We start from the raw sequence: 55405 nt of genomic DNA, 5'->3' as shown, positions 1-55405 counted from the left end.
TTCAAGATAAAGAAAAATTGACAAAATATTTAAACTATTTTGATGACGAGAAAAAACCTTTTTGGGCTACGGCAACTATTATAAAGGCTATGTGGGATATTAAGAATAATATGAAACCGCAAGCAGAAAAAAATCTAAAAAATTTATTAATTTCAAATAATGTATCTGATCTAATAAAAGATCAGGCTAAAGCATTGCTGGTAAATTTAAATAAATAATAATTCGTACTTAAGGAAAAATATGACAAAAAAAATAGCACTTCTGTTATTACCGTTTATTTTAATTTCATGTAACGGGCTTGGACCAAAAAGGGTAAAAAATATTGTTGAGTTGACTCCTAAATTAGCAATTCAGACTAATGAGCCTATATATTTAGATTCTAATGCAAATATATATGCGTTTAATGCAAATATGCTTAAGAATAAACAGTATAGTTCCGCTAGAAGCAAAACAATTACCGAGCCGATTTTTATAGGCGATATGATTTATGCATTAGATATTAGATCGAATATTTCTGCATTTTCTATAGAGAAAAATAAGATTATTTGGTCTTATAATTTAAGTAGACATAAAAAAGATAATTATATATGTGGTGGAATTTTACACCATAACGGAAAATTATACGTAACATACGGTTCAAGGTTGTTAGTAGTGCTAGATGCAAAATCAGGTTATGAAATAATTAGAAAAGAACTTCCAGATATTATTAGAATTAAGCCTATTGTGCTAAATGATAATACTGTCTTAGTGCAAACTATCAGTAATCAAACTATTGCTTTAAATGCAGAAACTTTAAAAACCGTATGGGAACATGAAAGCCTAGCGGAAGTTTTATCGGCTAGTTATTTTATGACGCCTATAGTACAGCATGACAATGTAATAGTAACTTATAATTCCGGGCAAGTACTTGCATTAAATATAAAAAACGGTGAAGTAAGATGGAATTTTGAGTTCGCAAATCTTAATGATCGTACAGCTATACCGAATTTTGACGAATCAAGTATTTTATGTACCCCCGTTCATGATAATATGAATCTGTATATAGCGACCGGTCTTGGCAAGCTTATTAAGCTTAATGTAGCAACCGGCAGTATGATTTGGCAGGTAAATGCCGAGGATATTCAATCAATGTCTTTAATCGGTAATAGCCTATTTGTAACAAATAACGCTAGACAAATAGCGGCATTTAATCCTGAAACAGGGAAAGTAAAGTTTGTAGCTGATTTAAATGATGGAAAAGATCCTAAGAAACTAAAATCTGCTACTTTTTTAGTACCTTTTGTTGGAGTTGATAATAACAATAAGCGAAGTTTAAATGTTATTTCCGTTAACGGTGTTTTATATAGTTTTGATTTTGATAATAATGGATTAAACATGATGCCTCATATTGTCAAAATTATAAAGAATATTCGTTATTATGGGCTAAGAGCAAATAATAATTTATATTTTTCTACCGATAGAAAAATAATATTCGGAAGTAAATAGGGATTGCTAACTAGTGATAATATCGTCATTGCGAGAGGTCAAAGTGAGGTCGGCAATCCAGAAAAGATAATAAAAATGCTATAAACTAGCATTTTTAAACTGGATTGCTTCATCAAAATTTTCAATTTATCCTCGCAATAACGTTAATTTATTAACTAATTTATCTTTGATTAGCAATACCAGTAAATAGATTATATTTAACTTGACAAATGGCAGGGATTAATGCTATTAAATATGTTTCTTGATTCTTTAATTTTAAATTCTAATTAAAAAGATACTATTGTGAAAACTTACTCGGCAAAGCCATCGGAAATTGAAAAGAAATGGTGGGTCATAGACGCAAAAAATATTGTACTAGGGCGACTCGCTAGCAGAGTTGCTAATATGCTACGTGGTAAGCATAAACCTAGTTTTACGCCTCATTTAGATTGTGGTGATAATATAATCATAATAAATGCGGAGCATGTAAAATTAACAGGTAAAAAAGCGAATCCCAAAGACGGAAAAATATATTACAGGCATACAGGATTTCCAGGTGGGATAAAAGATACTACGGCAGGTAAAATCTTAAGCGGTAAACACCCTGAGAGAGTTATTAAAATGGCCGTAAAAAGAATGATTACAAGAAATGCTTTAGGTGCTAAGCAAATGAGTAATTTGTATGTTTATGCAAATGGTGATCATCCTCATATGGTACAGCAACCTACTGTTTATGATTTTGCAAGCCAAAATCCAAAAAATAAAAAGTAATAGAATATGACCGAGTTAAAAATTAAAACAGAAAAAGTAGAAAAGCAGTTAACTAAAGAACCTTTAAAACCGGTATTAAAAACTCCTAAAGAGAAAATAGATAATTCAGGCAAGTTTTATGCTACAGGTAAAAGAAAAAATGCTATAGCACGAGTATGGCTTAAAGTAGGAAAAGGAAAAATAGTTGTTAATAAAAAAACAATAGACCAGTATTTTCCTTCTGAAACCTATGTGAAAACTATCTTACGGCCTTTTGTCTTAACAAAAACTATTGATCAGTATGATGTAATTTGTACTGTTAGAGGTGGAGGAATTTCAGGACAAAAAGGTGCTATTTTACATGGAATTTCTAAAGCTTTAGATAAATCTGCTCCGGATTTTCATGCTATTTTGCGTAAAGGCGGTCTTTTAACACGTGATTCTAGGGTAGTAGAGCGTAAGAAATACGGACAACGTAAAGCACGTAAGAAAACACAATTCTCTAAGCGTTAAGATAAAATTTGAGAAGTTGCTAGTCAATTGTTGTATGGATCAATTTTTTTATTCTCATCCCGCGACTTGATCGCAGGATCCAGCTTAAAATATTTAAATTATTAGTATTTTAAGTTATTTTTTTTTGGATACCGTGGTCAAGCCACGGTATGACACTAAGTGCATTTTTCGATCCATGCAACAATGCACTATTTTTATCTAGAATGACACTTCTTAACAAATTATATAAACACTCTTCCCCTGGCGGGGTAGCTCAGCTGGTTAGAGCGACGGAATCATAATCCGTGTGTCGGGGGTTCAAATCCCTCCCTCGCTACCATTCATTCGTCTTTTTGAAAGTTCTATAGTAAACTGATTTGAACTTTGTGCTTCGTTGTTTATCGTCTTGCCTATTAATATATAGGTTCTATCTTCATGCCTGTCACAAAATGGGGTTGAGTTTACTATAGAACTGTTAACAAAATAATTTTAATTGATAATTAAAAAGAATTTTTAGCAAAAATTATAAGATTTTTGCAGGAATAGTTAATCCTATTTCAAAAAATCTTATAATTTGCAGCAAAAAGTAATTTAATTAGCTTTTAAATTATTTTGTTAACAGTTCTATAGTTTTTAATAAAATTTTCTTACTACATGACAATTTTTAGAGATGTAAGGACTAAAGGATTGAATTTTGCTGATAATTCATGATGATAACGGGGAAAGAACTTGGTTTACATATGAAAGATCATTCCGCCCCTCTAGTCGAATTATTACAAAAACATATTTCGCTTAATTTATCAAGAGCAAAATGTTTAGGATTATTTATCATTTCAATGCTTAACAGCAGGACAGTAAACATGTCATTGTTATGCAATAGAATGCCGTCTGGGATTAAAGCAGCTTCATGGTATAGAAGGATGCAAAGATTTATCTCTGAAATCTCAATATCATGGAGAGTATTACCTGTTATGTTAGTCATGATGACTGGGTTTGAGCAGGAGCAAAAATGGGTATTGTGTTTAGATAGAACGAATTGGAAATTTGGTAAACGACATATAAATATTTTATATTTAGCTGTCAGTTTTCATGGTATAGCGATCCCCCTTTTTGGAATTTTCTAAGTGATAAAAAGTGTGGTAACTCTGATTATATTGAGCGTATTGATCTGATGGAGTGTTTTTTAGAAGTTTTTGACAAAAACCGCATTGAAGCATTAACCGCTGATAGAGAATTTATAGGTAAGGAATGGCTCTCTTGGCTTAGAACAAATCAAATAAGATACGTTTTTCGAGTTAGAGAAAATAGACAATATATCAGTAATGCAAGGGGAAAAATGGTTAAAATACAAGAGTTATTTCGCCCTCTAGCCATAGGATCGCATGTGAGTTTGTCACAACGTAGAATTGGTACAAAAGGTGAAATATTTAATGTAGTAGGGATCAGAAATAAGAAGAGTGAACTTGCAGTCTTAATACATAGTGATGAGATCAAAAATCCTGCTGAGATATATGCTCAAAGATGGCAAATTGAAACAATGTTCAAAGCTTTTAAATCAGCAGGATTCAACTGTGAAGCAACTCATATTACTAATGATTTACGATTAGATACATTGATGCAAATATTGTCTATTGCATTTTGCCTAGCTTATCAAACTGGAGAGATTATAGTTTTAGATAAACCAATAGTTATTAAAAAACATGGTTATAGGCAAAATAGTATATTTCGTGTTGGATTAGATACATTGGTTAATATCTTGTATAATATTTCTACTCAATTAGTACGTTGGATACAGCTGTTGTCCTTGATATTCCAATATCCAAAGATGATAAAATGAAAAATTGTCATGTAGTAAGCAAATTTCCAATTCGTTCTATCTAAACACAATACCCATTTTTGCTCCTGCTCAAACCCAGTCATCATGACTAACATAACAGGTAATACTCTCCATGATATTGAGATTTCAGAGATAAATCTTTGCATCCTTCTATACCATGAAGCTGCTTTAATCCCAGACGGCATTCTATTGCATAACAATGACATGTTTACTGTCCTGCTGTTAAGCATTGAAATGATAAATAATCCTAAACATTTTGCTCTTGATAAATTAAGCGAAATATGTTTTTGTAATAATTCGACTAGAGGGGCGGAATGATCTTTCATATGTAAACCAAGTTCTTTCCCCGTTATCATCATGAATTATCAGCAAAATTCAATCCTTTAGTCCTTACATCTCTAAAAATTGTCATGTAGTAAGTAAAATTTTGTATAAGATAAATATATAATAAATATTAGACTTCTTGCATAACCTATGTTATAAAGAAGTCTATTTTATATTAGGTTCTGTGAAGATCTCTAAAAAGATTTGATTTGCACTAAAAAATATCTCAAAATAACTAATCAATTAGAAACCTTTGCAAAGCCTAGCATTTTATGAAATTGATTTTAACAAGTTTAATTCTTATATTTGTGACGCGAGTTTCGTATTAAGATGCCTAAATTATGGTTAATGAATATGCTATAATGCTTATCCTTTCAAGGTTTGTAAGAGGTGTGACAAGTTTTACAATTTAATAGTTATAGTCAAAAAAGACAATTTACTAAAAATTTATGCAGTTTTAAGTACATTTTATAACAAAAACAATATTACTAATATCCTCGTAACCCAGTTACTATCAGCTATTCAGTTCCTCTATTAATACGAAACTCGCGTATTTATGAGCTTTCTTCCAATATATGCTAAATCCTTACCTAAAGGGTTCGTGTATCTGAAAGATATCGACCCTACAATTATTCAAAATATGCGTTATTATTCAGATGAAAATTTTGTTGGTAAAATAGATAAGTCTAAATGTTTTACACTAGGTTATATAGCTGAAAGATCCAGTCATAGTAGGGGTAGTACTGTAGATTTATCAATAATAAAGCTTCAGAAGGAAGTTAATAATAATCCTGAAGTCATTAAGAGAAAATTGAAAGACGAGCGTGTTATATCCTATTTAGATGACAATACGGTAGACATGTATACTTCGTTTGACTTATTTGATGAAGCTTCACATCATGATAGTAAATTAATTGATAAGCAATATTTAGTAAAACGTAATTATTTACGTTCTAAGATGCAAAAACATAATTTTAAAGCATGTCAAAGGAATTTGCAAATAAGATAACTGAAATTGCAGAGCAGAAGCACATCATCCCGATTTAACTATATCTTGGGGAGCATGTAGTGTGGAAATATGGACTCATAAAATCGACGGTCTTATGGAAAACTACTTTATATTGGTTGCAAAGATAGAAAGTAAAATCTAATTATTTTTAGGTTGTAATAATTAATTACTTAAGTGAAAAGAATAATAGCAAAAATCACATAAGTATCAACAGCTAAACGATGGTTTCTTATTAAATTAATTGAATTATAACAATAATCTTAATAATATTTAATAATAAGACATGTTTATAATAAACATAAAGTAACGTTATGCCAAATTATCATATTAAATTTTTACCAAATATAGTTAATTTAATTGGTTATTTTTATAGACTTATTTTATTACCAAATTTAATACCAGCTGATTCTAGTGAAAATAGTTATGATCAAAGCCTTGATAGAAATAAGGTATATTCTGTACATTTAAAACCTTTTTCTAATACCTCTACATATTTTTTAGATGAGCATTCATACCTTTGTACATATTGCTGATAAAAAATATATTTTATGTGGATTGGTTAGAGAGCTCAAATTTGCATTTGAAGATATAAATTCATGGTTTTTAATGCCGGGAGCTCAAATTGATACGGTTAATTGGGAAACTGAAACAACAACAAATCACTGCCTAAGTAATTTTATTATAAATTTATTTCATATAAGAGAAGTAAAAGATTTTATTGCTAATATAACTATATCTAATCTAGCAAATGCATTTACTGCACATATAATCGGTGATAATAATTATAACTTAATAAAGAATGATAGTACATATTATATGATTGAATCTAGTTGCGATAAAGATATTAGTTTATTGTCTAGAGGAACAAATGAGTGTGCTATTTACTTTAGGCAAATGATACGGATACTTCATTATTTAGTGCTATAAATGAATTAATTGAAGGTGATAGAGAGGTAAATAGTGCTGCTACAAGTACTATATATATAAATTTTTACTGAATTAATGATTCAAATTCTTTTACGACGGCTTGATAAAGTTTCCGTTTGAAAGGAATTATAATAGATAATAGCTCGTCAAGTGATGCCCAGCGCCATTGGTCAAATTCCGGATTAGAGGTATTTATATTAATATCTTCGTTATTTCCGGTAAACCTAATTAAAAACCAGCGTTGTTTTTGTCCACGAAAATTACCGTTCCACAATTTAGGTATTAAAAAGCTTGGTACATCATAACTATACCAGCATTTGCTTTCGGCAATAATATATCCTTTATCGCTTCCTATTTCTTCTAACATCTCACGCATTGCTGCAATACTTGGTGTTTCGCCGGGAACTATCCCACCTTGCGGCATTTGCCATGCAGATATTTTTGTATCTATTCTTTTACCGACGAATATATGGTTATCAGCATTTAATATCATCATGCCGACCCCTGGTCTATATGGTAAATCAAGATGTTTTTTGGAAGAATTTCTCATTATTTTTTTACTTTAAAAAATCAATTATAATTTTACTACTTTATTTTTACCCGTTGTTTTAGCTTCATACATAGCTTTGTCAGCACGTTCAATGAAAGATTCTATTGATTCTTCTTTTTTATATTCCGTAACTCCGATTGAAATAGTTTTTTTTAAAGGTTCAATTTGATCTTCAATATGAAAATCCATACATTCTATTTTAACTCTTACTCTCTCCGCAGTTTCAATTGCTTTAGAAATATCTATATCAGTTAAGAGTATAATAAATTCTTCACCGCCGAATCTTGCTATTAAGTCTGTTATTCTGAGAGTATTCTTCAAAATACGGGATACAATTGTTAAAACCTTATCGCCTGCTTGATGACCGTAAGTATCGTTTACATGTTTAAAATTGTCGATATCGCACATAAGTAAATATAATTTAATACTTTCTTTATTAGCTTTCTCAATCATTTGTTTGAGATGTATATCGAAATAGCGACGATTAAATAAGCCGGTTAGACCGTCTTTAGCTGCTAAATTAACACTTTGTTCAAGATCATTACGTAAATTATCTTGATATTGCTTACGCCTTAATTGTGTTCTAATTCTAGCAAGCAACTCGCTTTCCTCTATAGGATAAACGAAATAATCATTAATACCGAGTTCAATACCTTTCACAACCAAAGGCATACCGTCTTCATCAATTTGTGAAATTATTACCACGCCGCTTATTTCTGCTTTACCTCTTAAAATAACACTGATCCTCAAAGGATCGTCATTTTCGAGCATACTACTAATAATTACTAAATCGGGGGTATATTCATTTATAATATCTAATTCATCGGAATTACTTATTACCTTTACGTTTTGGGTAATTTTAAGTAACATTTGTTTTATATTTTTAGCTTGTACCACATCATCATTAATTAGTAATATTTTTTTATCTGCAAAAATGTCATGCATTTCGATATTTGTTACGCCTAATAATGCATTAGTGTTATTACGAAGCTTTAACTCATTAATTAAGCTTTTCATTCTAGATAGCGATTTAAGTCTTACAAATAGAGCGGTATCGTTAATCGGCTTTGTTAAAAACTCATCAGCTCCTGCCTCAAGACCTTTAACTCGATCATCAATATCAGAAAGTGCAGTTACCATTACAACCGGTATATGAGTAGTTTCCGGATCGGTTTTTATCGTTTTACATACCTCAAATCCATCCATTTCCGGCATCATAACATCAAGTAGTATAATATCAATTTTTTCCTTTTTAAGAATTGCTAATGCTTCTTTGCCGCTATTTGCAGTAAGAACCGTATAATACTCTTTTAAAAGTTTGGCTGTCAGTAACTTAATATTGGTTTCTATATCATCTACTACTAATATTGTGGTCATAAGATTAAATTCTTGTTTTTAAAGGAAATAATTTGTATATTTATACTTTAATTTTAAGTCTTAAATGTATAATATATGAAAATTTCAGCAAATTCAATTAGAACAGGTAATATATTAGTTTATAATAATGATTTATGGGTTGTAAGCAAAATACCGGAACATACTCAACCAGGGAAAGGTGGAGCTTATGTACAAGTTGAGATGAAAAATTTAAAAACAGGGACAAAGCGTAACGAAAGATTCAGTTCTTCCAATTATTTAGAAAAAGCCGAACTTGAACAAAAAGATTATCAATTTTTATATTTTGAAGGTGATGATTTGGTATTGATGGATACCAAACATTTTGATCAAATAAATGTTCCAAAGGAAATTTTAGAAGAAAAATTACCTTTCTTAACTGAAAATATGATTGTTAAAGTCGAATTTTATAATGAAAAGCCTTTAAATATTGAGCTTCCTCCAACTGTTATACTTGAAATTAGTGAAACTGATCCGGTAATAAAAGGAGCAACCGCTACCGCTTCTTATAAACCGGCAATTTTAGAAAACGGTATTAAAGTTAAGGTCCCGCAATATTTAGAAATAGGAGAAAAAATTGTTGTTAAAACCGATGATATAACATATGTCGAGCGAGCTAAATAAATTTCCATTATGCAACTTATAACTAATTTATTAATTAATGCCCTGCGTAAAGCAGTTAAGTTTTTGCATAGAGATTTTTTAGAACTCGAAATGTTGCAAAAAAATTCTGTAAGAAACGAAGAATTTTGTAAGCGATCTTATTTAAGATTAAAAACTTTATTATGTGAAGAATTACAAAAACATACACAATATTTATTTTTTCCAGAGGATCAATTCGATTTAAATAATAATTATGAGAGTGTCTTTTTAATTAATCCTATAGATAGCCCAAATAATTTCGCTAGAAGCATACCTTTTTTTACGATATCCGTAACTTATTTAAAAAGGAATCAAGAAGTTTTAACTCCTACTTCTACAGTAATATATTTCCCTGCTCTTAATGAAATTTATTATGCTGAAAAAGGTAAAGGAGCTTGGATAGAAAAAAATAATTTAAACTCTAATTATCAAGGATTAAGACTTAGAGTTTCCGATAATGCAGATTTAAAGAACTGTTTAGCAATTATTGAAGATATAAATCATAATGATTTGGAGGCAATATACTCCTGTAAAATGAAGAGTGAGTATACGAAGATCAACTTGGAAAAGAGCAAGGAATCTGTAAGCCGAGGAGCGGAGCGTACAGAAGTACGTGAGCATTCGAGGACTTACAAAGATGACGTAGCCAATTTTTCAAGTTCATCGAGTATAAATAATATTAGATCTTTTGGCTCTCCTTGCTACGGGGCTACGCTTGTAGCTTCAGGTAAAGCGGATTTAATATGTTTATCATTATTAAATTTTACATTATATTATGCATTTGAGCTTCTTATTAAGGAAGCAGGCGGGATAATTATAGATTCTAGCGATAAATTTATATATTCAAATCGTTATATTGCTAAGAAACTTAAAAAATATTAGACAAGAAATTATTTTAGATTTGCATTTTTATTGTTAGAATATAATAATATTAATATAATTATTAATTCATAAAGTTATGACACATTATAAAGAGTTTGAATTTGACTGCGATTTTGGTGGACAAAGAGCCAAGTTTAAGTTTTATATAGGTACGCCTCAAGAAGGGCATCATCCGCTACAATTTCAAGCAAAATGGTTATCTGACGAAAGAGGCGGTACTATTCCTGATGAGGTTATGAAAGCAATATCACAGCTAAATGATCTTGCCAAAAAAAACGGTGTTCCACTTCCGGATTTATGCGTATATGCTCTTGGTTCTGCTCAAGAAGCCTAAGCTACCCCTCAAGAAGAAGATGAGAGGCAGAGCAGGCATAGTTAAAAATAATAAGGAGATTCATAGAGATTAAAATGAAACAATATAATGATTTATTTAAAATTATTCACCGCGAAGGATATATATTTATTGCTAGCTTTGCATTAGTAAGTTTTTTATTAGCATCATTTAATGAAAAACTTGGCTGTATTGGATTTATTGCTACTGCTTGGTGTATTTATTTTTTCCGTAATCCTGATCGCTTTGTACCTATAAGTGATGATCTGGTAATAAGTCCTGCAGATGGAATAATTCAAGAAATTAAGGAAGTATTGCCGCCTCCGGAATTAGGGCTTGGTGATGTGGAAATGATTAGAGTTAGTATTTTTCTAAATATTTTTAATGTCCATGTTAATAGAATCCCAGCAAACGGAAAAATTTTAGCACTTCATTATAATCCGGGAAAATTTTTTAATGCTTCACTCGATAAAGCTAGTATTTATAATGAGCGTCAATCAGTATTAATGGAAACTGATCAAGGGCAGAAAATTGTTTTTGTTCAAATAGCCGGACTTATAGCAAGGCGTATAGTTTGTGATTTAGAAGAGGGTAATGAAGTTAAAACGGGCGAGCGATACGGTATAATTCGTTTCGGTAGCAGAGTAGATGTTTATCTACCGTTGAAAACAGCTTTATTAGTGAGTAAAGGGCAGACCTCTATAGGCGGTGAAACTATCATTGCTGATTTTGGACGTAAAAAGACAGCAGAATTTAAGTTTGAGAGGAAGTAGTCTCATAACTTTAAAACCCCATCATTGCGAGCAGCCGTAGGCTGCGTGGCAATCTCATGAAATAATAACAAACTCCTGAGGTTGCTTCGTCAAAACTTACAGTTTTTCCTCACAATGACGTTATAAATACATTTTGAGTATAAAAATTGTTAAAAATTCGTAAATCTATAATAACTAAGCCTGTACCTCTAATAAAATTAATTCCCAACTTTATTACGTTGCTTGGTTTAGTAACTGGTATGAGTTCTATAAAATTTGCTTTGGATAGCAGATGGGAACTTGCGGTATATTGCATTATAGTAGCGGCAATTATTGACGGTATCGACGGTAGAATAGCAAGGATGCTAAATGCAGCTAGCCCATTTGGGGCAGAGCTTGATTCATTATGCGATTTTGCTAATTTTGGTATAGCTCCTGCTTATTTAATATATTTATGGTCTTTTCAACAATATGAATATAAGGTATTTTCATCAGCAGTAATGCTATTATTTATAGTGTGTATGGCACTACGTTTAGCTCGCTTTAATGTTGGTATTTATCAACCGAAACAAGATAAAAAAACTGAATATTTTTTTACCGGTGTACCTGCTCCATGTGGTGCTTTACTTGCTTTAACGCCTGTAATGATAGATTTTGAAATCGGTACGTTATTAAATATCAATACACGTACTCACACTATAACAATTAATATATATTTAGCTATTATAGCTTTTCTACTTGCTAGTAGGCTTCCTACAATCTCAACAAAAAATTTAAGTATTAAACCTGAATATTTATCGCTTGCAATGATTTTAGTTGCTATTGTTATTATAAATCTTATCATATATCCATGGTATTCACTGCCGTTAATTGCAGTTATATATATTCTTTCTATACCAATTTGTTATTTTTTTAAACATAGAGGATATTGGTAAAGTTAATTATGCCGAGTGTATTACAACAAGCTATCGACAAATATAAACATCATCCATTTACTAAATATGTAATTATTATAGCCTTAATAATATTTATTTATTTGGTGATATAGAATTTATGTTTGGGCAAATACACAATCCACGGATAATGCTTACATAGATGCAGATATTTCAAATGTTAGTGCTGAAGTTAGCGGTGTTTTAACAAAGTTATTTGTTACCGATAATACTAAAGTTAATAAAGGCGATCTGATAGGTGAAATTGACGATAGAGATTATAAGGCAAAGCTTGCAGCACTTGAAGCATCTATTGAAGCTTGCACAAAAAATATAGAAATTATAGAGCAAAAAATCTCAATAGGGCAGATTAGCCTAGAGCAAGCAGCTGAAAAATCAAAGCTTACTAAAATAAGCTTTGATATTGTTTCAACAGATTTTAGTAGAGTGCAGGAATTAAATAAGGCAAAATTTGCTAGCTCTAAAACGCTAGATGATTCTAAAAACGCATATCAAAAAGCCAAAACGGATTATAAACAAGCACAGTTAGATTTAGATATATCTAAGCAAAATTTACAGCTTCTTGAGCTTGAAAAAGCAGCAGAACAGGAAACACTTAAAGAGCTAACAGAAAATAAAAAAGTAACCTTAAGGAGCTTACAAAATACTAAACTTATTGCTATGGTACCCGGTATATTCGGTAATAGTAGTTTAGAAGTCGGAAATTACATAGTATCGGGTAGGGCATTGTTTTCTATAGTTCAAGATAATACTATGTATATTCAGGCTAATTTTAAAGAAACACAAATTAAGAAATTTAAGTCCGGCATGAAAGTCAAAATTGAATTTGATGCTTTGCCTAAAAAGGTAATTTACGGGAAGATTCGTAATATCGCTCCTGCTACCGGTTCTAAATTTAGTTTAATCCCGTCCGATAATGCTACCGGTAATTTTACTAAAATCGTACAAAGTGTACCTGTTTTAATAGATTTTGAATCCCCAAATGCTAATCTAGTTCCCGGCATGTCAGCAATCGTATCCATTAGAACAGATCAAAGTACGTAATTTTTGTTAAAAAATAGCAATAATTATTCTATTAAAAGTACATATTCTAGTATTATTTACTTATTACTTAAAAAGCTATATAATATGAGTAATACCAAAAGTAATAATTAATATGCAAAGATATTTAGATCCTACCAATGATAGTTTATTTAAAAAAATCTTTCGTGATTTAGGAAGGTTAAAGGAATTTATTAATGCGGTTCTTGAACTACCTGAGGGGCTTAGAATCAAAGAAATAGAATTTATACCTGTAGAGCAAACACCTATTATCGATAAAGGGAAAAAAGCATATTTGATTTAAAGGTTAAAGATGAAGCCGGTAGCTGGTATATAATCGAGATGCAAAAAAGAAATGAAAGCGATTACTTAAAAAGAGTGCAATATTATTCTGCTCATTCTTACGTACAGCAACTTACACAAGGAATAAAGCATAAAGATTTATTACCGGTAATAGTTATTTCACTTATTAAGACTAAAATGTTTGATGATGAAGTACCTTGTATAAGTCTTCATAAAATGCTTGAAACTAAAACAAATAAGCAATATTTATTTGATTTTTCCTATGTATTTATAGAGCTTAAGAAGTTTGATGAAGATAAGTTTGATAATACTATAGATGAGTGGCTACATTTATTTAAGTGTGCAGAAAACGAAACTAGTCCGCCTGCAAATATAAAGAGCGAGAAAGTATTAGATGCGTATAATGTAATAGAAATGCATAACCTAACTCCCGAAGAATATGACGCCTATATAAGAGCAAAATTAATGGAAGATGCTGAAGAAATAGCTTTATCTGAAAATTTTGAAAAAGGGAAAGTTGAGGGAGAAGTAGTAAAAAGTATAAAAATAGCAAAAAAAAATGCTAATCAAACAAAGACCTATGGCAGAAATTCACGGGATTACTGAATTATCTACAGAAGAAATAGAAAAGCTAAAAGCAGAAATAGAGAATTCCTGAAACTAGTTGATTAATTATTTACCCCTTAACTCTACTAATTCTTTTTTTAGTTTTATTACTAAAGTTTGTAATTTTTCAAATTCTTCGCGAGTGACGTAATTACCTTTAAGTATTTTATCCTCAATTATACCACAGCTTTTATCCGCTATACTGTTTAAGGCTTTTTGTGCTACGCTACTAGCTCCTACCGCAACTTTTAAAATATTATTTGTTTTCATAGTACCTCTATAGATAAAGCATGCAGACCGCTATTAAATTCATCGGCAAGTAAGTTATTAATAGTGCGATGATTGGCAATTAGGCTTTTTCCCTGTAATGTTTCTGCAGCAATTCTTATTTTTATATGGCTGTGAATTCCGTCATAATGACTAGCATGTTTATAGCTTTCATCTATTATTTCTTGAAAATGTGGTTTTAACACACTTAATTTTTCTTGTATCCTTTCCATGCGGCTCATATTTTTATTTCATTTACAGTAAAAATGTCCTAATATTCTTAAGTAACGCGAGTTTCGTATTAATAGAGGAACTGAATAGCTGATAGTAACTGGGTTACGAGGATATTAGTAATATTGTTTTTGTTATAAAATGTACTTAAAACTGCATAAATTTTTAGTAAATTGTCTTTTTTGACTATAACTATTAAATTGTAAAACTTGTCACACCTCTTACAAACCTTGAAAGGATAAGGATTATAGCATATTCATTAACCATAATTTAGGCATCTTAATACGAAACTCGCGTTAAGTATATAATTTTATGATAAAAATAGCAATGTCGGAATTAATAACGGATTATAAAGATTTACAAGATGAGATAGATAAATTGGAAAAAGGCGTATGTTTTGCTTGTAGATTAGTTAATTATGATGAAATAGAATTTATAGAGCAGGATAAGCATTTTATAATTGAAGATTTAGATCAAATCATTGAAGATGTAAGCAAAGAACTTAATATTTTTTCAAAGTTTAAGAAAATAAAGAAAGATAGAATATTATTTATCCTAAATACTACTGATTCTGACTTAATTAAAAATTTTGCTAGAAAATTATATTTATTTTCGCAGCTTTATATTAATGAACAGAAGCCGGCAATTTATATGAATTGTTATATTGCTAGTATTAAATTTCCAAAAGTAAGTAATAATGCTAAAGAAATTGAAAAAACATTAAATATGTTACTTTCACAAAATAATAATTATTATTACCGTGAATATAGTAGTATAGAACATGATTTGGAAAATATAAGAAAATCTAATCTTCAGCTTAACTTACTACGACAAGCCTTAGCAAAAAAGACTATGCGATTTACTTATCAGCCTATAATAGATCGCAATACTATGAAGATTCATTATTATGAATGTCTGCTTCGTATACCTGACGAGAACGGCGTTTATATTTCCGTAGGTCCTATAATCCCTATTGCTGAAGATAAAGGATTAATTTTTATAATTGATCAAATTGTTTTAGAAATGACTGTTAACGAACTTGCCCGCAACCCAAACTTAATGTTAGCCGTTAACATTTCAAATATAGGAACAAGCGATGAAGCTTTATGGGAAATAGCAGAAAACTTATTAAAAGCTCATAATGTTCGGGATCATTTAATTATTGAAATTACGGAAACTTCTTTCAATGAGAATTACGATAAAATAACTTTATTTATTAATAAACTACGTAAGTACGGATGTAAATTTGCATTAGACGATTTTGGTTCGGGTTTTACTTCTTTTAAACAACTTCAAAGCTTACCAATTGATATTATTAAAATTGACGGTAAATATGTGCGTAGTATTACAAGTGACGTACAAAGTAGGTATTTCGTAGAAAGATTAATTAAAATTTCAGAAGATTTAGGTATTGAAACGGTAGCTGAATTCGTAGAAAACGGAGAAATAGCTAAATTTTTAATTGATCTAAAAGTTGGTGGGCTACAAGGGAATTTTTATTCCGAAGCAAAGTTTGATAGGGTGGATGAGGTTTAATTATTGTCATACTGCGACCTCGCTGACTTTATTGCATGGATACCAAAATCGTCATTGTGAGGAGCGAAGGGTCTTGTTGCATGGTTCGAGAAATCTGCTCTATGTCATTCCCGCGAAAGCGGGAATCCAGAAAAATAACTTCAATATTGATACAGAGGTTACATCATTTGATAAAATAAACATATAAAAAACTTGTTTTTTATATGTTTTACTGGATTCCCGCTTTCTCGGGAATGACATAAACCGAGCCATGCAACAAGGCCAATGCCCGTTCGCAATGACATAAATTATAGTGCTTGACAACCTACATAAAAACCTATATGCAGAACTCAACTTTAAATGATTAAACTTAGATGCTGTTACTTGAATTAAAAAAAACTAATCAAATCTTAGAAACTATACATTTTATAGGTATCGGCGGCGTTGGAATGAGCGGTATTGCCGAGATATTACATAATCTAGGTTATAAAGTACAAGGTTCCGATTTAGTAGAAAATTATAATACTAAAAGGCTTGAGTCATACGGCATTAAAATATTTTTAGGACACGCTGAGCAGAACATTACCAATGTTTCGTATATTGTTATTTCGTCGGCAATTAATCCAAATAATCCTGAAATAAAAGAGGCATTAGAGCGTAAAATCCCAATTATTAGACGTGCGGAAATGCTTGCTGAACTTATGAGATTAAAATGTTCAGTAGCAGTTTCGGGATCGCACGGTAAAACCACTACTACTTCTTTAGTTGCTTGTTTATTTGAGGCAGCCGGTTTATGTCCTACGGTTATTAACGGTGGGATCATAAATAATAAATCGACTAATGCATATCTTGGTTCAAGTAATTATTTAATTGCGGAGGCCGATGAATCGGATGCGACGTTTATTCATATTCCATCAACTATTGCGATAATAACTAACATTGATCCCGAACATTTAGATTATTATAAAGATTTTGAAACATTAATTGGTGCTTTTAGAAGCTTTATTACTAATTTGCCGTTTTACGGTTTTGCCGTTTGTTGTATCGATCATAAAATAGTTCGTAAGTTAGTAGACGATATTACTGAAAGAAAGATTGTTACTTATGGAATCGATTCGGAAGATGCTCATATTATAGCGTTTAATATTAACACTGATATTGCCTCCTCTACTTTTGATGTAAAAATTAGTCTACCAAATGTACTAGGTGCAACGATTATTGAAAAAATTACTATTCCAACGCCCGGAAGACATAATATTTTAAATAGTCTTGCTGCAATTGCCGTTGGCATAGAATTAGATTTTGGTATTAAAGCTATTAAAAATGGCTTTAATAATTTTAAAGGAGTAAAGAGGAGATTTACTAAAGTAGCTGAATATAATAAGGCTTCAATTATCGATGATTACGCTCATCATCCTGAGGAAATCAAAGCAACACTTGCGACGGCTAAAAATATAGCAAATAAACAAAACGGTAAAGTTATTGCTATTTTTCAACCTCACAGATATTCAAGAATGCAGCATTTATTTGATGATTTTATGCTTTGCTTTGTTGATGCCGATATACTCTATATTACCGATATATATGCTGTAGGTGAAAACCCTATAGAAGGAATTACAGGACAAAGTTTAGTTGATAAGATTACTAAGAATAAGCATCACGATAAAGCAAATTTTCTAGCACAGCTAGATGATGCGGTTGGGGTTATTATAGATAATGCAGCTTCTGGTGATATGATAATTATGATGGGAGCAGGTAATATTTCAAGTTTTGCTAATGAATTAGATGGGAGATTGTCATCCCGGGCGCCTTAAGCTGTCATACCGTGGCTTGACCGGTCTTGTTGCATGGCACTTATGTCATTCCCGAGAAAGCGGGAATCCAGGGTAAAGCGAGATAAATCGAGCTTTAAAAAAATCTTTTAGATCAAGATTTTACTTATCTAAATAAAGCTTTTAAAAAGCTTTAAAGTACTGGATTCCCGCTTTCTCGGGAATGACATCGAGTCTTAAGTTGACACTCATGCACTTTTAGCTAGAAATGACATCCGTTCGTACAACATAGGGTCAAGCCACGGGGTGACAAAAGAGTGAAGATAACAGTAAAGCGAATAGCAGGACTAAATATGTTAATTTTACCGATAGTAAAAGGCGAGTATAAAAAAGATTATAATTTAAAACACTTAACATGGTTCAAAGTAGGCGGTAATGCCGAAATTTTCTTTAAACCTTTAGATAGCGAAGATTTAGCAAGTTTCTTAATACAAAATAAGCAAAAATTACCTATAACTACTTTTGGAGCAGGCTCAAATATTATTATAAGAGACGGCAGTATAGAAGGGGTCGTTATAAAACTTGGTCAGAATTTTAGCAATATTGAGTTTATAGATGATAATCATTTAGTAGTAGGCAGCAGCTGCCTTAATTATAATTTAGCAAAATTCTGTCAAGTAAATGCTATTTCCGGTTTTGAGTTTTTAGTAGGTATTCCAGGGACTATCGGCGGCGGTGTTGCTATGAATGCCGGTGCTTACGACTCTGAATTTAAAGATATTATAGTGAAGATTGAAGCGATTGATTTTGCAGGAAATTTTCGAGCATTCACAAATGAAGAAATCGGTTTTAAATATCGCAGTAATAATTTACCGAAGGATTTAATTATTCTCAAAGCTGTTTTTAAAATAAATAAAGGCGATAGTGAAAATATATTATTACGGATGAATGAAATAAATAACGCAAGATCATCTACGCAGCCTATTAAAGAGCGTACGGGCGGTAGTACTTTTGCAAATCCTGAAGGGCTTAAATCTTGGGAACTTATTGACAAAGCGGGGCTTAGAGGTTATAGAATAGGCGGTGCTTCAATGTCGGAGCTTCATTGTAATTTTATGATAAATAACGGTGATGCTACCGCTAAGGATTTAGAAGATTTAGGTGATTTTGTCCGGCAAAAAGTATTTGAAAATAGCGGTGTTAAGTTAGAGTGGGAGATTAAGAGAATCGGATGTCATACCGGGGCTTGTCCCCGGTATCCAGAAATTTAATAATATAATGAACAATATTATGTATATATATTAGCTAGCGGGCGTAATGGTACATTATATATTGGAGTAACTTCAAATATTATAAAACGTATTTATGAGCATAAGCATAAAATAATCAAAGGATTTTCTTCTAAGTATAACATAAATAAATTAGTTTATTTTGAGCAATATGACAATATTATAGCTGCAATTAATCGTGAAAAGTTATTAAAAGAATATAAAAGACAGTGGAAATTAAATTTAATTGAGTCTCAAAATCCAGAATGGCATGATTTATATGAAAAAATTATTTTATAATTTTTTTACTGGATCCTGTGGACAAGCCACGGGATGACACGGAACGTAGCAACCATGGTATGAAATTAATATAAGGAGTATATGCATAAATATCAAACACATTGGGTGGAACATTCTGAAGTCAAAATATTAAGTACTACCAGTAAAAAACATGTAGCGTTAGTAGCAGGCGGTATGTCTGCCGAGTGTGAAGTATCGTTAGTGTCAAGTGAAGGGGTTCGTAAAGCCTTAGTTGAATTAGGATATAGAGTTACCTTTATTGATATGGGAGCAGATATTGCAGTTAGATTACAGGAAATAAAACCTGATATTGTTTTTAATTGCCTGCACGGTACATACGGTGAAGACGGTTGTTTACCAGGATTACTTAATATAATGCGGATTCCTTATACTCATAGCGGCGTGTTATCTTCAGCTTTAGCATTCGATAAAATACATTCTAGGAGCTGGTTTTTAACGAATAATATTAATATGGTAGAAAGTATTGTTGTAAATAAAAGCAATGATGTAAGAAACGATCCTATGAAACGACCGTACGTTATTAAACCTCTTAAGCAAGGCTCAAGTATTGGTGTTGAGGTGATATTTGAGGAAGATAATTTTAACTTTGCCGATTATGATTTTCCTTACGGTGATCAGGTAATAATAGAGCAATATATAAAAGGGCGAGAATTGCAAGTAGCGGTATTAAACGGTAAAGCTCTTGGAGCTTTAGAGATTAAATTACTGAAAAATCGTTTTTATGATTATGAGACTAAATATACTGAAGGATTTGCTGAGCATCTTTGTCCTGCTCCGCTACCTGCTAATTTATATGAAAAATTACTTATAGAATCAGAAAAAATTTATAAAACAATGAATTGTAAAGGTCCTGCTAGAGCAGAGTTTATTTTAGAAGAGCAGACAAACAAATTATATGCTTTGGAGATGAATACTCACCCAGGTATGGCGCCTTTATCAATAGTGCCGGAAATTGCAGCTTATGCAGGGATAAATTTTACTAACTTAATTGAAGAAATTATAAAGACGGCAAGCTTTGAATCATGAGAAAAAAAACAAGCTCCAATAAAAAAAAACAAACAAAAAAAACTAATAATATCTCATTACGCCGAAAATTAGGATTAATTTACAAAAAAGCAATATTAGGGCTTAAGATTGCTTTAATTATCTTTGTATGTCTATTTGTTTTTACAAAACATTTTGCCGGCATAAAAACCTACTTAACAACAAATATATACCAAACAACAACAAAGCTTGGGTTTAAACTTGAGAATGTTATCATTGAAGGACAGCAAAATGTTGATGAGCCTACAATATTAAAGGTTTTAAATGCAAGTAAAGGTAGTCCTATTTTTGCTCTTAAATTAGACGAAATTAGAAATAATTTAAAGAAAAATAAATGGATCAAGGAAGTATATGTCAGTAGAAGATTACCAAATACGGTATATATAAAATTATTTGAAAGAGAAGCTATTGCTATTTGGCAAATTAATAATCAGCTTTTCTTAGTAGATGAAGAAGGTTACGAAATTAGTAAAAATATTCAGTCTTTTCCTCATTTATTACATGTTGTAGGGGAAGGGGCAAATATCTATGCAGGTAAATTAGTACTAGAGCTACAGAAATATCCGGCATTAATGAATAAAACTTCAGCTGCCGTAAGACTCGGAGATAGAAGGTGGGATTTAAATCTTAAAGGTAATATAAGTATTAAGTTACCTGAAAAAGAGTTTGAAGAAGCATTAAAATATGTCGATGCGCTAAATAAAGCTAACAAGCTATTTAACCAAAATTATAAGGCTTTGGATTTAAGGGATAAGAATAAGTACTATATAGAGAAGTACTGAGAATCGTCATTGCGAGGAGAAACGTAGTTTCGACGTGGCAATCTTGTCAAGCATCCTGAGATTGCTTCGTCGAATTACGTTGTAATTCTTCTCGCAATGACGTTTTTGGAATAACAAGCATAAAAAAATGAAAGAGAAAATATCAAATTTTGTAACACTTGATTTCGGCAGTAGTAAGATTGCCGTAATTGCTGCCTATGTTAGTAAAAAAGGTGAAATTAAAGTAGCTAGCCAAAATTTGCACCATTCTAAAGGTATTAAATCAGGAGTTATATCAGATTTAAAAAATGCTGAAACTAGCATTGTTTCGGCAATTTACGCACTTGAAAAAGATTGCGGTAAAAATATAAAAAAAGTTATATTATCATTATCGGGTGCCGACACTAAATCTTATTACATAAATTATACAATTAAAGTTAACGGGCAAACCGTAACGCAGCAAGATATTAAAAAGTTACTACAAAAAGCATTACTTGAATTTAAAGTTAAAAACCAAGAAATTATTCATTATTTTCCTCTTGAATTTACCCTTGATAATAATTCAGTCGAGAATCCTATCGGTATGTACGGTAGAGAGCTTAGTTGTGAATTACATATTATTGCAGCTAGTTCAAATATGCTATCAAATATTGTACAATGTTTCGCTAAATGTCATGTTGAAGTCACAAATATTACTCTAGCAATTTATGCTTCTGCTATTAGCTGTCTTACGAATGATGAAAAAAATCTAGGCTCGCTTATTATAGATATGGGGGATAAAACTACCTCTTTCGGCATTTTTTTTGCCGGTAAATTAATATATACGGGGCATGTAAATATAGGTAGTTTTCATATTAGTTCGGATATTGCTAAAGTCTTTGGTATTGATCTTGTTACGGCAGAGAAATTAAAAATTTTATACGGTAATGCAATTATACCTTTATTTGAGAAAGATAGTATTATAAATATGGATGATTTTCAGGTTGATACTCATCATAATTTAAATACTTCCGTAACAATTTATAAATTGGCTGAGGTAATAAGAGCAAGAGCCGAAGAAATATTATCAATGGTAAAAGTCGAATATGATAAAGCAACAAAAGGGCAGGTTGAAGTTTTTAGAGTTGTAATTACCGGCGGTGGGTCTCAGCTTAGAGGACTTAAAGAACTTTCAAATAAAATTTTTGAAAAACAGAGTAGAATCGGTAAACCGGAGATTATTGCCGGTTTTACAGAAGACTATAATCCGGCTATGTATTCAGCAACTATAGGAATGCTAAAAATTCATGCTCTAAAACAGCAAAAAGAATTCGCTCATATTAGACTTGATGAAAATAGCAGCTTCTTTAAAAAAGCTTTTGATTGGTTTAAGGAAAATGTTTGAATTTGATTATTATTTTTTTCTTGCTAATACTGTAGGAAAAATACCTTGAGAATCATATATAGCTTAAGCAGGTAAGGTAGTTACTTTTTGTAATACGTGATAAGCAGCATCAAAAAAATATGTAAAGTTACTAGTATCTTTTCTAATTTGATGTTTAATTTTAAACCAATAATGTTCTATAGGATTAAGGTCAGGACTGTAAGTAGGAAGGAATAAAATACTTGCCCCTACCGATTCAATTAATTCTTTTACCTTAGAGTTTTTATGAAAATTAATATTATCCATTACTACGACTTGTCCTGCCCTTAATTCTTTAATGAGTATATCCTTGACATACGTCTCAAAAATAGCTTTATTACAATTGCCTTCAAATATTAGAGGTGCTACAATATTGCTATTAAATAGGCCAGCAATCATACTAATTCTGTGTTTGTGCTGATAAACTTTTTCACCATAACATCTTTCTCCTTTTGGGCTCCAGCCATGTTCTCGACACGCATTATCTTCTATTCCTGATTCATCCAAAAACACTAGTTTATCTTTGTCTATGGTGGTTATCTTTTCTATAAACTCATTTCTTAATTTATGATTTCTTTTGGGATGAAGAAAAGTTTTTTTATAGCTGTAACCAACTTTTCTAATCATGTTTATTATAGTTCTTGCTGACACTTTACTAGGATACAAGATGGCTAGCTCTCGACTGCTTTTATCTTTATTAGATTCCAAAAATTTTTTAAATCCTTCCATATCTGTTATTTTATGACTATGCCCTTTTTGATAGCCAGTTTTTAATTGAACATCTCCTGTTTCTTTCTTTAATTTCTTCCAATCATATATTACTTTACGGCTGATATTAAATACTTGACTTGCTTCTATTATTCTTTTCCCTGACTCAATATATTGAATCACTCCCTTTCTTAAATCATATGAATATGGACTTGGCATAACTATTTTCTAATTACTTTACCATATCCTTTTATTAATATCACTATCTTAATTGCCTATGCTATATAATTTCGAGGATTTGAAATCCTGCTTTTTCTAGCTGTTTACGTGTTTCGGCTTCTGTACGAAAAACTTGCCATGCAGCGTTAATAATATCACTAAAAATAGCCTTTTGTTTTAAAGCATCCTCAATATTAACATTTTTCCATGTAGATTCCTTTGATAATGTTGGAGGAGGCGTTAAAAAGCTTGCAATTAGTATGCCGCTAGGTTTAAGCACTTTACTAAATTACGCGAGTTTCGTATTAATAGAGGAACTGAATAGCTGATAGTAACTGGGTTACGAGGATATTAGTAATATTGTTTTTGTTATAAAATGTACTTAAAACTGCATAAATTTTTAGTAAATTGTCTTTTTTGACTATAACTATTAAATTGTAAAACTTATCACACCTCTTACAAACCTTGAAAGGATAAGCATTATAGCATATTCATTAACCATAATTTAGGCATCTTAATACGAAACTCGCGTTAAATTGTTTATATAGATCAGTAACTTTATCATCATCAAATTCATAAATATTAAGACCATTACTCGTAAGGATATCATATTCCTCGTGAATATCAAGGTTCCAAGCATCTTGTTGCAAAAAGTTAACATTCGTAAGATGATGCTTTTTAGCGTTTTCTTGTGCTAGTTCTAAAAAAATAGCATCTAAATCAATCCCCGTCAGATGAATTTCTTTTATTTTGCTGTAATCTAATGTAAGCAAATCGTCCATAGTACCGCAAGGAACAGAAATAAATTTCATTCCGTCTTCTAACTTATCCTGTAAAATTTTTTGAAATATTTTAAAGCGTTCTTGGGTAACTTTAACAGAAGGAGCATGATACAAAATCCATCTTTCTAAAGGGTAGAGCTTTTCTTTTTTAAGACCATGAATTATTATATAAGATGTCCAATAACCATTAAGTCCTTTATTTGCCAACAAAAAACGACCTAACTCAAATTCGCGTAATTGATCAACTAAGGCAAGCTGTTCATCTAACGGCAAAGAAGTAGTATGCTTGTTTTCTAACTCTTTTTTGAGTCGCGAAGCATCAAAAGTAGATTTAGTTAATCCATGATGCATTATTAATCTTGGCATAAATTATATAGGGTTTGATTCTATGTTTTAGGTCTATGCTTAGAACAAATTAGTACATTCCCTTTAACTTCGATAATAAAAAGTCGGTCGCCTGTTTTTGCATCGATTTCGTTTGGTGCAAGATAAGCATTCATAATAGCACCGGACCATCTTACTTGTCCTACAGTATCAGAAGAGACGGTAGAACTATAAACTTCTACCATTTTGCCTATCATATCCGAGTAATTTTCTGTTTTATCAGTTTTATTATAAACATATTTTTTAAGAGGATAATATAATATACAAAACCAAATAAGCGATAATATACTAAAAAATGTTATTTGATTTGTTAAGCTAACTAGGGGGTAGTTATATACCACAAGAGTATTTGATAATGCTCCAAGCCCAAAGAATAAGAATCCAATACTTGGAACTGCAAAGAATTCAACAACTACGCAAATTATACCGATTATTAACCATATTTCGGTGAGATAATTATTTATCATGAACATAAGTTTTTAAAAATAATATTACGTCAGCTATGTCTTGTGGTTTTGAGATACCGGCAAAGGACATTTTAGTTCCTGGTGCATAGCTACTTGGTTTATGTAAGAAAGCAAATAAACTATCATCATCCCATACACCGCCAAGTTTTGATAGAGCAGGGGAATATTTATAGTCTGCTATGCTTGCTTTTGGTCTGCCTGCTACATTCCACAAATGAGGTCCTAGTTTATTTGGACCGTCTTTATCAAGGGAATGACACATTAAACATTTCTTGGCTATTTGTGGACCATTATCGGCATTAGCGGTTTTCATCAATTCCGGTATATTTACCGGTGCTTGCTCTATTGCCGTAGTATCTTGATTTTCTGTGGATTCCTGAACTGCAATGCTATAACCGCGATGTAAAACTTGTAAGTTTGGTTTGTATAATATATTTGCAACAAATCCAACCATCATAGCAATTAAACTAGCAAATAAGATGGCTGCAACAATTTTATTTAATTCTTTTCCAGACATTTATTTTGTTTTTTTATTAGAATTTATACTATAATTTAAGTTGTAAGAGAAGTTAATTAAATAAATAAAAGAAAAATTTATAAAAATATTGTTCTTTGGAGAGAAAAATAAATGTCTGATTCAAAAAAATCAAGGGTTAGAAAAATATTTAATAAGTTAAAATCTTATTGGACTAGTTTTAGACAAAGTAAAATCGGTAAAATATTATTTAGCAATAGTTTAAGTTATGCGGTTTCCGTAGCTTCTATAGCAATTGCGGTTTCCGGACTTTTTACTCCTATATCACCGATAATTATAGCTGTAGCTGTTGTTTCAGGAGTTAGCGTAGGAATTCAGGCTATAAATGAGACTTTAAAAGTGCATAGTTTGTGTAAACTACCTTACTACATGACAATTTTTAGAGATGTAAGGACTAAAGGATTGAATTTTGCTGATAATTCATGATGATAACGGGGAAAGAACTTGGTTTACATATGAAAGATCATTCCGCCCCTCTAGTCGAATTATTACAAAAACATATTTCGCTTAATTTATCAAGAGCAAAATGTTTAGGATTATTTATCATTTCAATGCTTAACAGCATGACAGTAAACATGTCATTGTTATGCAATAGAATGCCGTCTGGGATTAAAGCAGCTTCATGGTATAGAAGGATGCAAAGATTTATCTCTGAAATCTCAATATCATGGAGAGTATTACCTGTTATGTTAGTCATGATGACTGGGTTTGAGCAGGAGCAAAAATGGGTATTGTGTTTAGATAGAACGAATTGGAAATTTGCTTACTACATGACAATTTTTCATTTTATCATCTTTGGATATTGGAATATCAAGGACAACAGCTGTATCCAACGTACTAATTGAGTAGAAATATTATACAAGATATTAACCAATGTATCTAATCCAACACGAAATATACTATTTTGCCTATAACCATGTTTTTTAATAACTATTGGTTTATCTAAAACTATAATCTCTCCAGTTTGATAAGCTAGGCAAAATGCAATAGACAATATTTGCATCAATGTATCTAATCGTAAATCATTAGTAATATGAGTTGCTTCACAGTTGAATCCTGCTGATTTAAAAGCTTTGAACATTGTTTCAATTTGCCATCTTTGAGCATATAATCTCAGCAGGATTTTTGATCTCATCACTATGTATTAAGACTGCAAGTTCACTCTTCTTATTTCTGATCCCTACTACATTAAATATTTCACCTTTTGTACCAATTCTACGTTGTGACAAACTCACATGCGATCCTATGGCTAGAGGGCGAAATAACTCTTGTATTTTAACCATTTTTCCCCTTGCATTACTGATATATTGTCTATTTTCTCTAACTCGAAAAACGTATCTTATTTGATTTGTTCTAAGCCAAGAGAGCCATTCCTTACCTATAAATTCTCTATCAGCGGTTAATGCTTCAATGCGGTTTTTGTCAAAAACTTCTAAAAAACACTCCATCAGATCAATACGCTCAATATAATCAGAGTTACCACACTTTTTATCACTTAGAAAATTCCAAAAAGGGGGATCGCTATACCATGAAAACTGACAGCTAAATATAAAATATTTATATGTCGTTTACCAAATTTCCAATTCGTTCTATCTAAACACAATACCCATTTTTGCTCCTGCTCAAACCCAGTCATCATGACTAACATAACAGGTAATACTCTCCATGATATTGAGATTTCAGAGATAAATCTTTGCATCCTTCTATACCATGAAGCTGCTTTAATCCCAGACGGCATTCTATTGCATAACAATGACATGTTTACTGTCCTGCTGTTAAGCATTGAAATGATAAATAATCCTAAACATTTTGCTCTTGATAAATTAAGCGAAATATGTTTTTGTAATAATTCGACTAGAGGGGCGGAATGATCTTTCATATGTAAACCAAGTTCTTTCCCCGTTATCATCATGAATTATCAGCAAAATTCAATCCTTTAGTCCTTACATCTCTAAAAATTGTCATGTAGTAAGGTAAACTTCATAAAGAGAATAATTTATTAGTACATAACAGAAATGCTAAAAGTCAGCAAGATTATATATTATCATTAGAACCGAGCTTAAAAGATATTTTAAAAAATGAATTATATACGCCGCAAACGGCAGGTAAGGATGCTACTCAAGATAAGTATGAGTTAAATGTAAATAAATTGAAAAGTACAGGACGAATATTTGGAAATAATCTAGGTGGAGCCGCAAATTTGGCTGCCTCTTAAAGGTGCTAGCGGTAATGTGCTTGATATATTAAAAGCTACGGGTTACGGTGTAGTTACGACCGCATCATTAATGTCCCCCTTCGGGGATAAGAAATCCCTCGCCTTCAGGCGAAGGGAAGATATAATGAAATTGCTTTAGCAATGAATTTATATCAAGAAACATGAGAAGTTATAGAAAGAATAGTCATAGTCAGTATGATTTAAAAGTACATCTTATATGGATACCAAAATATAGGAAGAGAGTATTGATAGGCAAAGTAGCGGAAAGGGCTAGAGATTTACTAAGGCAGATTTGTATGGAACATGAAGTATATATAATTTCAGGGAAAATATCATGTGATCACGTGCATATGTTTATCTCATATAAATCACAAATATCTCTTAGCAAGTTAGTACAGTATTTAAAAGGTAGTAGCTCAAGAATTTTATTGCAAGAATTTGCTCATTTAAGAAAACAATTTTGGGGCAATCATTTGTGGGCTAGGGGCTATATGGCGGTCAGTTCAGGTAATATAACTGATGAAATGATACAGCACTATATTGATGAACAGGAAGGTGAACCTGTGAATGATGATCGATTTCTAATCGATTCCACTTTATAACCCCTCAGCTTATAGCTGAGGGTTCTTTAGTTATCGACGGTCTTACTGAAAAGGAAAAAATAGAAATAAAAGCAATATTTAAATTAAATATAAATGAAGAATATAAAAAACAATACACTCCTATATATGAAAATTTAGAACAATTAGAGGATTATACTAAGAATCAAGTATTGCAAACATTAGCTTTAAAAAAATTAATAAAGGATAAGAATTATTGGAGTATGAATAAAGACCAAAAAATACAAAAATTTCGAGAAATAAGAGGCAGTTTTAATTTTGAAATAAAAAGAAACGGTTTAGAAGAATTTTTTAGAGAAAATAAAATAACAATGGATAATAGAAAAGAGAGTTATGTTAAAGATATTAAAAATGTAATGAATCCATTTTATGAAAATCCTAGTAAAGCCGAAGGATATAGTCCTTTAACTAAAGCTATGGATAAAGATAAAGTTAATAATGCTGAAATACAAAGGACGAAAAGTGAAAATTTAAAAAGGATGCAAAAAAGAAAGCGAAATTTAACAATTGAAATGATTATTATAACTCACTGCTAGTTACAAATTTGTAAGAGGTAGTATCGCTAAATATTTTATGCAATAATTCATTATTAAGAGCATGGCTGGTTTTGTAGCCTTTAATTGCACTTACAACGTTAGTGCCGCTGGTATATAAATCACCGAATAAATCTAATAGTTTATGGCGAACGAATTCATCTTCATAACGTAAGCCGTTTGGGTTTAAGATTTTATCCTGCTCATCTATTCCTATAGCATTCTCAAATGAGGCACCTTGGGCAAGCCCTTTGCTTTTCAAATAATCAACATCTCTTATAAAACCAAAAGTTCTAGCATCTGCAATATTTTTAGTAAAAGATTCTTGATCCCTAAAACTTAGATTTTGTCTGCCTATAGCTTTACTGCTAAAATCAATGGTTAAATCTACAGTCATGTGATCGGAAGGAGTGCAATATAATTCACAATCTTTATGAACTACTTTTATATCTTTTAAAATTTTTAAATATTTTTTAGGAGCATTTTGTAATTTTTTACCTGCACATTCAATCATAAACACAAAAGGTTTACTACTGCCGTCCATAATTGGTACTTCAGGACCGTCAATTTTAATAATTGCATTATCAATGCCGCACCCCCAAAGTGCTGCCATTAAATGTTCAATTGTTGAAATTTGAACTTTATGATCATTACTTATAGTGGTAGATAACAAGGTATAGGAAACATTGAAATAGCTAGCTTCAATATAATTATTTTCAGAAGATATATCGGTTCTAATGAATATAATTCCGGTATTTTCTTTAGCGGGTTCTATAGTTAACTGGGTGTGTTTTCCTGAGTGAACCCCGATCCCGTAACAACTAACCGGTTTTAATAATGTACTTTGTTGCATTTTAGGCATTGTAAAAATATATTTAAATATTAATATTTAATGCCGAATTATACAAGTTATATTATGTTACAAAATATTACATAATCGTCATTGCGAGCGACTGAAAGCATTGTTGCATGGCTCGAGAAGCCCGCTCGGTGTCATACCGCTTGTCCACGGTATCCAGAAAATAACTAAAAATACTAATTTATTAGTATTTTTAACTGGACCCCGTGGTCAAGCCACGGGGTGACATTAAAATCTATATAATTTATACTTAATAAAATACCAAAAATGATAAGCTACAAAACTACCGACTACGGCAAAAACGGAAAATAAGAAATCACTGCCGTTAATAGTGCCGTAAGGTACATGAGATGATAAAGCTCCGGCATATATACCGATGCTGCACATTGAAAAATACGAAAATAAAGCTGTTCTAAGTTCGTAATTCCTAAATTTATCAATTAGTATTAAAATATTGCAAATATAAATGGATCCTAAACAACTACCGATTAGTATTATATATAATATATTAAGGTTTTTATTAGTTCCATGAAGCGGTAGTAAAATAAAGCAGACTAGTAGAATTATAGTTAGTGATAAATTAGCCAAATATTTATTTACTTTGCTTAATATATAGCATATAGGAATTATAGAAAAACATATTGCTAGGAAAATATATTTTAGTATAAGTCTTAAATTAATTAATGCTAATTCTTTCTTTAATGCAAAAGCTTCATAATACCATAATATATCCAAGGTGATATAAGCAACTACTAAGCCTGTCAATAATTGTAATTCGACATTTTTTATTAAGGATGAAAATTTTGAATTTAAATTTAATTTATGAGATGTAGGATTATAATGCAGAAATTCGGTTAGTATATTGATACAGTATAACAATGCACAAATTACTATAGTATTATTTGTCGGTTTTATAAATGGATTTAATAAATCTACCATTAAGTTTCCACCCGCCCATAACAACATTATACAAGCTAAAAAAAAATATTTCTTTTCTTTGCTACTCTCAATAATGTCTAATGTTATAGAAGTGAAATATGAAAATGTTCCAAAATTAATTAAAATAAAATTAATTTTAATTAAAGTATAATTATTTAATAAAATTAGGTTTATTGTACAAATAATTAATAAAGATAAGCTAATTAAAATAATTTTTTTATTACTTAACTTATTAATTAACTGTGTTAAGGCAAAGCCTGCGATTATCGAACCTATAAATTTAGTTTGATTTATATGATTTATTTGTTCTCCGCATAGATTTTTATTTATCAGTAAAAAGATTTTAAAATTATAAAAATTTATGGCATTGATACAGGAAAAAATAAATATTCCCAAAAGTGAGAAAAAATAGTTTTGTAATCGTTTTTTAAAGTCATAAATTAAGTGTTTGCTAAACAATAAATACATGGTATATAACTCATTAATTATAATGATTAAGATTATCATCTTAAAAATTAAAGAGATTCGTAATTCCATTATTTAAGTATATATGGATAGTTATTAGATTATCAGCTTTTAATCAAATATGGTAGTCTTATTTATAATTTGTATATAATTATTGTTTAATTTTAAAAAAATTAATGAATTAAATAATATGAAAATATTTTAATGTAAGAAAAATAATAATATATTTTTTAGTATTTTAAGGAGGTGTTATTTGAAGTTTATCTAGAATTTCATTTTTGCTCTTTAATCATAGATAAATTATCTATTTAAATAAATTAATACAAGATAAGCAATGATTTTTCTTAAGATACAAGCATTATATTAATTATTTGTTCTTCAAGTTAGTGAGCAAGATAAATGAATAAAAAGATTATAATTGATGCTAATTTTCCAAGCGAAACAAGAGTAGTTTTATTAGGACAAAGCAACAATATAGAAGATATTGAATTTCAAACAACCGTAAGACAACAAAATAAAGGTAATATTTATTTAGCAAAAGTCACAAGAATAGAGCCGTCGCTACAAGCTGTTTTTATAGAGTATGGAATGGATAAAAGTGGATTTTTACCGTTTAGTGAAATCCATCCTAACTATTACAATTTGCCTGCCTCGGAGAGAAATTTCCCAGTTAATGCTTTTTCTGAAATAGCTCTTTCAAATATTACGGTTGAGGATGATAAAGAGAAACCGACAGCTATATATGATTCTTTGGTTGATAGTGAAGAAATTGACCTAAAAACCATAGAAGATTTAGTAGAGAGTAAATTCCATTCAGAACTTAATTTAGAAGCAGCTGATGATATTGAAATTATTCAAAGTGACACCTCTGAGTCAAATATTCTGCAATATAAACAATATAAAGTTCAAGAAGTAATAAGAAAAAACCAAATATTATTGGTGCAGGTTACTAAGGAAGAACGAGGAAATAAGTGTGCCGCTTTTACTACTTATATATCCTTGGCTGGTAAATATTGTGTTTTAATGCCTAATAAAGGTTCACAAAACGGCATATCGCGTAAAATATCAAACGGGGAAGAAAGAAAAAGACTGAAAGATATTTTAAATAAAATAGTAAGTGGTGACAAAAATGCTTATAGCATCATTGTTAGAACCGCAGGTAGAGGAAGTAGCACCTTAGATTTAAAGAAAGACTATAATTATTTAGCAAGGTTATGGAATAAAATTCGTAAAAGTACTATTAAATTTCCAGCTCCGTGTTTTATTCATGAGGAAGATAGTATAATACGTAAAACCATACGTGATATGTGTGATCACAATGTTAAAGAAGTAGTGATTCAAGGACAGGAAGCCTATGAAGATGCTTCAAAATTTATGCAGGATTTATTACCTTCAGAGCTTTCAAAACTTAAAGAACATAAAAATAAAACTCCTATATTTACTAAGTTTCAAGTAGAAGAGCAATTAGTTAAATTATATCAGCCTGTCGTGACACTACCTTCAGGGGGATATATCGTTATTAATCCTACGGAAGCTCTTATTTCAATTGATGTAAATTCCGGTAAATCAACTTCTGAAAAAAATATCGAAGAAACGGCACTAAAAACTAATTTAGAAGCAGCCAAAGAAGTAGCAAAGCAAGTAAAGCTTAGAGATCTATCAGGTTTGATAGTTGTTGATTTTATAGACATGAGCGAAGCTAAGAATCGTAAAATTATTGAACGATCCTTTAAAGAGTTTTTAAGTCGTGATCGTGCTCGTATACAAACCGGTAATATTAGTCAGTTTGGATTACTTGAATTCTCAAGGCAGAGATTACGTTCTTCTTTCTTAGAAACTAATTCGGCAATTTGTTCTCATTGTAACGGTAAAGGAGTCATTAGAGCGAGTGACGCTAATGCTATGTTAATTTTACGTACTATAGAGAATGAAATTTTTGAAGAAAGAATTGATGTAATAAATGTTTTTACCAATATCGTTTCAGTTATTTATCTACTTAATAATAAACGTGCTGAAATAAAATTTATTGAAGAAAAATATAATATAAAGCTTAATTTTTATTCCGATCCTAATGCTACATCAGATAGTTATTCGATTGAAAAAGTGAAGCTGTTGAAGAAAAATAACAATAATGTTAATCCTGTTAAGCCGGTAATTCAGAATCATAGTGCCGATTATACTGAAGAAGAGCCGAAAAAAGAACAGTTACGCAAAAATAAACATAAATGGAAAACAGCTAATAATAGTAATAATATTGCTAATGAAGTAAAAGATAAGAGTTTAGAGGCAAAAGAACCGGTAGAGCAAACCGTAAGCGTTGTGGAAGAGGTGAAAGTTGTAGAAAGTAATGCCGGCTTAGAAGAAGCACAAGCTGCTCCAAAAAAGACAAAACGTAGATATCTTAATAAAAAATCAAATAAGAAACGTCCTGTTAATACCGCCGAAGATACGGAAAAGAATGTAGAGTCTTGATTTGAGGGGTGGGTAGGTTATTGTTGTATGACTCCTCAATCGTCATTGCGAGCAGCCATAAGCTGCGTGGCAATCTCATGAAATAATAAGAAACTCATAAGATTACTTCGTCGAATTACGTTGTAATTCTTCTCGCAATGACGAAGCAATAAAAACATAAAATTAAAATAAAAGTGCAGAAAAGTTTAATTAGACATCTTTTCAAATTCGCTTATAGAGAGGAATTTGAAGGAAACACGGAACGCAGTACCGCAGCGTACGAAAAAGTACGTGAGGATGCGAGTACCGGATTGACGTACAAGTTACCTCTAGAAGTAGAATTTGGGAAGATGTCTATTACAAAATGGTTGTGTATAAGTTGTATAATGGTCATAGCGATGATTGTTATAGGGGGGATAACAAGGCTTACTGGTTCTGGTTTATCTATAGTTGAGTGGCGTCCGGTAACCGGTATTTTGCCACCTTTTAGTTTTGAAAGCTGGCAAGCGGAATTTGCTAAATATAAAGCTTTTCCTGAATATAACTCTGTTAATTACGGAATGACTTTATCGCAGTTTAAGTTTATTTATCTGTTAGAGTTTATACATCGATTACTCGGTAGAATTACAGCTTTAATATATATTGTACCTTTAATATATTTTTATTTTAAAGATATTATAAAAAATCGTGACATGCTACCTTATATAATTGCTTTGTTGTTGTTTTGCGTACAAGGCTTTATGGGATGGTATATGGTTAAAAGCGGCTTGTTGAATAGCCCGTCTGTTAGTCATTTTCGACTTGCTTTTCATTTAATTATCTCCGTAATTATTTATCACATACTTTTTTATCAATTAATAAAAAATCGTTGTGATATTTTGTTAATACCGTCACAAACAGATTTAAAATTACCATTAATATTTTTCGGTATTGCTATTACTGTAATATATGTGCAAATTTTTTTAGGTGCTTTAGTTGCAGGGCTTGATGCAGGGCTGATATATAATAGTTTTCCGCTAATGGGTGATAGTTTTGTTCCGATGGAGGTAAAAGATAATTTTTTTGATCTTAAAAATTGGTATGATCCGGTTTTTATACAATTCATACATCGTTTAGGCGGCTATAACGTATTTTTGGTTGTTGTGGTTTTGGTAATTTGCTTGTTAAAAATAGAACATCCAAAATTAAATAAGATAGCGTATTTTCTAATGATTGCATTATTGATGCAGATATCTACTGGAATAATTACTCTTTTATACTCTGTACCTATAGTAATTGCCTTTATACATCAGCTTTTTGCTATAATCCTTTTATCTATAATAATTTGGTGCTATTTTTTAATAAAAAGTAGTTAAAAATATCACCGTGGTCAGTAGGCGTTATTGTGCGGATCGTTTTATGTCATTCCCGCGTAGGCGGGAATCTAGTAAAACCTATAAAAAACTTGTTTTTATAGGTTTATTTTTTGAATAAATAACTTCTATATCGATATTTGAAGTTATTTTTCTGGATCCCCGCCTATGCGGGGATGACATCGAGTAGGTTTTTCGATCCATGCAATAGTGCCAATGCCATGCAATAACACAATAAAAAGCTCTAAATGATCATCGATGTCAATACTCCTATTTCTTCTAGATTAGATAAATATTTAAAACGTCTATATCCGTTATTGACTCAAGGAGTAATAGAGAAAGCATTACGTCAAAAACAAATTACCGTTAATTCTCAGAAAGTAGAAGCGAGTTTAAGAGTAAAAGGCGGCGATAAAATTTTTATTAACGATAAGTTTAATTTACCTGTTAAGCAACCCAAAAAATTAGTTTTTACTGATGCTGAAATTAAGCTAGCGAAGAAAATTACTACCGATTATCTGATATATGAAGATGATAATTTAATAGCTATAAATAAACCTGCAGGTCTTGCTACTCAAGGTGGCAGTAAAATAAAATTATCTATTGACTCTGCATTAAAATATTTGAATTATAAAGGTGCTGATTTTAAGCTAGTACATAGGTTAGATAAAGAAACAAGCGGTTTACTCTTAATAGCCAAAAATTATTTAAGTAGTGTAAAACTTCATGATGTTTTTAAAGAAAAATTGGTTGTAAAAACATATTTTGCTGTAACCTATGGAAAGCCAATTAAAAATGTAGGCGAAGTTAGAAGTAATATAGAAAAGAGTAAAAGAAGTACACCTAAAATTACTGATATTGATAGTGAAAATGGTAAACTTGCCATTACTTATTATAAATTACTTAAACCGCTTGATAATAACTTATTTTTAATTGAATTTACGCCGGTTACAGGTAGAATGCATCAATTAAGGTTGCATTCTAAATTATTAGGTTGCCCGATACTTGGAGATGATAAATATGGTAATAAAGAAATAATGCCGTATAGTAAATATATGTTCTTGCATGCTAATAATATATGTTTATATGAAAAAATTTTTGGTAAAGAAATTAAGTTAGAAGCAAAATTACCGTTTTATTTTACTAGACATCTTACATAACTTGCTTCTAAAGGTAATTTGTACGTAGATCCGGTACTCGAATCCTCACGTACTAAGTGTATGCTGCGGTTCTACGTTCCGTGTCTCCTTCAAATTCCTCTTTATTAGCTGCGTTATGTAAGACGTCTACTGATAAGTTTGTGGAGTGTTGAAGTTATGATTCGTAGATATTTTTTATTGCTGCTTTTTTTAATTACTAATTGTGTTGATTGTTTTGCAGATATACAGCAAAGAATCAATGAAGCAGAAAAAGAATATATAAGTAATAGATTTTTAAATGCCGTTTTTATGTTTGCCGATGATTATAAAACTTTATTAACCGGTGCTAAAGGAATCTTTGCTTTAAACGGTGAGCAATTAAAAGCAAATGAAATGATGCCTATTGCTTCTGCTACAAAGCCTTTTACAGCTGCAGGAATTTTAAAATTACAAGAGCAGGAATTATTAAATATTAACGATAAAATCTATAAATATCTTGATCCGGAAATGTGGGGAGGAAAAGTGCCGGATTGGGCATATAAAGTATCTATCCATAATTTATTAACGCATAGTAGCGGTATTGCTGAATATTTTAGTTTTGTTAAACTTGATTTAAATATGCCTAAGAAAGAGATTCATAAGAAAATATTACAATTTGTTTCTTCTAAGCCTTTAGAAATATCTATAGGGAAAAAATTTAAATATAGTAATACTAATTTTGTTATACTTGGTATGATTATCGAAAAGGTGGCTAAAAAAGATTTAGCTAACTTTTTTTATGATGAATTTTTTAAACCTCTTAATATGAAATCTACTAGTTTTGCTTCATATAGTGAAGCCGCTAGAATTCAAAAAAATGTTATTAGTTCTAATTATCCGGTAAGATATTTTTTAACGCCTAATAATAGTAATAAACCTATATTTACTCCTGTAACTGCTGATTTTTTAGCAGTTCCTTGTGCTGACGGCGGTATAATATCAACACCGGTTGATCTTATTAAATGGTATAGGGCATTGAATGAGGGGAAAATTCTTTCTAAGAAGTCGTATAAACTTATGACTACTAAGTATTTTTTAGCAAAAGATATAGAAGGGCGTAAGTCTTATATGGGTTACGGTATTTTCCTTACTGATCTTGATTCTAAGCATTTAATGATTCATTATACGGGAAAAGCCCTTGGAATACAAAGTGAAGCAGGATATGTTTTGCCTGATAATCTTTATTTTGCTATGTTAAGTAATACTATGATTAAAATTCCTGAAGAAGAAAAAGATAAAATTGACATGAAAAATCCTTTAAATCAACTTGGAATAATTTATTTCAGAGATGCAATAATAGGAGCAGCTATAAAAAATTAAATAGACTTCTTGTATAACCTATCTTATAAAGAGGAATTTGAAGGAAACACGGAACGCAGCACCGCAGCGTACACTTAGTACGTGAGGATGCGAGTATCGGATTGACATACAAATTACCTTTAGAAGGAGGTTATACAAGAAGTCTAATGAAGATAGTTACTTGGAATATCAATTCATTGCATTTACGGATCGATTTATTAAGAAAATTAGCACATGAACATCAGCCGGATATTATTTTACTTCAAGAAACAAAGGTAGCTGATTCATTATTTCCTCTTGAAGTTATTAAAAATATAGGCTATGAACATGTAATATATGCAGGGCAGAAATCATATAACGGTGTTGCTATTATTTCAAAATTTCCTTTGAATAATGCTTTTTCATTGGAGTTATATAATAGTGATAAAAGGCATATAGCCGCTATAGTTAATGATATAGAAATACATAATTTTTATGTTCCTGCCGGTGGTGATGTACCTGATATCGAGGTAAATACAAAATTTAAGCATAAGCTCGAATATGTAAGGTTAATGCAGGAATGGTTAACTACTAACCGTACTAAAAACGATAAAATTATTATTGTCGGGGACTTGAACATTGCTCCGCATGAACATGATGTATGGTCTAGTAAGCAGCTGCGAAATGTTATCAGCCATACCGATATTGAACGCTCGTTATTGGTAGAGCTACAAAACTCGTTAGGTTTTATCGATAGTAGTAGGCATTTTGTTCCGTTTGACGAAAAGTTTTATACTTGGTGGAGCTATAGAAATATAGATTGGAAAAAATCTAACAGAGGTAGAAGGCTTGATCATATTTGGGTTAGCGATAATTTAAAAGATGCATTATTTTCTATGCATTTACTACCAGAAGCACGTGATTGGCCACCACCTTCGGATCATGTACCGTATTTTGTGAATTTTAATTTTGATGATTTTTAGTTTTATGTCATTCCCGCGAAAGCGGGAATCCAGAAAAAAATTTAAAAAGCCTGAATCCCGTGGTCAAGCCACGGGATGACAATAGTCTTAAGGAGTAATTAGTGGATATTAAGTTAGGAAAATATAAGCCGACAAAAGAAGAATATATGAAAAGCATTAAAGATATGCTCCTACTGCGTCGTTTTGAAGAAAAATGCGGGCAGCTATACGGTATGGGAGAAATAGGCGGTTTTTGTCATTTATATATCGGGCAGGAAGCAGTAATTTCTGCGGTAGATATGGTTAAACAAAAAGGAGATAGTACAATTACTAGCTATCGTGACCATGCTCATATTATTTTAGCGGGAACAGAGCCTAAATACGTTCTTGCCGAGCTTATGGGACGAGCTACAGGCTGCTCGAAAGGTAAGGGCGGTTCGATGCATTTATTTGACGTACCGAACAAATTTTACGGTGGACACGGTATAGTCGGAGCTCAAGTACCGATAGGTACAGGGCTTGCTTTTGCCGAGAAATATAATGGTACGAATAATATTTGCTTTACTTTTTTAGGTGATGGTGCGGTTAATCAAGGTCAAGTATATGAAGCCTTTAATATGGCTGCTTTATGGGGTTTACCTGTAGTTTATATTATTGAAAATAACGAATATTCGATGGGGACGTCTGTAGCACATTCTACCTTTATGCGTGATTTATATAAGAAAGGGGAATCGTTTGGGATTAAAGGATTTCAGCTAGACGGTATGGATTTTGAAGAAATGTATGACGGCTCTAAGCAAGCAGCCGAGTATGTTAGAGAAAATAGCTTTCCGCTGATATTAGAGGTAAAAACTTATCGTTATCGTGGGCATTCGATGTCCGATCCGGCAAAATATCGCAGTAAAGAAGAAGTTGAGCAATATAAAGAGCGTGATCCGTTGGTAATAATAAGAAAAACGATACTCGACAATAAATATGCAACCGAAGCAGATTTAAAAGAAATAGAACAGTCGGTAAAAGAAATTGTGAAAGAAGCAGTAGAATTCTCAGAAAATTCACCGCTACCTGATGAGAGGGAGTTGTATACGAATATTTGTCATACCGTGGCTTGACCATGGGGTCCAGTAAAAATATTAGTATTTTTTATTGTTTTTCTGGATTCCCGCTTTCGCGGGAATGACATAAGTACTATAGAAATGACATAGAACATTTAATCAAATAAAAAGAAAAATGCAAATAACGGTACGTGAAGCATTGCGTGATGCGATGCAAGAAGAGATGATAAGAGACGACAAGGTTTTTGTCATAGGCGAGGAAGTTGCAGAATATCAAGGAGCTTATAAGGTAACGCAAGGATTATTAGAGAAGTTTGGTCCTAAGAGAGTAATTGACACGCCAATAACGGAGTATGGTTTTGCAGGGCTTGCAGTCGGGGCAGCTTTTGCAGGACTTCGCCCAATCGTGGAGTTTATGACCTTTAACTTTGCTATGCAAGCATTCGATCATATAGTTAATTCTGCTACAAAAACGCATTACATGTCAGGCGGGCAGGTAAAATGTCCGATAGTGTTTAGAGGACCAAACGGAGCAGCAAGTAGAGTAGCAGCTCAGCATAGCCAAAATTATACAGCTTGTTATTCTCATATTCCAGGGTTAAAAGTAGTAGCTCCTTATAGTGCCGAAGATCATAAAGGGCTTATGCTCACGGCTATTAGAGACGATAATCCGGTTATTTTTTTGGAAAATGAGATTTTATACGGTCATAGTTTTGACGTACCGGAAACAATCGAGCCTATACCCTTTGGTCAGGCAAAAATTTTAAAAGAAGGTAGTAGCGTCACTATAGTAACTTTCTCAATTCAAGTAAAACTTGCCCTAGATGCTGCAAATATTTTGCAGAATGATAATATTGATTGCGAGGTTATTGATTTACGTACTATTAAGCCTCTTGATACTGAGACGATAATAGAATCGGTGAAAAAAACTAATCGTTTAGTTATAGTCGAAGAAGGGTGGTTTTTTGCCGGTGTCGGTGCAAGTATAGCCTCTATTGTTATGAAAGAAGCATTTGATTATTTAGATGCTCCGATAGAGATTGTCAGCGGCAAAGATGTTCCTCTTCCTTATGCCGTTAATTTAGAAAAATTAGCTTTGCCGAGCGAGATCGATGTAATAGAAGCCGTTAAAAAGGTTTGTTATTATAGTGTTTGATTCCATATTATAAAAGAAAAATAGCAAATTTAAATATTATAAACAATATCTAAACATTGTTAGTTGACTAGCGGCTTTATCAAAAGTAATAGTGTAATTACAGCCGCTAAATATATTTAACTTTCCTATTAAAATATCAGAAAAATCCGCCTTATGAGTCTCATACTCTAAAATAGATAGCCATAAGATTTGTTGGTTCTCAAAACTAAATTCAACTGTGCTAAATATTTCTTTTAATACCATAATTATTTGTTCTTTTGAATATTTATACCCTTTTTCTAATACCCAAACTAATTCACATATAACTATATTATTTATGAATATTGAATTTTCTTGACCGAAGTATTTTTTAATTAATTCTGTAGCTTTAACACTTTGTACAAGATCATCTTCTGTTAAGTAACGAACCAAAATGTTTGTATCAATTCCTATCATATGAACCTTTAATAATTTGGTTCATTTCTTCTATTGTAAGAGTATTTTTCGGTTTAGGTAAAATATTCTTCAAGTTTTTAAGAGATTTATTTATAGGTATTACCACAAAAGAATTATCTTGTATTATTACTTCTAGCTTACTGCCGGTAGATAAATTTAATTTTTCCCTGATATAAATAGGAATTGTTATCTGTCCTCTGTTAGTTATAGCTACATAATTTGTTTTCATAACAACCTTTAGATATTTTTAGTATATTTTAATAATAACAGAAAAAATTTAAAAATGCAGCATTAAAATTCTTTACTTTGCAGCTCTTTTACGGTCGTTAGGGTAAAGCATAGCTTTACGCAGACGAATAGATTTCGGTGTTACTTCAACTCGCTCGTCATCCTGTATATAGCTGATTGCCTGCTCTAACGTTAAAAGCATCAGCGGAGTTAGCCTTATAGCTTCGTCTTTACCTGTTGCTCTAACATTGCTTAATTGCTTCGCTTTTAGTGGGTTTACCTCTAAATCATTATCACGATTATGTTCGCCGATAATCATACCTCTATATACTTTATCGCTAGGGTTTATAAACATTTTCCCCCTTTCTTCTAGATTCCATAGAGCATATGCGACAGCTGCCCCGTCACCGTTAGAGATAAGCACGCCGTTACGTCTTCCCTCGATATTTCCTTTATAATCAGCGTATCCGTGAAAAATACGGTTCATAATTCCTGTACCACGTGTTTCGGTTAGAAATTGGCTGTGATAGCCGATTAATCCTCTAGACGGTCCAATAAACGTAACACGGCTTTTACCTCCGCCTGACGGTCTCATATCAGTCATTTCGGCTTTTCTAAGTGCTAAAGATTTTATGACTACTCCAACATAATCGTCATCAACGTCAACTTGAATTTCTTCCATTGGCTCTTGCTTATTACCTTTCTCATCGGTTTGGAATAATACTTCCGGTCTACTGATAGATAACTCAAATCCTTCACGACGCATAGTTTCGATTAAGATACCAAGCTGTAATTCTCCTCGTCCTGCAACTTGGAAAGCATTTTTTTCAGCTGCTTCGGTAACTTTTAATGCAACGTTACTCTCAAGTTCACGCATTAACCTAGCTCCAATCAAGCTCGATGTTACTTTTGTCCCTTCGCTTCCTGCAAGCGGTGAGTCATTAACGCTAAAAGTCATGGATAAAGTCGGCGGATCGATAGGTAGAGATGGTACGGCCTCAGTTACTTCAGGTGAACATATAGTATCGGCAACGTTGGCATTTTCAACGCCTGCTACGGCAATAATATCACCGGCTGTAGCCTTGTCTATAGCTATTCTTTCTAAGCCTCTAAATGCTAATATTTTAGTGATACGTCCGGTTTCAAGTACTTTATTCTCACGATTTAATACTTTTACGTTTTGGTTGATTTTAACAGTGCCGCTTTGTACACGTCCCGTTAAAACCCTACCGAAGAAAGAATTATATTCTCTAGTAGTAACAAGCATAGAAAATGGGGCTTTATCATCGGCTGCGGGCGTAGGTACATGTGTTACTATAAGGTCGAAAAGCGGTGTTAAATCATCTGCTAAATTGTCTAAAGGATTAATTTTATCATCAAAGTTTAAAGATGCTCTCCCTGCTCTCCCTGATGCATAAACTATAGGGAAGTCAAGCTGATCGTTATTGGCCTCTAACGCTACAAATAGCTCAAATACTTCGTCGATAACTTCTTTAATTCTTTGGTCATCCCTATCTATTTTATTAATAACGACAATAGGTTTTAAGCCGCGATTTAACGCTTTAGAAAGCACAAATTTTGTTTGCGGCATCGGTCCTTCAGAAGCGTCGACAAGTAACACAACACCGTCAACCATGCTTAATATGCGTTCTACTTCACCGCCAAAATCAGCATGTCCCGGCGTATCGACGATATTAATACGGATATCGTTCCACATAAGAGCAGTGCATTTGGCTAGTATGGTAATACCGCGTTCACACTCAAGATCGTTAGAGTCCATAGCACGCTCGGCTACTGCTTGGTTAGCTCTAAATGTTCCGCTTTGTTTAAGCATGTTATCAACAAGCGTAGTTTTCCCATGATCAACGTGGGCAATAATTGCTATATTACGAATAGATGTCATCTTTAAAAATTCTCACAAGTGTACAATAGTCTTCCGTATTATACACTAAAATACCAAAAATTGGAATAAAGTTCTTGAAAAAGAAATTGATTTAACCGCAGAATAAAAATTACTAAGAATTTTTAAACTTTAAAATAAGAGAAATTAATGAACGATAATACAGCTTTATTTATATTTGATTTTGACAATACTTTAGTTGGACATTCGCATAATTATATCGGGGAGAGGTTAGGAGGTTTAATAGTAAGTAATATACAAAATCGCTTTTTTAGATCAGATAGTGAACGTGCTAAGGAAATAGCTAGGCTTGAGCAAAAATTTTCTATAGAGCTGATTTAGAGGTTCCTAGATAATGAAAATTTAGGTTGGAAAAATGAAGAGCAAATAGCACGCCTTTTTAAGAATATTATATTATCCGGTTATAAAATAGCTATAGCATCATTTAATGGTTATCCTAATACTGTAAAATATGCATTAGAAAGGTTACTAGGAAAGGAAGATGTAGCAAAAATGTATATAAAATCAGCTTTACCTTCTAATAATTTTGAGGAAATACAAAATTGTACTAAAAAAGAATATATAAGAGAAATAATGAATAATACCGAAATAACCTTACTACATGACAATTTTTAGAGATGTAAGGACTAAAGGATTGAATTTTGCTGATAATTCATGATGATAACGGGGAAAGAACTTGGTTTACATATGAAAGATCATTCCGCCCCTCTAGTCGAATTATTACAAAAACATATTTCGCTTAATTTATCAAGAGCAAAATGTTTAGGATTATTTATCATTTCAATGCTTAACAGCAGGACAGTAAACATGTCATTGTTATGCAATAGAATGCCGTCTGGGATTAAAGCAGCTTCATGGTATAGAAGGATGCAAAGATTTATCTCTGAAATCTCAATATCATGGAGAGTATTACCTGTTATGTTAGTCATGATGACTGGGTTTGAGCAGGAGCAAAAATGGGTATTGTGTTTAGATAGAACGAATTGGAAATTTGCTTACTACATGACAATTTTTCATTTTATCATCTTTGGATATTGGAATATCAAGGACAACAGCTGTATCCAACGTACTAATTGAGTAGAAATATTATACAAGATATTATATCTAATCCAACACGAAATATACTATTTTGCCTATAACCATGTTTTTTAATAACTATTGGTTTATCTAAAACTATAATCTCTCCAGTTTGATAAGCTAGGCAAAATGCAATAGACAATATTTGCATCAATGTATCTAATCGTAAATCATTAGTAATATGAGTTGCTTCACAGTTGAATCCTGCTGATTTAAAAGCTTTGAACATTGTTTCAATTTGCCATCTTTGAGCATATAATCTCAGCAGGATTTTTGATCTCATCACTATGTATTAAGACTGCAAGTTCACTCTTCTTATTTCTGATCCCTACTACATTAAATATTTCACCTTTTGTACCAATTCTACGTTGTGACAAACTCACATGCGATCCTATGGCTAGAGGGCGAAATAACTCTTGTATTTTAACCATTTTTCCCCTTGCATTACTGATATATTGTCTATTTTCTCTAACTCGAAAAACGTATCTTATTTGATTTGTTCTAAGCCAAGAGAGCCATTCCTTACCTATAAATTCTCTATCAGCGGTTAATGCTTCAATGCGGTTTTTGTCAAAAACTTCTAAAAAACACTCCATCAGATCAATACGCTCAATATAATCAGAGTTACCACACTTTTTATCACTTAGAAAATTCCAAAAAGGGGGATCGCTATACCATGAAAACTGACAGCTAAATATAAAATATTTATATGTCGTTTACCAAATTTCCAATTCGTTCTATCTAAACACAATACCCATTTTTGCTCCTGCTCAAACCCAGTCATCATGACTAACATAACAGGTAATACTCTCCATGATATTGAGATTTCAGAGATAAATCTTTGCATCCTTCTATACCATGAAGCTGCTTTAATCCCAGACGGCATTCTATTGCATAACAATGACATGTTTACTGTCCTGCTGTTAAGCATTGAAATGATAAATAATCCTAAACATTTTGCTCTTGATAAATTAAGCGAAATATGTTTTTGTAATAATTCGACTAGAGGGGCGGAATGATCTTTCATATGTAAACCAAGTTCTTTCCCCGTTATCATCATGAATTATCAGCAAAATTCAATCCTTTAGTCCTTACATCTCTAAAAATTGTCATGTAGTAAGCGAAATAACTAATAAAAAAATATATTTTCCATGGATGTGTCAATGCTGCAAAAGACTATGGTATTACAGCAGTTTTGGTTAAGAACAAGGGAACTGAGCATATTCATAAAGCTTTTAATTTTTTATATGAATTTAATGAACAGCATGAAATTTATGTTGAACTAGAAGAACCTGCTACTGAACCGCTGAGTGATGAAGAGAATACCTGTTTAAGTCCTGGAGCAATAACAGCTATTTCATTTGATCCAATTTCAAGGGAGGATTATTTGGATAGTGAATATACACCATGGGGAGGCGGGGATGTGCCAATGTTAGGTAAAGGTTAAGTTTTTAATTATAGACAAATCACCTGATGTTATTTATTCTTAGATTAATAGGGGTGTTGCTCCAATGTCATCCCCGCGTAGGCGGGAATGACATCCTTAAATATAACACTTAAGTCTAGATTATAGGATCAAGGATGATATACCGAATATTATGTTTATGCATATTCATAATAAATTTCTCAATGATCACGGAGGCACAAAACGTGCCGATTAAAGAAGATAATTTTAAAGTTAGAGTAGCTGTTGCTGATGTACAATCTATATTGGAAGGTTCGATAGCTATAAAAGATTTGCGTAATAAAATCGAAAAGCTTAATCATGAAATTCAAGAGGATATTGCTGCAAAAGAAGCAAAATTTAAACCGCTGGAAGAGAAGCTGCTAAATGAGCGTTCTAATTTAAGTGAAACCGAATTTGAGCATAAAGTAAACGAATTTAATGCAAAAGTTAGCCACGTTAGAAAAGAAATTCAGATTAAGAAAACAAAGCTTGAACAAGCCCACGCTGAGGCTATGAGTAGAGTACATGAAACAACTATTACAATAATTAGTGAACTTGCTGAGAAATATAACCTTAATTTGGTAATTCCAAGTGCTCAAGTCTTATATGCCAAAAATAATTTGAATATAACTTCCGAAGTGACTTTTATGTTGAATGAAAGGTTAAAAGAAGTAACTATAAACTATTAATAGTGTTGTTGTATGGTTTAGTTTAACGTCATTGCGAGGAAAATTACGAAGTAATTGACGAAGCAATCTCAGGATATTTGACGAGATTGCCACGCAGCCTACGGCTGCTCGCAATGACGTGGTGGTATCCACACGAGCAGTGCTATTATTTAACGAGAGTATTTAATATGGCAGAATTTACACCGATTACAATTGCATACGGGGACGGTATAGGGCCTGAAATAATGGAGGCAGTGCTTTATATATTATGTAAAGCCGAAGTTCGTATTCGTTTAGAAACCATTGAAGTAGGTGAAAAGCTTTACAAGAAGCATTATACTTCAGGCATAAGTGAGGAAAGTTGGGAATCAATACAACGTACCGGTATTATACTTAAGGCTCCGATTACTACTCCGCAAGGTGGAGGATATAAAAGTTTAAACGTCACGATTCGTAAAACATTACAGCTTTTTGCTAATATTCGTTCTTCTGTTTCGTTTCATCCTTTTATTAAAACACTGCATCCAAATCTAAACCTAACTATTATACGTGAAAATGAAGAAGATTTATACGCAGGTATAGAATACCGTCAAACGTATAATATGTATGAGTCGGTTAAGTTAATTAGTCGTACCGGTTGTGAAAAAATTATTAGATATGCTTTTGAATATGCGGTAAAAAATAACCGTAAAAAAGTCACGTGTTTAAGCAAAGATAATATTATGAAATTTTCCGATGGGGTTTTTCATAAAGTATTTAATGAGATTGCAAAAGAATATCCGCAAATTAATAATGAGCATTATATTATCGATATCGGTACGGCAAGGCTTGCTACCAAACCGGAAATATTTGACGTTATCGTGACTTCTAATTTATACGGCGATATTATCTCTGATGTAGCAGCTGAAATTTCAGGCTCGGTAGGGCTTGCAGGTTCTGCAAATATCGGGCAGCATTATGCTATGTTTGAAGCGGTACATGGAAGTGCTCCCGATATTGCAGGTAAAGATATTGCTAATCCGTCAGGGCTTTTAAATGCTGCTATAATGATGCTAGTACATATAGGGCAGGGTGATATCGCTACATTAATCGAAAATGCTTGGAAAAAAACTATAGAGGATGGGATTCACACGACGGATATATATAACGAGCAGAGTTCTAGTAAAAAAGTCGGTACCAAAGAATTTGCTGAAGAAGTAACAAAAAGATTAGGACAGATACCGACAAAACTACCTAAAGCAGATTATCCATTAATTGCAGAGAAACAAGAAAATAATATAGAGTATAAGATTGATACCAAAGAAGTTAAGAAATTGGTTGGTACGGATATTTTTGTGAATATGGATGTATCTTCCGCTCACGATATAGCAGATAAAGTTAATAAGCTTGATCTTGGTAATTTTGAGCTAAAAACTATATCTTCCAAAGGGCTAAAATTATGGCCTCATTATGCAAGATTTGAAACTGTTTCCGATCATTGGTGTTGTCGTTTTATGAATAAAGACGGCATGGAAATAAAGCATTTAGATATAACAAGATTGCTTGAAGCTTTAAGCAAAGCAAATATCGACTTTATCAAAGTAGAGAATTTATTTGAGTTTGATGGTGTGGCAGGTTATAGCTTGGCTCAGGGTGAGTGAACGAATTATTGTCACCCCGTGGCTTGACCACGGGGTCCAGAAAAAAATTAAAAAAGACTGGATACCGTGGTCAAGCCACGGTATGACACCGAGCACGTTTTTCGATCCACGCAACAATGCCTCGCGGGAATAACATAGAAGTGCATAATGAAATAACAAAGAAATAAAAACAATGACATTATACTATATCGGAATATTATTAGTAATTATTGGATTATTTGTTATATTTTCAGGGATAATCGGGTTTTTTAGATTTCCTGATTTTTATACTAAATTACATGCTGCAAGTGTTATTGAGAGTTTTGGAGTGCCTATTTGCTTAATAGGTTTTGCGTGCATTGAAGCAAATATTGTTAACTCTATTAAATTAATTTTAGCGGCTTTATTGATTTTTCTACTAAATCCGGTAGCAACTCATGCACTTGGTAAAGCATCTTTATTTATGAAAATTAGAGCTTATAGTACCGTCATTGCGAGGAAAATTACGAAGTAATTGACGAAGCAATCTCAGGATGCTTGATAAGATTGCCACGTCGAAACTACGTTTCTCCTCGCAATGACGTTAAATTTTAACAACCATATGACAGTAAATACAGCTTTAAATTTTGATCTCGGCAATTACCTACTTAACTTAATTGCTTTTTTATTAATTTTAATATCCATAAAAATAATTTTTGCTAAAGATTTACTAAATACAGTTATTGCTTCCTCTGTATTTAGCTTATTAATCGGTGTATCTTATCTTATTATGGATGCTCCTGATGTCGCAATGACCGAAGCAGCGCTTGGAGCTTGCTTATCAACATGCGTATATTTGAATTTGTTGCGTAAATTACCTTCGGATTTAAAGAATATTGAGAGAACTAATATTATTACAGCAAGTTTAATATGTTTATTGTTTGTAGTAACTCTTGCTTATATGGGGCTAGAATTACCGAATTACGGTGATGATAATGCTCCTATTCATATGCATTCAAGTAAATATTATATCGAAAATACCTCTAGAGATATAGGTGTACCTTCTTTTGTTGCGGCTATTCTTGCAAGTTATCGTGGATATGATACTTTAGGTGAAACTAGCGTAATTTTAATTGCAGGAATTGCTGTATTATTGGTATTTTCAAAGGAGGGTGTCATACCGTGGCTTGACCACGGTATCTCAGGACACAGCAGGCGATACAAGATCTCGTGGTCAAGCCACGGTATGACAAATCCAATAATAAAATATATCACTAGTTTTATAATACCTTATATAATTTTATATAGTATATATATTCAGCTTAACGGTGAGTCTTCGCCGGGTGGTGGGTTTCAAGCAGGTGTTATATTTGCATCTAGCCTTATTGCTTGTGATTTAGTTTACGGTAATCGAAAATTAAGCCGGTATTTTCCTCCTAATGTGCTAATTTGTATTGCTGTTTTAGGTGTAGCAATATATGCAATTGTAGGAACAATATCACTATTTTTTAATGATAATTATTTAAATTATTATTCACTAACAAATTTTATCAATGATAAGCTACTTGCTCAGCATATTGCTATAGTTATTGTTGAAATTGGTATAGGTTTGACTGTCGCAGCTATTATGTACTTAATTTACAACGTATTTAATAATTATGAATAACCTATTTGTATTAATTAAGCGTGAATTTATAGTGCAGAATCGCATTAATAATATAATTAAATATATAGTTATATTTTTTTTATTTTGCATAATTAGTACTGTTTTAATTAATAGTGAAAGGGATATTAACAAATTCGGTTTAATTTTTTCGGTAATTTGTTTATTAATTTCATTAATCGGTTTTTCTTCGGTTATATTTAAATCTGATTTGGAAGACGGAAGCTTAGAGTTATTATTATCAATTGTTAGTCATGAAAAAATTATATTGGCTAAATTTTTTGCTATATTTATCAGTAGTACGGTAGGGCTGGTTTTTGTTTTACCCATTATTTATGTTTTTTTTGATCAAATTTTGCTTGAGATAGTATTTTTCTTCATTAGTGTATGGATGATATTAGTTTTATCAAGTAGTTTAGTAGTTTTATCTGGTAGCGTGCAATGTTATTTTAAGAAGAATGCTAATTTTGTCGGTACGTTTATTATGCCGTTATTAATTCCGAATATTATAATGACAGGTTTAATATTACAAGATAATAACTTACAATTAATTTTTATTATGGTAGGAATTAATTTAGTATTTTTACCGATTTCATTCTTCTTGAGTTCCTATTTAATTAAAAATATTTGTAATATTACGTGATTTTGCTTTATTTTTACTAATGTAGTGATATAAAATAAGATGAATGTTATTAATAATTTTTTTGAGAAAAATATATGTGGCAGGCTTTACGAAGGTTAATTGCAGCAAATCCTATGGGATTTTTTCTGTGGTCTATTGTCACTAAATGGTATTTAATTATAGCAGTTGCTTCCTTAATTACTTTATATTATACAGTATTGGGCTTAAAAAAAATTGGGTTTATAGATTATTTTACTGAAACTACAGTCGAGATATTATATACAACTAAAGCAGTTACTCAAAATTGTACTATAAAACTCGCTCCTAATTGGAATCATTTAGTTAGTTTTTGGAATTGCTTAAGTAATCCTGGAGAATATAAGTATGAAGAAGGGACAGGAGCAAAAGTGTTAGAAGATGAAATAAATAAGCTTACGCCAAAAGAAGCAGATAGTGTTGCAGACGCTGAACGTCCTATAATAAATCCTTATGAAGAACTAGAAAATCCAAATAATCTTAATAATACCCCAAGCGGTAGTAATAATAATCGTTAATTTATGTCACTTTAATATTATATGTCGGATACTGAAGATAATAAAAACAAACAAACTACACGTCGTGATTTTATGGTTCTAACGGCTAGTAGTGTTGCAGCGGTTGGGGCAGCATGTACTCTTTGGCCTCTTATTGATTCTTTAAACCCTTCTGCAGACGTGCTAGCTTTATCATCAATTGAGGTTGATTTATCAAATATTGCGGTAGGTCAAACAGTTACGGTTAAATGGCAAGGTAAACCGGTTTTTATCACTAACCGTACTCCTGATAAAATAGCTGAAGCAAGAGCCGTAAAAATGTCGGAACTTATTGATCCTGAGACTGATGAAGCACGTGTGAAAGTAGGGCATGATAATTGGTTGGTGACTATCGGAATCTGCACGCATTTAGGTTGTGTGCCGCTTGCTAATCAAGGTGAATATGATGGATGGTTCTGTCCGTGCCATGGCTCACAATATGATTCTTCAGGTAGAGTTAGAAGAGGTCCTGCTCCTTTAAATTTAGCAGTACCGTCTTATACCTTTATTAGCGACAAAAAAATTAGAATTGGGTAGTTATTTATGAATGAAGATATTACCCCTAAAAAGCCCTCAATGTCATACCGTTTGACCACGGTATCCCAAAAAACAACTGAGAAACCGATTAATGGTGTGAGTACCGGATTTACGCACAAATTACCTCTAGAAGTAGAATTTGGGAAGAACTCTATTATTGAGTGGATAGATTATCGTCTACCGATTTTCTCTTTCCTAAAGTATTTTAGCCATTATCAGACTCCAAAAAATCTTAGCTATTTGTGGAATTTAGGCTCTATTGCCGGTATTGCGTTGGTAATTCAGATAATTACCGGTGTAGTGCTTGCTATGCACTATACACCGCATGTTGATCATGCTTTTGATAGTGTTGAGCGAATCATGCGTAACGTGAATTACGGTTGGTTACTACGTTATACTCATGCGGTAGGTGCATCGATGTTTTTTGCTGCCGTTTATTTGCACATAGCACGGGGACTGTATTACGGTTCTTATAAAGTGCCGAGAGAACTGCTTTGGCATATCGGTATTATCATTTTTCTAACCATGATGGCTACTGCGTTTATGGGTTACGTGCTTCCTTGGGGGCAGATGAGCTACTGGGGTGCTACGGTAATTACTAATTTATTCTCGGCTATTCCGCTAATAGGGGGATCTATAGTTACGTGGTTATGGGGTGGTTTTTCCGTTGATAATCCGACATTAAATAGGTTCTTCTCGCTGCATTATTTATTGCCGTTTATTATTGTCGCTCTTGTGATGCTGCATTTAGTAGCCTTACATCAGCATGGTTCAAATAATCCGAAAGGTATCGACGTTAAAAGCCCTAAAGATACTATTCCTTTCCACCCTTATTATACCGTAAAGGATTTTGTCGGTTTCGGAGTTTATTTCATAATATTTGCCTATTTTATTTTTTACGAACCTAATTATTTAGGACATCCCGATAATTACATTCCGGCAAATCCGTTAGTTACGCCTGCTCATATCGTACCTGAATGGTATTTTCTGCCGTTTTATGCGATCCTTAGAGCAGTACCTTCTAAGCTCGGTGGGGTGCTATTAATGTTCGGAAGTATATTCGTGTTATTCTTACTACCTTGGCTTGATACTTCAAAAGTTAGAAGTAGTAATTATAGACCGATATACCGAATTGCTTTTTGGATATTTATGGCAGATTGTTTATTGCTTGGTTATTTAGGCGGACAACCGGCGGAAGAGCCGTATATTACCATTAGCCGCTTTGCTGCTTGTTACTACTTCTTCCATTTCTTAGTAGCTCTGCCGCTGATCGGTAAATATGAAAAACCGCTGCCATTACCGGAGGAGTTGTAAGAGTTAAGTCATTGCGAAGAGATATGTCATTGCAAGGAAATTGCCATAGCAATTGACGAAGCAATCTCAGGAGTTTGTTATTATTTCATGAGATTGCCACGCAGCCTATGGTTGCTCGCAATGACGTTTTTTGTATTATACAAATTTATGAAGCAACCAATAGTATATATAGTAACTAACGAGAAAAATGGTATACTCTATACTGGTGTTACTTCTAATTTAATAAAAAGAATATACCAACACAAAAATGATACAATATAAATTGGGATGATTTATATAATGAAATTATTCTGTAATAAAAACATCATTGTAAGGAAAGACAAAATCTCGACACGACAATCTTATAAAATAATAATAAACTCCTGAGATTGCTTCGTCAAAATTTTCAATTTTTCCTCGCAATGACGACTCAAAAAAATTTATGAAAACTAAACTACTTATCTCTATCATCATACTACTAACTTCGTGCTTAAGTTTAGCCAACGAAGAAGCATTACATCCGAAAAAGATGAAATGGTCGTTTGACGGCATATTTGGCACAGTTAATCGTGAAGCAGCACAAAGAGGTTTTCAGGTCTATAAAGAAGTTTGTAGTGTCTGCCACGGTTTAAACAATTTATATTACCGTAATCTTAAAGATATCGGCTTTTCGGATGACGAGATAAAAGAAATCGCCAAAGGCTATACGGTAAAAGACGGACCTAATGATGACGGTGAGATGTTTGACCGTTCCGCTCTTCCCTCCGATCGTTTTGTACCTCCTTACCCTAATGAACAAGCAGCAAGGGCAGCTAATAACGGAGCACATCCTCCTGATCTATCTTTAATAATAAAAGCGCGTCATGACGGAGCTAATTATATATATTCGCTGCTTACCGGCTATACCGAACCACCGGCAGATTTTAAGCTAATGCAAGGGGCTCATTATAATCCGTATTTCCCTGGCGAGCAAATAGCAATGCCGCCGCCGCTTACAGACGGGCAGGTAACCTATATGGACGGTACTAACGCAAGCGTAGAGCAGATGTCGCATGATGTTGCGGTATTCCTGCAATGGGCAGCTGAGCCGGAAATGGAACATCGTAAATCTATGGGTCTTAAAGTTATGATGTTTTTGGTAGTGTTTACTATCTTTTTCTATATTGCAAAAAACCGCATTTGGTCTAATTTAAAGTAATTCGAAAATCGTCATTGCGAGAAGAAACTGTAAGTTTCGACGAAGCAATCTCATGAGTTTATAATTTATTATTTCATGAGATTGCCGCACAGTCTACGACTGCTCGCAAGGTATTGTTGCGTGGATCTAAAAACGCGTTCGGTGTCATACCGTGGCTTGACCAAAAATACTAAAATTTTAGTATTTTAAGCTGGATCCCGCGATCAAGTCGCGGGATGATGACACTGGAAAAACTGATCCACGCAACAACGTCCCTCTCTTAGTATAATGACTTATCTCTGCTATACTTATCCTAAAATTTATATAGATAACGCGAGTTTCGTATTAAGATGCCTAAATTATGGTTAATGAATATGCTATAATGCTTATCCTTTCAAGCTTTGTAAGAGGTGTGACAAGTTTTACAATTTAATAGTTATAGTCAAAAAAGACAATTTACTAAAAATTTATGCAGTTTTAAGTACATTTTATAACAAAAACAATATTACTAATATCCTCGTAACCCAGTTACTATCAGCTATTCAGTTCCTCTATTAATACGAAACTCGCGTATGTTAGGCTAGATATTTGCTTATCAAGTTTTTTAGCTGCAACTTCTCTTACAATCTCTATGTCAAGCCTCATCCTATTATATCCGTCCTCTTTATCTGCAGCCCCTATATTTTGAGTATCAGAATTAATCGGTATTTTTGTATAAGAATTTCTTGCAGATAAAACCCACACATATTTTATATTTTTATCTATTTCAGGATTTTCGGTTGCATAAATATTTTGTATTTCTGAGATAAAATTCTTGCGGATTTTTTCATTAGCAGGATCAAACTCTAGATTATTTAGATCGGTTATTATCTGCTCAAAATGTTTATCTTGAGTAAATTTTTGATAACTCTGAAATCCTAGAACCGAGGCCATAACTATAATAAATATAGAAATAGCAGCAGTAAAGTTTTTATAGTTTTTCATGTACTGCTGTCATCCCGTGACTTGGATCGCGGGATCCAGTTAAAAATACTAATATTATTAGTATTTTTAGTTATTTTTTGGATCCCGTGGTCAAGCCACGGGATGACACCGAGGCCGTTTTCCGGTTCATGCAACAATGCCTCGCATGAATGACAAAATAATTTATTTTTTACCACCCGCATTTAT

At 32.1% G+C, this 55405-nt stretch carries 65 protein-coding genes, 1 tRNA gene and 12 pseudogenes (1 of these 78 only partly in view); 55 read left to right on the top strand and 23 right to left on the bottom strand.

Annotation, left to right across the window (positions count from 1 at the left end):
- From REIS_RS05870 to REIS_RS12840, 7 genes are all read left to right on the top strand, one after another.
- Positions 1–218 carry the end of a DUF2659 family protein gene (locus tag REIS_RS05870; protein WP_008580330.1) on the top strand. It extends 445 nt beyond the left edge of the window, so the window shows 218 of its 663 coding nt (coding positions 446–663); its start codon lies off the left edge, out of view; it ends in the stop codon at positions 216–218.
- Between the two features lie 22 nt (positions 219–240).
- Positions 241–1485, top strand: coding sequence for an outer membrane protein assembly factor BamB (locus REIS_RS05865; RefSeq protein ID WP_008580329.1), 1245 nt, complete (start codon positions 241–243; stop codon positions 1483–1485).
- Positions 1486–1767: 282 nt separating this feature from the next.
- Entirely contained in the window at positions 1768–2235 is a 468-nt protein-coding gene (rplM, locus tag REIS_RS05860; RefSeq protein ID WP_008580328.1) for a 50S ribosomal protein L13, read from the top strand.
- A gap of 6 nt (positions 2236–2241) precedes the next feature.
- Positions 2242–2727: a 30S ribosomal protein S9 gene (gene rpsI, locus REIS_RS05855; protein WP_008580327.1), complete on the top strand. Its 486-nt coding sequence runs from the start codon at positions 2242–2244 to the stop codon at positions 2725–2727.
- A 242-nt stretch (positions 2728–2969) separates the two neighbouring features.
- A tRNA-Met gene (locus REIS_RS05850) sits at positions 2970–3046 on the top strand.
- Positions 3047–3413: 367 nt separating this feature from the next.
- Entirely contained in the window at positions 3414–3830 is a 417-nt protein-coding gene (locus REIS_RS12845; RefSeq protein WP_008579269.1) for a hypothetical protein, read from the top strand.
- Complete coding sequence (locus tag REIS_RS12840) at positions 3776–4543, top strand: IS4 family transposase (RefSeq protein WP_338109792.1); 768 nt, start codon at positions 3776–3778, stop codon at positions 4541–4543. The genes REIS_RS12845 and REIS_RS12840 overlap by 55 nt, the downstream gene beginning before the upstream one ends.
- On the opposite strand, the gene REIS_RS05840 is transcribed toward REIS_RS12840, so the two are convergent.
- Complete coding sequence (locus REIS_RS05840) at positions 4480–4902, bottom strand: hypothetical protein (protein WP_008579489.1); 423 nt, start codon at positions 4900–4902, stop codon at positions 4480–4482. The genes REIS_RS12840 and REIS_RS05840 overlap by 64 nt on opposite strands.
- 521 nt (positions 4903–5423) lie before the next feature.
- On the opposite strand from REIS_RS05840, the pseudogene REIS_RS17315 reads away from it, so the two are divergent.
- From REIS_RS17315 to REIS_RS05820, 5 genes and pseudogenes are all read left to right on the top strand, one after another.
- Positions 5424–5543 (top strand): annotated as a pseudogene (locus REIS_RS17315) (D-alanyl-D-alanine dipeptidase); the annotation flags it as partial.
- A gap of 183 nt (positions 5544–5726) precedes the next feature.
- Complete coding sequence (locus REIS_RS05830; protein ID WP_037213815.1) at positions 5727–5876, top strand: hypothetical protein; 150 nt, start codon at positions 5727–5729, stop codon at positions 5874–5876.
- Positions 5858–6018 (top strand): annotated as a pseudogene (locus REIS_RS12835) (4a-hydroxytetrahydrobiopterin dehydratase); the annotation flags it as partial. The gene REIS_RS05830 and the pseudogene REIS_RS12835, both read left to right, overlap by 19 nt.
- Positions 6019–6187: 169 nt before the next feature.
- Positions 6188–6473, top strand: a pseudogene (locus REIS_RS05825) (hypothetical protein); the annotation flags it as partial.
- A gap of 9 nt (positions 6474–6482) precedes the next feature.
- Positions 6483–6803 carry a hypothetical protein gene (locus REIS_RS05820; protein ID WP_156147485.1) on the top strand — a complete coding sequence of 107 codons (321 nt, stop codon included), beginning with the start codon at positions 6483–6485 and terminating at the stop codon, positions 6801–6803.
- Positions 6804–6867: 64 nt separating this feature from the next.
- Here the strand turns inward: REIS_RS05820 and REIS_RS05815 are convergent, their stop codons facing one another.
- Positions 6868–7353: an RNA pyrophosphohydrolase gene (locus REIS_RS05815; RefSeq protein ID WP_008580323.1), complete on the bottom strand. Its 486-nt coding sequence runs from the start codon at positions 7351–7353 to the stop codon at positions 6868–6870.
- Between the two features lie 24 nt (positions 7354–7377).
- Positions 7378–8730: a PleD family two-component system response regulator gene (locus tag REIS_RS05810; RefSeq protein WP_008580322.1), complete on the bottom strand. Its 1353-nt coding sequence runs from the start codon at positions 8728–8730 to the stop codon at positions 7378–7380.
- Positions 8731–8805: 75 nt separating this feature from the next.
- Between REIS_RS05810 and efp the strand changes: the two genes are divergently transcribed.
- The 8 genes and pseudogenes from efp (at position 8806) to REIS_RS05770 (ending at position 14258) form a co-directional block, all read left to right on the top strand.
- Complete coding sequence (efp, locus tag REIS_RS05805) at positions 8806–9372, top strand: elongation factor P (RefSeq protein ID WP_008580321.1); 567 nt, start codon at positions 8806–8808, stop codon at positions 9370–9372.
- Between the two features lie 9 nt (positions 9373–9381).
- Positions 9382–10272 (top strand): inositol monophosphatase family protein, encoded by an 891-nt coding sequence (locus REIS_RS12830; RefSeq protein WP_008580320.1) that lies wholly within the window; start codon positions 9382–9384, stop codon positions 10270–10272.
- A 76-nt stretch (positions 10273–10348) separates the two neighbouring features.
- Positions 10349–10606, top strand: a complete 258-nt coding sequence (locus tag REIS_RS05795; protein ID WP_008580319.1) for a DUF2610 domain-containing protein — start codon at positions 10349–10351, stop codon at positions 10604–10606.
- Positions 10607–10680: 74 nt separating this feature from the next.
- Positions 10681–11376 carry a phosphatidylserine decarboxylase gene (locus REIS_RS05790; protein WP_008580318.1) on the top strand — a complete coding sequence of 232 codons (696 nt, stop codon included), beginning with the start codon at positions 10681–10683 and terminating at the stop codon, positions 11374–11376.
- 146 nt (positions 11377–11522) lie between these two features.
- A complete protein-coding gene (locus REIS_RS05785; RefSeq protein WP_008580317.1) occupies positions 11523–12290 on the top strand; it encodes a CDP-alcohol phosphatidyltransferase family protein in 768 nt (255 codons plus the stop codon).
- Between the two features lie 8 nt (positions 12291–12298).
- Positions 12299–13352: pseudogene (locus tag REIS_RS05780) on the top strand (HlyD family secretion protein).
- Between the two features lie 112 nt (positions 13353–13464).
- Positions 13465–13653 (top strand): hypothetical protein, encoded by a 189-nt coding sequence (locus tag REIS_RS15080; RefSeq protein ID WP_008580313.1) that lies wholly within the window; start codon positions 13465–13467, stop codon positions 13651–13653.
- 38 nt (positions 13654–13691) lie between these two features.
- Complete coding sequence (locus REIS_RS05770; RefSeq protein ID WP_050755370.1) at positions 13692–14258, top strand: PD-(D/E)XK nuclease family transposase; 567 nt, start codon at positions 13692–13694, stop codon at positions 14256–14258.
- 66 nt (positions 14259–14324) lie between these two features.
- On the opposite strand, the gene REIS_RS05765 is transcribed toward REIS_RS05770, so the two are convergent.
- Both REIS_RS05765 and REIS_RS05760 read right to left on the bottom strand, forming a co-directional pair.
- On the bottom strand, positions 14325–14528 hold the full coding sequence (locus REIS_RS05765; RefSeq protein ID WP_008580311.1) for a hypothetical protein: 204 nt from the start codon (positions 14526–14528) through the stop codon (positions 14325–14327).
- On the bottom strand, positions 14525–14767 hold the full coding sequence (locus REIS_RS05760) for a BolA family protein (RefSeq protein WP_008580310.1): 243 nt from the start codon (positions 14765–14767) through the stop codon (positions 14525–14527). Before REIS_RS05760 ends, REIS_RS05765 begins: the two co-directional genes overlap by 4 nt.
- A 301-nt stretch (positions 14768–15068) precedes the next feature.
- Here REIS_RS05760 and REIS_RS05755 point away from each other — a divergent pair, with 301 nt between their 5' ends.
- The 7 genes and pseudogenes from REIS_RS05755 to ftsA all read left to right on the top strand — a co-directional run bounded on the left by REIS_RS05755 (position 15069) and on the right by ftsA (position 22821).
- Positions 15069–16292 carry an EAL domain-containing protein gene (locus REIS_RS05755; RefSeq protein ID WP_008580309.1) on the top strand — a complete coding sequence of 408 codons (1224 nt, stop codon included), beginning with the start codon at positions 15069–15071 and terminating at the stop codon, positions 16290–16292.
- Positions 16293–16645: 353 nt separating this feature from the next.
- Positions 16646–18085, top strand: coding sequence for a UDP-N-acetylmuramate--L-alanine ligase (murC, locus tag REIS_RS05750; RefSeq protein WP_008580308.1), 1440 nt, complete (start codon positions 16646–16648; stop codon positions 18083–18085).
- 311 nt (positions 18086–18396) lie between these two features.
- On the top strand, positions 18397–19314 hold the full coding sequence (gene murB / locus REIS_RS05745; protein ID WP_008580307.1) for a UDP-N-acetylmuramate dehydrogenase: 918 nt from the start codon (positions 18397–18399) through the stop codon (positions 19312–19314).
- A gap of 15 nt (positions 19315–19329) precedes the next feature.
- A pseudogene (locus tag REIS_RS12820) lies at positions 19330–19611 on the top strand (GIY-YIG nuclease family protein); the annotation flags it as partial.
- Between the two features lie 81 nt (positions 19612–19692).
- Positions 19693–20658 carry a D-alanine--D-alanine ligase gene (locus tag REIS_RS05740; protein ID WP_008580306.1) on the top strand — a complete coding sequence of 322 codons (966 nt, stop codon included), beginning with the start codon at positions 19693–19695 and terminating at the stop codon, positions 20656–20658.
- A complete protein-coding gene (locus REIS_RS05735) occupies positions 20655–21458 on the top strand; it encodes a cell division protein FtsQ/DivIB (RefSeq protein ID WP_008580305.1) in 804 nt (267 codons plus the stop codon). The genes REIS_RS05740 and REIS_RS05735 overlap by 4 nt, the downstream gene beginning before the upstream one ends.
- Before the next feature lie 127 nt (positions 21459–21585).
- A complete protein-coding gene (gene ftsA, locus REIS_RS05730; protein WP_008580304.1) occupies positions 21586–22821 on the top strand; it encodes a cell division protein FtsA in 1236 nt (411 codons plus the stop codon).
- A gap of 63 nt (positions 22822–22884) precedes the next feature.
- Here the strand turns inward: ftsA and REIS_RS12815 are convergent, their stop codons facing one another.
- The 5 genes from REIS_RS12815 to REIS_RS05700 all read right to left on the bottom strand — a co-directional run bounded on the left by REIS_RS12815 (position 22885) and on the right by REIS_RS05700 (position 25916).
- Entirely contained in the window at positions 22885–23766 is an 882-nt protein-coding gene (locus REIS_RS12815) for an IS630 family transposase (protein WP_008579725.1), read from the bottom strand.
- 61 nt (positions 23767–23827) lie between these two features.
- Positions 23828–24046: a hypothetical protein gene (locus REIS_RS05715; RefSeq protein ID WP_008579640.1), complete on the bottom strand. Its 219-nt coding sequence runs from the start codon at positions 24044–24046 to the stop codon at positions 23828–23830.
- A 214-nt stretch (positions 24047–24260) separates the two neighbouring features.
- On the bottom strand, positions 24261–24914 hold the full coding sequence (locus REIS_RS05710; protein WP_233466278.1) for a methyltransferase domain-containing protein: 654 nt from the start codon (positions 24912–24914) through the stop codon (positions 24261–24263).
- 20 nt (positions 24915–24934) lie between these two features.
- A complete protein-coding gene (locus REIS_RS05705; protein WP_008580302.1) occupies positions 24935–25405 on the bottom strand; it encodes an NfeD family protein in 471 nt (156 codons plus the stop codon).
- Positions 25389–25916: a c-type cytochrome gene (locus REIS_RS05700; protein ID WP_008580301.1), complete on the bottom strand. Its 528-nt coding sequence runs from the start codon at positions 25914–25916 to the stop codon at positions 25389–25391. The genes REIS_RS05705 and REIS_RS05700 overlap by 17 nt, the downstream gene beginning before the upstream one ends.
- A gap of 111 nt (positions 25917–26027) precedes the next feature.
- Between REIS_RS05700 and REIS_RS05695 the strand changes: the two are divergent.
- Positions 26028–26294: pseudogene (locus REIS_RS05695) on the top strand (hypothetical protein); the annotation flags it as partial.
- Positions 26295–26356: 62 nt separating this feature from the next.
- Complete coding sequence (locus REIS_RS05690; RefSeq protein WP_008580299.1) at positions 26357–26779, top strand: hypothetical protein; 423 nt, start codon at positions 26357–26359, stop codon at positions 26777–26779.
- Here REIS_RS05690 and REIS_RS16465 read toward each other — a convergent pair.
- From REIS_RS16465 to REIS_RS05680, 3 genes are read right to left on the bottom strand one after another with little or no spacing between them, the layout of a single operon-like run.
- On the bottom strand, positions 26716–27015 hold the full coding sequence (locus tag REIS_RS16465; RefSeq protein ID WP_008579488.1) for a hypothetical protein: 300 nt from the start codon (positions 27013–27015) through the stop codon (positions 26716–26718). The two genes, REIS_RS05690 and REIS_RS16465, sit on opposite strands and share 64 nt — an antisense overlap.
- A gap of 4 nt (positions 27016–27019) precedes the next feature.
- Complete coding sequence (locus tag REIS_RS16460) at positions 27020–27382, bottom strand: transposase (RefSeq protein ID WP_008579487.1); 363 nt, start codon at positions 27380–27382, stop codon at positions 27020–27022.
- A gap of 47 nt (positions 27383–27429) precedes the next feature.
- Positions 27430–27846 (bottom strand): hypothetical protein, encoded by a 417-nt coding sequence (locus REIS_RS05680; RefSeq protein WP_008579269.1) that lies wholly within the window; start codon positions 27844–27846, stop codon positions 27430–27432.
- Between the two features lie 63 nt (positions 27847–27909).
- Here REIS_RS05680 and REIS_RS17785 point away from each other — a divergent pair.
- The 3 genes and pseudogenes from REIS_RS17785 to REIS_RS05670 all read left to right on the top strand — a co-directional run.
- Positions 27910–28222 (top strand): annotated as a pseudogene (locus tag REIS_RS17785) (hypothetical protein); the annotation flags it as partial.
- Positions 28223–28310: 88 nt separating this feature from the next.
- Positions 28311–28751: an IS200/IS605 family transposase gene (gene tnpA, locus REIS_RS05675; RefSeq protein WP_008579210.1), complete on the top strand. Its 441-nt coding sequence runs from the start codon at positions 28311–28313 to the stop codon at positions 28749–28751.
- 23 nt (positions 28752–28774) lie between these two features.
- A pseudogene (locus REIS_RS05670) lies at positions 28775–29305 on the top strand (hypothetical protein); the annotation flags it as partial.
- On the opposite strand, the gene lpxC reads toward REIS_RS05670, so the two are convergent.
- Positions 29289–30155, bottom strand: coding sequence for a UDP-3-O-acyl-N-acetylglucosamine deacetylase (gene lpxC, locus REIS_RS05665; RefSeq protein WP_037213827.1), 867 nt, complete (start codon positions 30153–30155; stop codon positions 29289–29291). The pseudogene REIS_RS05670 and the gene lpxC overlap by 17 nt on opposite strands.
- A 112-nt stretch (positions 30156–30267) precedes the next feature.
- On the opposite strand from lpxC, the pseudogene REIS_RS17300 reads away from it, so the two are divergent.
- Positions 30268–30342, top strand: a pseudogene (locus REIS_RS17300) (permease); the annotation flags it as partial.
- Between the two features lie 47 nt (positions 30343–30389).
- On the opposite strand, the pseudogene REIS_RS05660 reads toward REIS_RS17300, so the two are convergent.
- Positions 30390–31537, bottom strand: a pseudogene (locus REIS_RS05660) (hypothetical protein).
- Between the two features lie 427 nt (positions 31538–31964).
- Between REIS_RS05660 and REIS_RS05655 the strand changes: the two are divergent.
- The 3 genes from REIS_RS05655 to REIS_RS05645 all read left to right on the top strand — a co-directional run bounded on the left by REIS_RS05655 (position 31965) and on the right by REIS_RS05645 (position 36528).
- Positions 31965–34037 (top strand): Rne/Rng family ribonuclease, encoded by a 2073-nt coding sequence (locus tag REIS_RS05655; RefSeq protein WP_008580294.1) that lies wholly within the window; start codon positions 31965–31967, stop codon positions 34035–34037.
- A 329-nt stretch (positions 34038–34366) separates the two neighbouring features.
- A complete protein-coding gene (locus REIS_RS05650) occupies positions 34367–35371 on the top strand; it encodes a COX15/CtaA family protein (RefSeq protein WP_008580293.1) in 1005 nt (334 codons plus the stop codon).
- 245 nt (positions 35372–35616) lie between these two features.
- Entirely contained in the window at positions 35617–36528 is a 912-nt protein-coding gene (locus REIS_RS05645; protein ID WP_008580292.1) for an RluA family pseudouridine synthase, read from the top strand.
- On the opposite strand, the pseudogene REIS_RS12805 reads toward REIS_RS05645, so the two are convergent.
- Positions 36522–36649 (bottom strand): annotated as a pseudogene (locus REIS_RS12805) (palindromic element RPE1 domain-containing protein); the annotation flags it as partial. The gene REIS_RS05645 and the pseudogene REIS_RS12805 overlap by 7 nt on opposite strands.
- Positions 36650–36684: 35 nt before the next feature.
- Here REIS_RS12805 and REIS_RS05640 point away from each other — a divergent pair.
- From REIS_RS05640 to REIS_RS05625, 5 genes and pseudogenes are all read left to right on the top strand, one after another.
- Positions 36685–37866 (top strand): serine hydrolase domain-containing protein, encoded by a 1182-nt coding sequence (locus REIS_RS05640; protein WP_037213823.1) that lies wholly within the window; start codon positions 36685–36687, stop codon positions 37864–37866.
- A pseudogene (locus REIS_RS17295) lies at positions 37867–38001 on the top strand (palindromic element RPE1 domain-containing protein); the annotation flags it as partial.
- Positions 38002–38012: 11 nt separating this feature from the next.
- The gene (gene xth / locus REIS_RS05635) at positions 38013–38807 is read left to right on the top strand and encodes an exodeoxyribonuclease III (protein WP_037213828.1); all 795 of its coding nucleotides are present in this window, start codon (positions 38013–38015) and stop codon (positions 38805–38807) included.
- A gap of 101 nt (positions 38808–38908) precedes the next feature.
- Entirely contained in the window at positions 38909–39898 is a 990-nt protein-coding gene (pdhA, locus tag REIS_RS05630) for a pyruvate dehydrogenase (acetyl-transferring) E1 component subunit alpha (RefSeq protein ID WP_008580289.1), read from the top strand.
- A 118-nt stretch (positions 39899–40016) separates the two neighbouring features.
- Positions 40017–40997: a pyruvate dehydrogenase complex E1 component subunit beta gene (locus REIS_RS05625; protein ID WP_008580288.1), complete on the top strand. Its 981-nt coding sequence runs from the start codon at positions 40017–40019 to the stop codon at positions 40995–40997.
- Between the two features lie 36 nt (positions 40998–41033).
- On the opposite strand, the gene REIS_RS05620 is transcribed toward REIS_RS05625, so the two are convergent.
- The 3 genes from REIS_RS05620 to typA all read right to left on the bottom strand — a co-directional run bounded on the left by REIS_RS05620 (position 41034) and on the right by typA (position 43563).
- Positions 41034–41432, bottom strand: coding sequence for a PIN domain-containing protein (locus tag REIS_RS05620; protein ID WP_008580287.1), 399 nt, complete (start codon positions 41430–41432; stop codon positions 41034–41036).
- Entirely contained in the window at positions 41419–41661 is a 243-nt protein-coding gene (locus REIS_RS05615; RefSeq protein ID WP_008580286.1) for an AbrB/MazE/SpoVT family DNA-binding domain-containing protein, read from the bottom strand. The genes REIS_RS05620 and REIS_RS05615 overlap by 14 nt, the downstream gene beginning before the upstream one ends.
- 72 nt (positions 41662–41733) lie before the next feature.
- Entirely contained in the window at positions 41734–43563 is a 1830-nt protein-coding gene (gene typA / locus REIS_RS05610; protein ID WP_008580285.1) for a translational GTPase TypA, read from the bottom strand.
- A gap of 147 nt (positions 43564–43710) precedes the next feature.
- Between typA and REIS_RS05605 the strand changes: the two genes are divergently transcribed.
- From REIS_RS05605 to REIS_RS05595, 3 genes are all read left to right on the top strand, one after another.
- Positions 43711–43902: a hypothetical protein gene (locus tag REIS_RS05605; RefSeq protein WP_008580284.1), complete on the top strand. Its 192-nt coding sequence runs from the start codon at positions 43711–43713 to the stop codon at positions 43900–43902.
- 171 nt (positions 43903–44073) lie between these two features.
- Positions 44074–44196: a hypothetical protein gene (locus REIS_RS16455; protein WP_008580283.1), complete on the top strand. Its 123-nt coding sequence runs from the start codon at positions 44074–44076 to the stop codon at positions 44194–44196.
- Positions 44197–44235: 39 nt separating this feature from the next.
- A complete protein-coding gene (locus REIS_RS05595) occupies positions 44236–44658 on the top strand; it encodes a hypothetical protein (RefSeq protein ID WP_008579489.1) in 423 nt (140 codons plus the stop codon).
- Here the strand turns inward: REIS_RS05595 and REIS_RS16450 are convergent.
- Genes REIS_RS16450 through REIS_RS05580 form a run of 3 tightly spaced genes read right to left on the bottom strand, consistent with a single transcriptional unit; the run spans position 44651 to position 45718 of the window.
- The gene (locus tag REIS_RS16450) at positions 44651–44887 is read right to left on the bottom strand and encodes a hypothetical protein (RefSeq protein WP_050755367.1); all 237 of its coding nucleotides are present in this window, start codon (positions 44885–44887) and stop codon (positions 44651–44653) included. The two genes, REIS_RS05595 and REIS_RS16450, sit on opposite strands and share 8 nt — an antisense overlap.
- 4 nt (positions 44888–44891) lie before the next feature.
- Positions 44892–45254 carry a transposase gene (locus REIS_RS16445; protein WP_008579487.1) on the bottom strand — a complete coding sequence of 121 codons (363 nt, stop codon included), beginning with the start codon at positions 45252–45254 and terminating at the stop codon, positions 44892–44894.
- A gap of 47 nt (positions 45255–45301) precedes the next feature.
- Positions 45302–45718: a hypothetical protein gene (locus REIS_RS05580; protein ID WP_008579269.1), complete on the bottom strand. Its 417-nt coding sequence runs from the start codon at positions 45716–45718 to the stop codon at positions 45302–45304.
- Positions 45719–45853: 135 nt separating this feature from the next.
- Between REIS_RS05580 and REIS_RS05575 the strand changes: the two genes are divergently transcribed.
- From REIS_RS05575 to REIS_RS05530, 11 genes are all read left to right on the top strand, one after another.
- A complete protein-coding gene (locus REIS_RS05575) occupies positions 45854–46105 on the top strand; it encodes a hypothetical protein (RefSeq protein WP_008580282.1) in 252 nt (83 codons plus the stop codon).
- A gap of 134 nt (positions 46106–46239) precedes the next feature.
- On the top strand, positions 46240–46794 hold the full coding sequence (locus REIS_RS05570; RefSeq protein WP_008580281.1) for an OmpH family outer membrane protein: 555 nt from the start codon (positions 46240–46242) through the stop codon (positions 46792–46794).
- Between the two features lie 167 nt (positions 46795–46961).
- Positions 46962–48413: an NADP-dependent isocitrate dehydrogenase gene (locus REIS_RS05565; protein ID WP_008580280.1), complete on the top strand. Its 1452-nt coding sequence runs from the start codon at positions 46962–46964 to the stop codon at positions 48411–48413.
- 172 nt (positions 48414–48585) lie between these two features.
- A complete protein-coding gene (locus REIS_RS05560) occupies positions 48586–48906 on the top strand; it encodes a Na+/H+ antiporter subunit G (protein WP_008580279.1) in 321 nt (106 codons plus the stop codon).
- A 63-nt stretch (positions 48907–48969) separates the two neighbouring features.
- A complete protein-coding gene (locus REIS_RS05555) occupies positions 48970–50037 on the top strand; it encodes a DUF4040 domain-containing protein (RefSeq protein ID WP_008580278.1) in 1068 nt (355 codons plus the stop codon).
- Positions 50030–50677, top strand: a complete 648-nt coding sequence (locus REIS_RS05550) for a heme exporter protein CcmB (protein ID WP_008580277.1) — start codon at positions 50030–50032, stop codon at positions 50675–50677. The genes REIS_RS05555 and REIS_RS05550 overlap by 8 nt, the downstream gene beginning before the upstream one ends.
- A 74-nt stretch (positions 50678–50751) precedes the next feature.
- The gene (locus tag REIS_RS05545) at positions 50752–51210 is read left to right on the top strand and encodes a DUF2670 domain-containing protein (RefSeq protein WP_008580276.1); all 459 of its coding nucleotides are present in this window, start codon (positions 50752–50754) and stop codon (positions 51208–51210) included.
- Positions 51211–51231: 21 nt separating this feature from the next.
- On the top strand, positions 51232–51765 hold the full coding sequence (petA, locus tag REIS_RS05540) for a ubiquinol-cytochrome c reductase iron-sulfur subunit (RefSeq protein ID WP_008580275.1): 534 nt from the start codon (positions 51232–51234) through the stop codon (positions 51763–51765).
- A 6-nt stretch (positions 51766–51771) separates the two neighbouring features.
- Positions 51772–53079 carry a cytochrome b N-terminal domain-containing protein gene (locus REIS_RS05535; RefSeq protein WP_008580273.1) on the top strand — a complete coding sequence of 436 codons (1308 nt, stop codon included), beginning with the start codon at positions 51772–51774 and terminating at the stop codon, positions 53077–53079.
- A gap of 87 nt (positions 53080–53166) precedes the next feature.
- Complete coding sequence (locus REIS_RS16440) at positions 53167–53340, top strand: GIY-YIG nuclease family protein (RefSeq protein ID WP_371256040.1); 174 nt, start codon at positions 53167–53169, stop codon at positions 53338–53340.
- Positions 53341–53500: 160 nt separating this feature from the next.
- Positions 53501–54256: a cytochrome c1 gene (locus REIS_RS05530; protein WP_008580272.1), complete on the top strand. Its 756-nt coding sequence runs from the start codon at positions 53501–53503 to the stop codon at positions 54254–54256.
- Between the two features lie 513 nt (positions 54257–54769).
- On the opposite strand, the gene REIS_RS05525 is transcribed toward REIS_RS05530, so the two are convergent.
- A complete protein-coding gene (locus REIS_RS05525; protein ID WP_008580271.1) occupies positions 54770–55219 on the bottom strand; it encodes a hypothetical protein in 450 nt (149 codons plus the stop codon).
- Between the last annotated feature and the right edge of the window lie 186 nt (positions 55220–55405).

The sequence above is a fragment of the Rickettsia endosymbiont of Ixodes scapularis genome (assembly GCF_000160735.1).
In the GTDB taxonomy this organism is placed as follows: Bacteria; Pseudomonadota; Alphaproteobacteria; order Rickettsiales; family Rickettsiaceae; genus Rickettsia; species Rickettsia tamurae.
This window is presented reverse-complemented; position numbering and strand designations above follow the sequence as displayed.

What these genes read in the sequence shown, in the direction of transcription:
- typA (WP_008580285.1), bottom strand. Translation starts at nt 43,563, where the DNA reads ATGACATCTATTCGTAATATAGCAATTATTGCCCACGTTGATCATGGG.
- REIS_RS05765 (WP_008580311.1), bottom strand. Translation starts at nt 14,528, where the DNA reads ATGAAAACAAATAATATTTTAAAAGTTGCGGTAGGAGCTAGTAGCGTA.
- REIS_RS05645 (WP_008580292.1), top strand. Translation starts at nt 35,617, where the DNA reads ATGATCATCGATGTCAATACTCCTATTTCTTCTAGATTAGATAAATAT.
- REIS_RS05735 (WP_008580305.1), top strand. Translation starts at nt 20,655, where the DNA reads ATGAGAAAAAAAACAAGCTCCAATAAAAAAAAACAAACAAAAAAAACT.
- REIS_RS16450 (WP_050755367.1), bottom strand. Translation starts at nt 44,887, where the DNA reads ATGTTCAAAGCTTTTAAATCAGCAGGATTCAACTGTGAAGCAACTCAT.
- REIS_RS05595 (WP_008579489.1), top strand. Translation starts at nt 44,236, where the DNA reads ATGATGATAACGGGGAAAGAACTTGGTTTACATATGAAAGATCATTCC.
- REIS_RS05550 (WP_008580277.1), top strand. Translation starts at nt 50,030, where the DNA reads ATGAATAACCTATTTGTATTAATTAAGCGTGAATTTATAGTGCAGAAT.
- REIS_RS05690 (WP_008580299.1), top strand. Translation starts at nt 26,357, where the DNA reads ATGATGATAACGGGGAAAGAACTTGGTTTACATATGAAAGATCATTCC.
- REIS_RS05865 (WP_008580329.1), top strand. Translation starts at nt 241, where the DNA reads ATGACAAAAAAAATAGCACTTCTGTTATTACCGTTTATTTTAATTTCA.
- petA (WP_008580275.1), top strand. Translation starts at nt 51,232, where the DNA reads ATGTCGGATACTGAAGATAATAAAAACAAACAAACTACACGTCGTGAT.
- REIS_RS15080 (WP_008580313.1), top strand. Translation starts at nt 13,465, where the DNA reads ATGCAAAGATATTTAGATCCTACCAATGATAGTTTATTTAAAAAAATC.
- REIS_RS05640 (WP_037213823.1), top strand. Translation starts at nt 36,685, where the DNA reads ATGATTCGTAGATATTTTTTATTGCTGCTTTTTTTAATTACTAATTGT.
- REIS_RS05580 (WP_008579269.1), bottom strand. Translation starts at nt 45,718, where the DNA reads ATGATGATAACGGGGAAAGAACTTGGTTTACATATGAAAGATCATTCC.
- REIS_RS05620 (WP_008580287.1), bottom strand. Translation starts at nt 41,432, where the DNA reads ATGATAGGAATTGATACAAACATTTTGGTTCGTTACTTAACAGAAGAT.
- REIS_RS05795 (WP_008580319.1), top strand. Translation starts at nt 10,349, where the DNA reads ATGACACATTATAAAGAGTTTGAATTTGACTGCGATTTTGGTGGACAA.
- REIS_RS05680 (WP_008579269.1), bottom strand. Translation starts at nt 27,846, where the DNA reads ATGATGATAACGGGGAAAGAACTTGGTTTACATATGAAAGATCATTCC.
- REIS_RS05530 (WP_008580272.1), top strand. Translation starts at nt 53,501, where the DNA reads ATGAAAACTAAACTACTTATCTCTATCATCATACTACTAACTTCGTGC.
- murC (WP_008580308.1), top strand. Translation starts at nt 16,646, where the DNA reads ATGCTGTTACTTGAATTAAAAAAAACTAATCAAATCTTAGAAACTATA.
- REIS_RS05710 (WP_233466278.1), bottom strand. Translation starts at nt 24,914, where the DNA reads ATGCCAAGATTAATAATGCATCATGGATTAACTAAATCTACTTTTGAT.
- murB (WP_008580307.1), top strand. Translation starts at nt 18,397, where the DNA reads ATGTTAATTTTACCGATAGTAAAAGGCGAGTATAAAAAAGATTATAAT.
- REIS_RS05605 (WP_008580284.1), top strand. Translation starts at nt 43,711, where the DNA reads ATGAACGATAATACAGCTTTATTTATATTTGATTTTGACAATACTTTA.
- REIS_RS05655 (WP_008580294.1), top strand. Translation starts at nt 31,965, where the DNA reads ATGAATAAAAAGATTATAATTGATGCTAATTTTCCAAGCGAAACAAGA.
- REIS_RS05705 (WP_008580302.1), bottom strand. Translation starts at nt 25,405, where the DNA reads ATGTTCATGATAAATAATTATCTCACCGAAATATGGTTAATAATCGGT.
- REIS_RS16445 (WP_008579487.1), bottom strand. Translation starts at nt 45,254, where the DNA reads ATGGAGTGTTTTTTAGAAGTTTTTGACAAAAACCGCATTGAAGCATTA.
- REIS_RS05790 (WP_008580318.1), top strand. Translation starts at nt 10,681, where the DNA reads ATGAAACAATATAATGATTTATTTAAAATTATTCACCGCGAAGGATAT.
- REIS_RS05770 (WP_050755370.1), top strand. Translation starts at nt 13,692, where the DNA reads ATGCAAAAAAGAAATGAAAGCGATTACTTAAAAAGAGTGCAATATTAT.
- REIS_RS12815 (WP_008579725.1), bottom strand. Translation starts at nt 23,766, where the DNA reads ATGCCAAGTCCATATTCATATGATTTAAGAAAGGGAGTGATTCAATAT.
- REIS_RS05830 (WP_037213815.1), top strand. Translation starts at nt 5,727, where the DNA reads ATGTATACTTCGTTTGACTTATTTGATGAAGCTTCACATCATGATAGT.
- xth (WP_037213828.1), top strand. Translation starts at nt 38,013, where the DNA reads ATGAAGATAGTTACTTGGAATATCAATTCATTGCATTTACGGATCGAT.
- REIS_RS05755 (WP_008580309.1), top strand. Translation starts at nt 15,069, where the DNA reads ATGATAAAAATAGCAATGTCGGAATTAATAACGGATTATAAAGATTTA.
- ftsA (WP_008580304.1), top strand. Translation starts at nt 21,586, where the DNA reads ATGAAAGAGAAAATATCAAATTTTGTAACACTTGATTTCGGCAGTAGT.
- REIS_RS16440 (WP_371256040.1), top strand. Translation starts at nt 53,167, where the DNA reads ATGAGATTGCCACGCAGCCTATGGTTGCTCGCAATGACGTTTTTTGTA.
- REIS_RS05820 (WP_156147485.1), top strand. Translation starts at nt 6,483, where the DNA reads ATGCCGGGAGCTCAAATTGATACGGTTAATTGGGAAACTGAAACAACA.
- REIS_RS05740 (WP_008580306.1), top strand. Translation starts at nt 19,693, where the DNA reads ATGCATAAATATCAAACACATTGGGTGGAACATTCTGAAGTCAAAATA.
- REIS_RS05565 (WP_008580280.1), top strand. Translation starts at nt 46,962, where the DNA reads ATGGCAGAATTTACACCGATTACAATTGCATACGGGGACGGTATAGGG.
- REIS_RS05560 (WP_008580279.1), top strand. Translation starts at nt 48,586, where the DNA reads ATGACATTATACTATATCGGAATATTATTAGTAATTATTGGATTATTT.
- REIS_RS05555 (WP_008580278.1), top strand. Translation starts at nt 48,970, where the DNA reads ATGACGTTAAATTTTAACAACCATATGACAGTAAATACAGCTTTAAAT.
- REIS_RS05650 (WP_008580293.1), top strand. Translation starts at nt 34,367, where the DNA reads ATGTCTATTACAAAATGGTTGTGTATAAGTTGTATAATGGTCATAGCG.
- REIS_RS05525 (WP_008580271.1), bottom strand. Translation starts at nt 55,219, where the DNA reads ATGAAAAACTATAAAAACTTTACTGCTGCTATTTCTATATTTATTATA.
- REIS_RS16460 (WP_008579487.1), bottom strand. Translation starts at nt 27,382, where the DNA reads ATGGAGTGTTTTTTAGAAGTTTTTGACAAAAACCGCATTGAAGCATTA.
- REIS_RS05760 (WP_008580310.1), bottom strand. Translation starts at nt 14,767, where the DNA reads ATGAGCCGCATGGAAAGGATACAAGAAAAATTAAGTGTGTTAAAACCA.
- REIS_RS05625 (WP_008580288.1), top strand. Translation starts at nt 40,017, where the DNA reads ATGCAAATAACGGTACGTGAAGCATTGCGTGATGCGATGCAAGAAGAG.
- REIS_RS05615 (WP_008580286.1), bottom strand. Translation starts at nt 41,661, where the DNA reads ATGAAAACAAATTATGTAGCTATAACTAACAGAGGACAGATAACAATT.
- REIS_RS05700 (WP_008580301.1), bottom strand. Translation starts at nt 25,916, where the DNA reads ATGTCTGGAAAAGAATTAAATAAAATTGTTGCAGCCATCTTATTTGCT.
- REIS_RS05810 (WP_008580322.1), bottom strand. Translation starts at nt 8,730, where the DNA reads ATGACCACAATATTAGTAGTAGATGATATAGAAACCAATATTAAGTTA.
- lpxC (WP_037213827.1), bottom strand. Translation starts at nt 30,155, where the DNA reads ATGCAACAAAGTACATTATTAAAACCGGTTAGTTGTTACGGGATCGGG.
- tnpA (WP_008579210.1), top strand. Translation starts at nt 28,311, where the DNA reads ATGAGAAGTTATAGAAAGAATAGTCATAGTCAGTATGATTTAAAAGTA.
- REIS_RS16465 (WP_008579488.1), bottom strand. Translation starts at nt 27,015, where the DNA reads ATGTTCAAAGCTTTTAAATCAGCAGGATTCAACTGTGAAGCAACTCAT.
- REIS_RS05840 (WP_008579489.1), bottom strand. Translation starts at nt 4,902, where the DNA reads ATGATGATAACGGGGAAAGAACTTGGTTTACATATGAAAGATCATTCC.
- REIS_RS12830 (WP_008580320.1), top strand. Translation starts at nt 9,382, where the DNA reads ATGCAACTTATAACTAATTTATTAATTAATGCCCTGCGTAAAGCAGTT.
- REIS_RS05570 (WP_008580281.1), top strand. Translation starts at nt 46,240, where the DNA reads ATGATATACCGAATATTATGTTTATGCATATTCATAATAAATTTCTCA.
- REIS_RS05535 (WP_008580273.1), top strand. Translation starts at nt 51,772, where the DNA reads ATGAATGAAGATATTACCCCTAAAAAGCCCTCAATGTCATACCGTTTG.
- REIS_RS05815 (WP_008580323.1), bottom strand. Translation starts at nt 7,353, where the DNA reads ATGAGAAATTCTTCCAAAAAACATCTTGATTTACCATATAGACCAGGG.
- efp (WP_008580321.1), top strand. Translation starts at nt 8,806, where the DNA reads ATGAAAATTTCAGCAAATTCAATTAGAACAGGTAATATATTAGTTTAT.
- REIS_RS05545 (WP_008580276.1), top strand. Translation starts at nt 50,752, where the DNA reads ATGTGGCAGGCTTTACGAAGGTTAATTGCAGCAAATCCTATGGGATTT.
- REIS_RS12845 (WP_008579269.1), top strand. Translation starts at nt 3,414, where the DNA reads ATGATGATAACGGGGAAAGAACTTGGTTTACATATGAAAGATCATTCC.
- rpsI (WP_008580327.1), top strand. Translation starts at nt 2,242, where the DNA reads ATGACCGAGTTAAAAATTAAAACAGAAAAAGTAGAAAAGCAGTTAACT.
- REIS_RS16455 (WP_008580283.1), top strand. Translation starts at nt 44,074, where the DNA reads ATGTATATAAAATCAGCTTTACCTTCTAATAATTTTGAGGAAATACAA.